Below are 54861 nucleotides of genomic sequence, written 5' to 3' on the forward strand. Positions count from 1 at the left end.
TTCTGCGCGTCGTGCAAAGGCGAGCGGAATTGCGAAATCAAAGGTCACCACCGCGAAAGTGGCAGCGAAGGCAACTACGATTGGTGGAAAGATTGGTACCTGCTTGTTTGCTGCGGCTGTGATCACGTATTTGCCCAGTCGGAGCTCACCGATTCCGAATCGCATTATCCTGTTGGATATGACCGCGATGGAAACGTGGAGTACGAGCATGACGTTCAAATTAGGGCCTGGCCGGCAAAGTTTAAGCGCGACAGGCCTGCCTGGTTGGAAAGGCTGAACAGTTACATTGAGCACAAAAAATCATCCGATTTGGAGGCCTGCCTGCTCCAAATTTATGAAGCACTCGATCACGATCTGAACATCCTCGCTGCAATTGGGATCCGCACGGCCTTTGATGTGGCATCGGAGGTTCTTGGCGTCGACCCTGAGAAGGCTTTTGAAGACAAGCTCAAAACTATGGAAGGCTCTGGCCTAATTACGCCGTCACAACGGGACGATTTCGAAGTCCTGATCAACGCCGGCAACGCCTCCGCGCATCGAGGCTGGAACCCCTCGTTCAAGGATCTCGATCCTCTCGTCGGCAGCTTGGAACACTTCCTCACCGATAAATTTGTTACGCCTCAATTGCGGAAGAAGGCTGCTGATGGCGTAGCAGAGGTCAGATCTAAGGTGCCTCAACGCTCGAAGAAGAAGAAAGAGGGCGATGTTACCGCGTCCCTAGTTGAAAGCCCGCCACCGTGAGGCAGCGGGCGTCAAGTGTCCGAAGGGCGATTGATCAATGGCGAATGAGACGCTCACAGCCGCACCCCCTCCCCGTCGCGATACAGGGGTTCGTCAAGCCAGCCTCGGGGCTGCTTCTGCATCCCAATGATTTCATGGTGGCGCTCGACGATCAGTGCCGGGCAACGCGGCTCCGTCCCGGTTTCGTATTGGACGAGTTGCACGGAAAGCCACGCATAATCATCGATGGTCCGGCACCCTGGCGCGGCAAACTCCCGGGAGTGTCCGGCGCCGCCGATTTTCCATCCATGATATCCGGTGGTGAGTTCGTCCATCGCTGCGGCGAACTGGTCAAAGTGGTAGCGAGCTCGCTCAAGCGCGGTGTCGGCCTTTGCAGCTTCAGCTATGGCAGGGGCAATAGCTGCGGTCGATGCCAAAGCACCGACAGCCGAGTTGCGGAGGAACAGGCGGCGGGTGATGCTCATGCGACGCCGCCTTCCACCGCCCTAATCGCTTCGTCCAAGTCTTCCTCGGGCAGGAATGACCAGAGCAGCGCGTCGATGTCCTCGGACTGGAGGTCGCCATATTTGCCGGTGGCGAAGTCCTTCAGGAACTGGGCCTTGACGCGGTGCTCCTCCATGCTGGTGCAACGATAGGAGCACACAGCGTTCAGGGCGGAGCGTTCGGCGTCGGAGGCTTCGTTGCGTTCGTTGATCGCCTGTTCGAGCCCGACGGCGCTACGGCGTGCGCGCTCATCCTTGATCAGCCTCTTCAACGTCCGCAGATCGGCCTGTTCGGCCTTGCGGAGCGCGGCGGTCGACTGCCTGCCGAGGTCGGGCGCCACCTTGGACAGCGCCACCAACTTCTGCCGCTGCTCGGCATAACGGCGCTTGATGTCGTCGCGCAGATCGGCCTCGACCACTTCCAGTTCACTATAGCGAAGGCTCCGCGACTGTCCGCCACCGATCGAGAGCGGGACAAAAAGTTCCCTGCCCTTGGGCAAGTGCTCTTCCTCCAGCGGGCCGGCGCGACCGATCGCAGCCTCGAAACGCTCGTAGGCGGCGTGCTTGGCATCGATGAGGCCTTCTAGTTCACGAGACACGCTAGAGGCCGAAGTGCCCCCTCTCGCCTCCTCGCTAGCGACGGCTATCGCAGCGGCGGCGGTTGCTGATGATGTGAGAAGGGCGCGACGATCGACATGCTGGTTCATGAAACTCTCCTGTACAGGTGTTTGATTGACTGACGCGTTTTCCGCCCGGGCACCCCAGCGCATCAGCAGTTCACGTACGAAGCCGATGCGTTGTGGATTGCGGGGATAAGCGGACATACCTTCGGCGGCTGCCGGAACAGACGTGTTCGACATTGCAAATTCTCCCAAGGTTGAAAGCTGGCTACGGAGCCAGCGCTGCGAATTCAGTTTCGAGTTGGCGGCGACGCGGTTCGATGTTGACGCGAGACGACTGGTACTTGAGCCGGTCGATTTTAGTGGCGATGTTGTCGGCACGGCGCTCGGTGGCCGTCATCTGGGCGATCTTGGCTTCACGCCAAGCTGCAGCGAGATAGAAGCCAAAGTCAGATCGGCTGAGCTTGCGCACCAGATGGGGACGGGCGGCGAAGTGGGCGTTCCACTTTGCCCAAGCTGCCTTCATAATTTCGGAGCGGTTGAACATTCGATTGATCCCGGCGTCGATACCGTGTATTTAAATCGATATGACGTAACTGTCAATACCATGTAGTTAAAAAGATACGGAGTATCTATGACGCCTTCTCAGGCAAGGGCCGCCCGCGCGATGTTAAAGATGGGCGTGCGAGATGTAGCCGACCTCGCGAAGGTCACGCCGAATACGGTGAGCCGGGTGGAGCAAGACGAGTTTGGACCCCGAGGACCGCAACCTGTGACGGTTGAAGCCATTCGTCGCGTCTATGAAGACGCCGGTGTAGTCTTCATCCCCGAGAATGGCGGAGGCCCTGGCGTAAGGTTGAGGAAGACATAGAGGTTTCTAAGGGGCCAGTTCACTCTGGGTAGGCGCGCGCTTGCCATTCCAGATCAGTGATTGTTTCGGCCTCTACCGTGGTGGCCGCACCAAACTTGTCGGCGTGCAGAGCCAGCAATCGACGCGCAGCCGCAATCGCTTCACCACGACTCTCGCAGCGTTCATGAAATCGTTCTATGGGATCGCCAGTATGGCCCTCCCATCGCAAAACCTCTAGAAGAGCGTACCAAACGCCCTTGCCGGTTCTATGGCGCTTCTCGACCTCCAGGTGCCAATCGGACATTTCGGCAATCGCACCATAGAGGTACGAATACTCCGGCTCGCTCTGCGCACGCTTTCTTGCCTCGAAGGCAAGCGCCTTCTGACTCGGCCCCTTCAGCCCCTCGATCGCGCTTGAAATCTTCCAGAAGGTCCCCGAAATCTCATCAAGCGCGTGCCGTGCCTCGAAAGTCAGTGGCGGGCTGCGTTTCGTGGCGCCCTCAATGGCTTTCAAGCGATCAGATCTCTGCTTAGGCCAAACGTCAGCAATTACCCGTTCTATATCGCCTTTGAGGGGTTCCCAGCGGAATTCCTCTTGCAGCTTCTTTTTGCCCACGCGTGGCCGGAGTGGAACCACGGTGCTCCCGACCGGAACGTCGGCAACAGAATCCATCACAAGAGCCATGGCTTTATGAAGTCCATCACGAATGCCGCCAACGCTGTCGAAAGTCCAAATTGATGCTTCTGTTCGGCCAATGCGCGCAGGTTTGCCGTCGACCATTTCTAGGTCGACTGAGAGCACGCGCTGCTTGGTGTTGGAAAACTGCGGAAGAAAATTATTCCCGAACACCAGCCCCTGCACTAGTCGGAGAGACATGCGAACTGGGTCCTGGTCATCCGGGAAAAGGTAGTGTCTAGACAATTATGGACTCCGCCTATGGGGTGCCAACGAATGTTAGATCACGTCAGGTTGGAAATGAAGCATTTATGCGCAATCTGCTACTTGGAAGATACGCTTGCGGAAGGGCAGTGGTCTGATTTACGGTAGTTGCTGGGAGCGAGAGCGTTGTTTTAAAATGTTTGGGTTGCGTGCAAGTCTATCGTCGCTGCTATTTGCTTTGGCCATGGCTAGTTCAGCCAAGGCCCTCGATTACCGACCCGTCTCCCTCGACGACGGCACGCACTTTTTGGTAGTCTCGGGCGAATTCAACGATAGCGAGAACTTCGAAGAGTTCTCAGCCCGCATCAAGGCTAACGGATCCACCTTCGTTACGTTCGATTCGCCAGGCGGTAGCGTGGAGTCCGCGATAAGGCTTGGTCGTCTCATTAGAGCGTCCGGGTTGAACACAATCCAAATAAGAAAGATGGAATGTGCGTCGGCCTGCTCTCTCGCTTTTGCCGGCGGCGTCCTGAGGGGTGCAGAACCCGGATCTATAGGTGTGCACAGGTCGTCATTTGCGCCGGAATCCAACCTTACTCGCGACGACGCTGTAGCTAATATTCAGGCGACCACAGCGGAGATTATGGCGTACCTGTCAGAAATGGGGGTCGATCCCCAGCTTCTGGCAATTGCTCTAAGATATGACAAGGCCGACATGCGGTATCTGTCGGTGAGCGAGATGCACGATTTGCGGCTCACAAATACCGCTGCAAATCCAACTGGTGAAGCCGCCGTGGCTGCCGAGCCCTCTGCGCCAACGGCCACTACCCAGGCACCAACGGCCACTACTCAGGCAACTGCTTCAAATAATCTGGAGGCCGAAGCAATTAACTTTGTTCGGCGTCTAATTGAGTCCGACGGAACCGATCCAAATGCAGCGCTGAGGATGGTGGTCGACACCTATGCCGCGAACATCTCCTACTACGGCAAGCCAAGCACGCTTGCGGAGGTCTTGGTCGACAAACAGAGGTACTTCCAGCGCTGGCCAGAACGTGGCTATCGTATCCACGACAATAGCGTTATGGCCACGTGCGCCAACGACAACTGTATGGTCTCCGGGGTCTATGACTGGACTGTAAGAAGCTTGGCGCGAAACAACCAAGCTCGCGGTGTTGCCCGCTTTAGCTATACGATTTCGCTCGGCGCTTCTCCCAAGATCATAGCTGAGGATGGCAAGGTGCTCAAAAAATAACGTTGGGCTAAACGTGTCGCGGCCCGATTTGTAGGTACCTTCGACGTGGGGCCTGTTGATCCGCAATGTTGGGTAAATGCTACATAGTGGTGGCGTCGAGATAAACCCCACTCAGGCCTGGCTATAGACCCATCCATCTCCAGGGCGCATAGTTTCGCGCTGGACGAGTGGGAGCGTCGCAACGATGGTCTACACAGTGACTTGGTACGGCAAGCAGGGCGTCGTTGAAAAGACGCCCTTCGATGCCGAGAAAGACGCCAAAGAGCATGCCCGGGCGACTTTCCTTGCTCGACAGCAGGTTGATGGCGTCGTGGCGGTGGAAGTTCGCAAACACGATGGCACGGTCTGACCTGCCACTGAGAATTTCCTCCATCTGAGATTAGAGTCCGGCCCTTGATCGAAGGACGGACTGATGAAGAGAAAGCGGTTCACGGAAGAGCAGATCATTGCGGTTCTGCGCGAGCACGAGTCGGGAGCGAAGGCGGGCGATTTGGCTCGCAAGCACGGGGTCTCGGAGGCGACGCTGTATAATTGGAAGGCGAAGTATGGCGGGATGGACGTGTCCGACGCCAAGCGGCTGAAGGCGCTGGAAGACGAGAACGCCAAGCTGAAGAAGCTGCTCGCCGATCAGATGCTGGAAGCCTCGGCGCTGCGCGAGCTTCTGTCAAAAAAATGGTAGGGCCCGCCGTTAAGCGCGAAGCCGTCGCGCATCTGCAGGCCGTCATGGGCTTGTCGGAGCGTCGGGCCTGTTCCTTCGTCGGCGCCGATCGCAGGATGATCCGCTACCAGTCCCGGCGTCCGCCCGAGACGGAGCTGCGTGGCAGGTTGCGCGACCTCGCCAACGAGCGCCGACGCTTTGGCTACAGGCGGCTGTTCATCCTGCTCAGGCGCGAGGGCGAGGCATCTGGGGTCAACCGCATCTATCGTCTCTACCGCGAGGAAGGCCTGACGGTGCGCAAGCGCCGGGCAAGGCGGCGAGCGGTCGGCACGCGGGCGCCGATCCTGGTCGAGGCAAAGCCAAACGCGCGCTGGTCGCTGGATTTCGTGCATGACCAGTTCGCCTGCGGCCGCAGGTTCCGCGTGCTCAACATCGTCGACGACGTGACGCGCGAATGCCTGGCCGCGATCCCGGACACCTCGATCTCCGGCCGTCGGGTTGCCCGTGAACTGACGGAACTGATCACCCACCGCGGCAAGCCGGGCATGATCGTCTCCGACCACGGCACCGAGTTTACCTCGAACGCCATCCTCGCCTGGTCGAAGGATTGCAGGATCGAATGGCACTACATCGCGCCGGGCAAGCCGATGCAGAACGGTTACGTCGAGAGTTTCAACGGCCGGATGCGCGACGAGCTGTTGAACGAGAGCCTCTTCTTCGGTCTCGACCACGCCCGAAGCGCCATCGCCGAATGGAGGGAGGACTTCAACACCGCCAGGCCACATTCCTCGCTCGGCTACCAGACCCCGGCAGCCTATGCCGAGGTCATCACCGCAACCGGCTCCGACGCTGTGCTGATGGAAGGCTCCGCGCCTCCGCCGGTTGCTCAACCCGCGCCACAAGGCGTAACAAAAACGGTCGAGGCTCTAATCGCAGCTGGATGACAGTTCAGTGGCAGGTCAGGTCGTCTTTAGCCAAGCGGGGGGCGGTGGCGGCGTCGACGGCGGCGGCTAGGCTCATTTCGCGAAATCCTTTGTGCGGGCGCACCGATATCGTGCGGCGCGGCCTTTCTTCCGACACCCGAGGCGCGTCGATAACGCCTTCAGGGATTCTATTGAGGAGCACGAGGAGTTCACATGGCTACTACCGCAGCTCTGGTCTGGTATTTGGTAATCGCCGGCCCGCAGGGCGGCATGGTGGTGCTGCCCAGCACCTTCGACAAGCGCGAACAGTGCACCGCCGCCATCACCGAATATCAGAAGCAGCCGACACCCACTGGCTGGTCCATACAATGCGTACCCAGCGCCTCTCCCTTCACCGACAACGGATCAGCCGAATAGGCTGCGTTGTCGCTTACCGGCTTACCGTAGCGGCTAAACCCGCTGCCTACGTTGAGCGGGCAGCGGGCCTTTTGTTTCGGCGGGTGGAGGCCACCGGGCTGCAAATGTGCCGTTCGCTGCCGATGGATGGTTAGCTGGCGCTGCCAGTAACAGCCACTTACGAATCCGTAAGGAACTCAAGCGCGGCCCTTGTTTCAGGGCGTGCTAAATTAGGCCGATGAGGCTCCTGCTTATCGCTTTTGGCGTTCTGTTTTTTATGGCGCTTGCCTTTTGGCTGACAGTCAGTTTGATCCAAGGGACGTGAACCCAAACGCGACGGGAGCAGGGCTTCCGCGATCACACCATATCCAAGGATAGCCTTCGGTATATTAGCATCTGCTTGCGGCGGACCTGATGTTCGCTTGGCCGGCGTCATCCCAAGCCCACCCCAACTGGCGCCGGCCATTTTCAAAGGAACATCCAGACGTCAGCGACGTTTGCGCGGATGGCTCTCGTTACCGGCTTCGCATCTGCAGTGGTCGTTCTGTTTGTCGTCCTGCTGCTCACGCACGCAGCCCGAGACCTGCAAAGCTCGCCAATCTATCACAGGATATGTCGCCGACTGCGCCGAGCCCTTTAACGCTTCTTCGGGTTCTGAGTGATTTCCTCTACCCGCACCTTGTCGCCGATCTCCTTGGCCATATCGAGCGCCTTCTGCTTGTCCTTGGTGGTCAGTACGGTCCGCCAGTTCGGCTTCTCGAAGACGCTGACGACGTAGGTCGTTGCAGGCTTGTCGGTCATTAAACGGGCGGTCCGGTATGGGCTGTCTGTCCGGCAAGGTATTGAAGTGGGCCACGCATTCGACGGCCATAAATGACGAGGCGTAGCTCCGGCGCGCTAACTTATTCGACCCTCTCGCTCCAAATGCCTAATTAGCAAGGCCATGTTCCGCCGATTGGCGCGCCAGAACACATCAAACGCGTCTCCGGCGATCGGTATCGAACCGATCACACCTTCGATAACGACGTTCGCTATCATTCGGATGAGGACGCCGACGGGCACGCCAATTCGAAAAGCCTCGACCACGATTATGCTCGAAAGGGCAACGCCTGCCCAATCTCCCACCACGGGAATCAGACCCAGCACGGCATCAACGCCGAAGCGGACTTTGGTGCCAGGAATAGCGAAAGCTACGTCTAGCAGGCGAGACAGGCGATCTAGCCTACCAACACGTGCGCGCAGATCGCTCGCGTCGCCTATTAGTCCACGATGCTGCATGTGCCATTTCCGTGGTGTCCGAAGGCGGGCAGCGTGCCCCGCCTTCGACGCTCGGCCTAGATTCAGCCGCCCATCATCTTTGCCATCGTGCAGAAATCTGAGTGCGACTTGTTGAGTGTGGTATCGCCGCAGTCTTTCAACACCGCCTTCTGTTCCTCGGGTTTCATGGCCATCCATGAGGTCTTGAAGTCAGCCTGCGACTTCATCGTCTTCATGCCGGCATCCGTGAAGAATGGCGACATTTTCGCCGGATCATCGAGCGCGGATGTCCCGGTGCTGCTGCCCGCAAGCGCCGAGCCGGTCATCATTGCAAGCGCCATCGCGCCCATCGTGAGCATCTTGAAATTCATAGAATATTCCTCCTGTTGAAGGCTGCTCAGATAGCAGCTTGTTCCCTCAACTCCGTTCTGGATAAAAAGTTTCGCCCGCAATGTCGTCCTTTCGACGTTGGCTTGAAGGGCTCGCCTCACTAGCCTCGTTACGGGTTGCCATCTGCAGCGGCGGGCGCCCCTAGGGATTGTCGGGACTTCGTGGATATTGTTTTGCGCCCCCTGCCGGGTTAGCGGAGGCAGACCCCTTACGAATCCGTAAGTCGTACTTTTCAGCCCGTCCTACTATGGGTGGCACATGAACAAACATCCCGCCGTGGAAGCCGATCCAGCCAACCGACCTTACGAGGTTGAAGCGTTCGCCGAGAAGCATGGGCTAACGTTGAAGGCGGCTGACGTGATCTTGCTTGCGAACGGGCCATCGCGTGTCGCCTGCGACGCCGCAGCGAAGGCATTCCTCGCTGCGGTGGCAGGACGGTCCCAGTTCAAGGCCGACTGACGCCTAACAGCCATCAACCTGTGCCGCCTCTGGATTTGCTGCTTTCGCGCTCACGACAATGACCCGCCCAATCTAGGAAAACAATCGCATTGAGCGCGGTTTCATAAACGCTGCCGCGTCCTCGGCGGGGTTGGTTGCGGGGATCTTGATGCTTGCGCATTGTGGATTCGGGGAGCATTCGCGTTCCCACGGTTGGTCCCACGCTAACTCCAACGTCGCGCTATCGGCGGGTGTGCTTTTAAAAGCCGTGTCGAGGCGAGCTTCAATCCGGAGGCATCCGCGACACCAAGCCAATGCACAGAGTGCCGGGCCAAGGTTTGGCCTGGGCATTTTCCAAATGGAGATTTCAAATGTTCAAATTCACTTCGGCCGTGCTGCTTCTGTTGGTCAGCACGGCGCCGTTGCTCGCCGACGATATGCCGGTCAACGCCGACGCGATCAAATGGGGTCCGGTTCCGCCATTTCTCCCGGCAGGCGCAAAAATGGCGGTGATCGCCGGAGACCCGTCGAAAGACGGAATCTTTGTTCTTAGGCTGCAAATGCCAGCTAACTACAAGATTCCCGCTCACAACCATCCGACTTCGGAATATGTCACGGTGCTGTCCGGAGATTTTAACATTGGCATGGGCGACAAGCTTGATGAGGCAAAGGGCATGCACCTGACGGCGGGCGGATTTGGCGTTGCGCCGGCTCAGATGAACCACTTTGCCTGGACGACCAGCGCGACGATTGTCCAGGTCCACGGCGAAGGTCCGTTTGCGATCACATATGTCAATCCGGCGGATGACCCGAGCAAGAAATGATCTGCCGTTGTCCAAATAGGCAGCAAGGTCAAAGGCGCGCTGTCCCAGGACCGGACACCGCATCTTCTGGACCCTAGCGCGGTCGATGGCTTCGCTTTCAGATCCAAGTGCAGCGCGACGATATCGCTAGGAGCTAAGTTCTAGCTTTTCAGCGATCGATTGTTTCGGACTGTCGCGATACTGGGCGGCGCAAACAAATGAGGCTAAGCCTCAGTTTTCTGGCTTTACTATTCCTCGTCGCATGTGATGCAGGCGGCAGTAATTCGGCCTCGCGCATAGTCGCTGCATGCCTGCTTCCATACTCTCAAACGGCAACCTGCGGCGACAACACCGAATATTCTGTCGACAAATTCACGTCAATTGGCGCTGCGAGAAGCCTGGTCCGAACGGCCTTGATGTCTGGAAAATGGAAGACGGGATATATTCAGAAACCTATATCGGAACTGGGATCTCGCTTAGCTCGTCTGAATTCGAATATTACCTCTATGAGATAGGATTTCATGCGCCGGCGGATGGTTTCAAGCCCTAGCGCCTAGCTGTTCCTTTCAGCCTTGACTGTCCTGTCGCCCCGAACTCCCGTCGGGCTCCAGTGCGTCTAGGAAATGCTCTGCATTCATCGCCGTCAAAATCGCGACGCGTTCGCCGATCAGATCGTCGCTCCATTCCCACCATTCTAATGCCTGCAGGCGCTCGATCACGTCAGGCGCAAATCTGTAGCGAATGACGCGAGCAGGATTGCCGACCGCGACAGCGTAAGCGGGAATGTTCCTAGTGACGATGCTGCCGGCACCGATCACCGCTCCGTTGCCGATCGTAACGCCGCCAAGAATGATAGAGCGAGCGCCAAACCATACGTCATGGCCGACCGTGGTAGGTCCTTTGCTGAAGGCTTCAGCGCCATTGCGGATCTTTCCGTCAACGAGTCGAAGCGGATAGCTGCTCACTGTGTCGATGCGGTGTTCGGCCGCGCCGAGAAAGAGCACACCCGGGCCAACCGAGCAGAACGACCCTATTCGTATTGGCGATTTCTCGTGCGCACCCCAAAAGGAGGTTTTCACGAGCCCGTAGGTATGACGACCGATCTCGACACCGGGCAGCGGCGGCAAGGGATTCTTCTTCAGCCCCAGTTTTATGCGAAGCCCTCTTAGCAGTCCCACCGGCTTTCCTCCCAGAACTTGCCCTGTGATAAGAGCCTGGAAAGCATTAAGCGACTTACAGATTTGTAAGGGCATTGGAGCGGCCTAAATGCATTTGCCTTTGACATTGCTACGTGAACTTCGGCGTGATCTCGCTCCGCCATGTCCTCTCATCGGTCGGCTTGATCTGAGCCAATCCAGTCGCGCCAATGGGTAGGCAGGACATAAACACGAACTCCGGTAACGGCATCCTTCCACCCTGTCGAAGTCCTTTCGCAGGGAAATGCGAGCGGGTGCGTGCCTTCCTCGTCCAGAACGGCGAGTTCCAAACTGCGGAAGAATGGTGCGCTGAAGATCGACTGCCAGATCGAGCCACTATCCGCCCCACGCCATGCGCCGGATTTGACTGAAGTCCCTAGGAACCGCGCTCGAACGTCGGCTTCCAGTCGCGGTTGCGCTTAGCGTTGAGGCCTTCGTAGTCAGGGATGCACGTGAAAAACACTGGGCGCCGTTCGCGGCCGGCGTCCTTGCAATCCGAGCAGGCAAAGAGTCCGACGAGATCCTGGTGCATGGCGCCGTGGCCAGGACCGAGCCTGTCGATCAGCGCCTGGATATCGAGCTTGGTCGACCTACCGCAAGCGGGATGAGAGCAGTTGACGTGAACGCTTTCGCGGGCGGCAAGGGTGTCGGCAAGGGTCGTTGGGGACATGGCGATCTCCGTTTGAGGGGTTCGCCGCAACGAAGGAATATATTCCTGACCCTGATCTCGGTGGCAAGGGCTATTCAGGCAGGCCGGGGTCGTGATGCACAATTGCTGTCGCTAAAAAGAGCGGGCTGGAGCATTCCCTATGCGGGAGGTGTCGCTACCGGCGGGACCTTGATCCCCTCCATCACTAGGTAATTCAGAGCGGTAACAGCTATGCCGGCAATAGCGCTCAATATGTAAATAGCACCGCTCATAAACATCGTTGTAATATTGTCCTTGTCCAGTATCCCCATACGAACTGCGGCGTAAAAGATATTGAACACGATTGGCAGCGCAATTCCAAACGTTGCAAGAGTGAACAACGTAAAGTGCTTCAGTACCCTTGCTTCGATTTCCCCGAACCGCACATTCCATATCAAAATGGCGCACACGATCGATACAAAGGCAAAAGGAATGTTTATCACCGCTTGCCACCACAAAGGGACTAACAAGTCGCCCCCCAAATAATTTGGTAGCGAAAGAGCGCCAAAAAAAGACACCGATATTCCATACAACCAGCCCCGCCTCCAGGTGAAGTTAGATGAATCCCAAACGAGATACGCCCAAGTCGCCGCAACGGTAAAATAGAGCGCCAGAGCGGCGTCCCTCCGAAGCTCTTTCGGGTTTATGATGTCGACACCAGGAATATTCGGAGGATCCGGCAGCAGAGCGTTGATCGCAGTGAATGCAACTAGAACACCCACCAGAGACGCTAGCGCAATTAGGAAAGCGCCAACCGCCAAAATGATGCGCTCTTCGGCAGTTTTTCCCATAGCTGTGCCGCCCTTCGCATAGGGTTAATTTCTTACCATATTTAACTTTAGCACGAAACCACTGGAGGCCCGTGTGAGCCAAGAGATATTGAGCCTAAAACGTAGGAGATCTCACTTCGTCGGCGCGACGGGCTGTATTGATGCGTCGGGGTGGTTGGGCTTGCAGGCCTCGGCTATCTGCTGCTGCAGCTTTAGTACCGAGGCCTTGTTCGCTTCGCATTGGCGTCGTTGGGCATCCTTCTCCATTTCGCAAACGGCCCTGTTGCTGTCATAAATAGCATTCTGGCTCGACTTTGCCTTTTCGCACAACGGATCGTCGAACCTCCCAAGGCAGTTGCCAAGTAGGGTCGCTACACATCGCGTACAGTCCCTCGTGTCTTGCGGCTGCGTGCAATCTTGCTTGGGATCGCAATTCGGAATCTCAAGAGTGAAGCCGCATGCGATGGTTGGGTCGGACCAAGCCGGGTGGGCACTGAATAACAAGAGCGTGCAGAGAATTGCTAGGCACCGAATCATGGTTGCGACTTGGCTCCGAGCATGGGCGCCACAGAAATGCAGTTGCTCGCCAAATTTGCGATCTCAGCCTGCAGCCGTTGGTCCTCAGTCCTCTGCTGATCTGTAAGGTCTGTTATCTGGTCGTTTAATTCGTTTATCGAGGCTAAGGTTTCCTTGGAGGTATCGCCGCGCAAGATCAAAAGCCTGATCTGATTGTTGCGAGCGTCGATTTTTGTCGCATACTCGCCCATCTGAATGGGCTCCAAGGCATTCTTGATATTGGTCTGGGTTCGGCAGTCGAGGTAGTGCACCTCCGACTGCGTCGCATATGTGGCTTCCACCCTAGCAACAACCCAAGCGACCGCTCCCGACACGGTTACAACGATTGTGATCAGAATACCGATAATCTCACGGTACGGCTTCGACCACTCTAGGAGAGCCGCTAAACGACCCCTTCGCAATGCTATGGGTGCGGGCGCAACACGCTCACGTGCTTCTCCTCCGGCGGCTTTGATGCGAGGTGTTGCAGCGGTTCCTCTCCCTTGCCTCCCTGTCTTTGGCACTGCGAATAACTCCAGTCCGCGCGGAAGCAATTCACTCAGATTTTACTGGCTTATAGCTTAAATTGGGCTCGTGGTCATCAGAATACAAGTTGACGCATAACCTGCGGTGCCTTGCACATTGTCGACTCATACGCGATTGTGTCGGCGCCTTGGGGAGGGGTGGGGGATGAATCGAATTATCATGTTGACCGCGTGTCTGGCGTTGGCTGGATGCGCGTCGGCCAATACAGTCCAGACTTCGAAAAACACCGCAGTGGTACAGTCATCGGCTGCGCCTGCATGCGGTGAGATCGGCGCTGCCAAGGTTGCCCAAAAACAGGCTGCTGTCGCCACTCTTAAGGCCGGCTACGACAGCTACATCATTGTCGATGCAGCCTCTCAAAACAACGTGCAGGTCGTACAGACACCAGGTACCTACAACACGACTGCCGTTGCAAATGGCAATTACGTGACAGCTACGACAACCTATCAGCCCGGCGTGCCGATCGTGATGGGGCACCACAACCAGGCGTTTGCCATTAGAATGTTCAAAAACGGCGAACCCGGCTCTGAAAACGCTCTGTCTGCTCGCGATGCGCTTGGGCCCGATTGGCAGAACAAAATGAAGCAGGTCACGCTGACGTGCTCGACTAGCTAGGATCTGCGTCAAGGGAGAAGACGGAAGAACCAAGACCAGATTTCGCCCAAGAGCCGTGACCCGAGGCGTGTTGCTGCTTGGGATCAAGGATGAGACCGATGCCGACGGGATCAAGGTTTCGGCGGGCTTGGTCTCCCGGTCTTACCTCGCGGCCGCCCGCAGCGATCCGTCATCAGTGCAATCTTCGCACCGTCATCATCGACATGTCCGTCGGTTTTGTATGATCGAAATAGCACATTGTATGCACTGCATTCAGATCACATTGGTTCACGGTAAGTGACGCATCGAAATTACCAGATGGATCGGTTAGGAATGTACCTGGAATATCCTCTTGGAACTCAACGCTGTTTACACCTTGATGTGACATGTTATGAAAATGAACACTGTTGAAAAACAATTCCGGCCAGATATCGCCACTGCCTTTGACCGAAATTGTGGAGTGAAGTGTCGCTTTCACAGGAGAATACGGCTCAAACCCGACGCAGGAGGCTTCCAGTTTCTGCCCGCTGTCTTTTTTATATTCAGATCCCAGATATAACTGGCACTCGGTACACATGCAGTCATGTCCGTGTTTTTCCACCTGAGTGCAGGATGAATCCGTTGAGTGATGGCTCAAGCCAAAAGCGATCACGTTACATGCCGCCAACAGCTTGATATCGCTTGGCACAGGGTCGATTACTGAGGCAGCCGCGTCGACCTTAACGCAGTCTTCCCCGCTTGACGCTGCTGAACCACACGCTTTGATCAAATCGGCTATCAGCGCTCTCTCGTCACTGATCGTAGCAAGGTACGCCTCCGCTATCTTGGGCTTGAATTCGAAATAGTCGTCAGGTGAATTAAGCGCCGACTGAACAAACTCAATACGGTCGGTTGCTAAATCGTACCCCTTTATCAATTCTCCCATTATTGCCGCTGAAGAGTTAAAATTATGCCATTTTGCTTCGTTAGCCTTGTGCAGTGCGAGCTGAAACGCCACAGAATTAGCGTACGGTGCAAAAAGCACCTTAGAAGTGCTTGGCTTAGCACCCGGGGACGTAAGGTCTTTTTCAAATTTACTAGCGAATGACAGAAGAGCTGCGGGATCGGTCAGAGAGGTCGGATGATCATCCACATATCCGGTCTGCGCAATTTCAATGTGGACTCGATCCTCAGCTGTTAGCTTTTGCCAATCCGAGGCAATCTTTGCATCCAATGACGCCGCGCCATAGCTTGCCATCAATTCGCCCTGTAGGCTCTTGGCTTCCGCATCAGACGCATTTCGAAGCTCAACAACAGCAACAAATTCGCCGCCGCTAACTACATTGGTTATATAGCTGTCGCCGCACGCCTGTTTGAAAAACGCCGGCGACACCTTAAGAGCTTCCAAACCGTCATCAGTCATCTTTATATCGCCGTCGATTTGGTCCTGATCCCCATCCACGATAATCCGCACAGACAAATATTTATTGTTGTCTGAAATACTTTTACTCACAAGCGTTGACAGCTCCGTGCTGGCAGAACCGTTCATGCCAAACATCGACGCGTACGCGTGAACGCCGAGGGAGTCACGAAAAGTCGACATTGAATTTATCTGGAAAATTTCTTTTTTAGAGCTGTAATCATTGCTTCCGCCAGGCTTTTGTTTGTCCAAAACGGTGTACTTAATACAGGGTGGATGAATTTCACCGGTAACCGGGTTAAATCCATAGCCAAGTCCAATTTGCTGATCGAAGTGTGAAACATTGAGCCCAGCCGCGCTGGCTTGACCCAATGTTGCTGCAAGCAAGAGCACAGCCGCCAGTGAACGTTTCATACTTCCTCCCCATTTCCGGCCCATGATTCATCATGCGGATTGTTGGGCCGATGGCAAGATGGCCAATGCGCAATCGCGAGGTCCAAAAGATAACTAGGGACCGACGCTCTCGTCCTGAATTCACCGCCGGCCCCGCTCCGGTGAATGTTTCGGCCCGGGCGCCGGAAATGCTCTCCAGGGTCTCAATAGTGCGGTCAATCAGGTGGACCGAGCCATCTCCTGTGCTACGCACGCTCGCTGCCCGCCGAAGATCTCCACTGTTGGACGGTCGCTGAAGCTCAATCATAAGCGCCTCCGGCAATGTTACGGATCGTTTCGTTTGCGCTCGCCACTAGGTCGGCATAAAGTCGGCGAGCAGCGACCGCCTCGCAGGTGTATCGACCGTGCTTGTAGTGCCCGTGCCCCGGGCCTCTTGGCGCTCCGCCACCAGCACCGTGAAACCGGCAGACGCGATGACCTCGCTTTGCTGGGGCCTTGCAGCCGACACCTGTGCGTTTGCTACGCGCCTTACAACGCGGCGCCGCGTGCGCTTTGGCGATGTTGTTTACGGGGTTAGCGTTCATTTTCTTGCTCTGCCCCACCCCCATGGGAGACATTGCCGACGATGGCTTGGCCGCCTTGCTTCACTGTAACGTGCTTCACGATAACCCTCTGCTCTCCCTTGCTGCGGTAGCGCTTCAACGCCTCGACCTGAGCTGCAAATGTCCTGGCCAGCCTGTTCATGCTGCGCTCGTAAGCCTCTAACTGGCTGTTGTTCGAACTGTTGGCCGGCAAGGTCGCAACGAGGTTGGCGAACCTCATCATCGACATGTGGATGGCTGCCATCTGAGAGGCAATCAGTGTTTCAGTCGGATCTTGCGGATTAATCCCGCGTGCAATCGCTATCGCATAGTTCATCGCGTTGACGTCGACCGCTTTGTCCTTCTGAGCCAAGGCCGCTAGGTCTTTGAGGAGCCCCTCAAGTAGTGGAAATTCGGTCACGCCGAACGCTTCCATCATCAGGTTATAAGCAACATCACGGTTGTCGTGGTCGGGAAGGAGGCGGGCTTGCACGGTGTCGCCAACCTGAACAGATTCGCTCTTAAGGTAAGGCGCCTTGCGTGCCGCTTCCTTGCGTTTGGCAAATGCCGACAACCCCGCCGCCTCCGGCGCAGTTGGGTTGTATGCGCATGGTGCGTTCGTTGCTAAGCTCAGATTGTGGACCTTGGCCATCTGGTTTCAGGTATTCGACGGCATCCAGCGCCATGTAGGCGCCACGCTATAAGTCATGCTGATCGTGGCATCGTTATCAACAATGACCGTTGCCGGCGTAGTGACGGCGATTGTCACCCCGTTGACAATGATGGCCGTGACCGTGCCGCCGGAGATATTCACCAAAGCAGATTGACCATTGGTGTTTGATATCGCCGTCGTACTGGCGGGAACAGACGGCGTAGACACCAGATTTTGAAGCCGGCTGACCCAATTGAAGCCTTTCCGGTGGGTGGCAACTGTCGGATGGAATAGCGTGCCGGCGCCCCCATAGGTCATATTGCGGAATTCATTGGAGACGCCTGCTGTCGCATCTATGCCGACGTTGCCCACGGCAAAGAACGTCATCGTTCCGCCTGCCCATGTGTTAGCTTGGACATTAGCGGAATCGATAAGAACGTTGGTGGCGTTCACTTCGAAGTCGCATGCATCGAAGAAGTTTCCGGTGTTCGCATTCCCGGTCGATGTCATGTGCAAGCCGATATTGGCATTCCCCACGGCCAGCTTAAGCGTGTTCATGGAGCCGGCAACGATCTGAACGGCTGTCCCATTGCCGGATGCGCTGCAATTCACAGTTAGCACAGCACGTGAGGTGTAGACCCCGTTGAACTGCACTCCCATGTTGGCGGCATTTGTAGAGGCATTCTGAACGACAACATTTTCGATTACGGCGCCGTTGAGTGCATCGCCAGTCCCGCGAGCGAATTTGACCAGCACGCCGGCAATGTTGCCCGCAATGTTAAAATCAGACAGATGCAGGTAAAAGATCGGGGTTGAAACAGACGTGCCCTGGACGGTTAGTCCGAACCCCGCATCGAAGATGATGCGAGAATTCCCGTTGCCGTTACCCCCAATGACAAGACCGTTTCTCGGCACTGTCCACGTAATATTTGCTGTGGCACGGAAAACACCGTTCCCCAATTGCCCCGCTCCAACGACTGCAACCCGTGTGAACCAGTTGTTGAGCGCCGTCGTGTCATCTGCAACACCATCGCCGACTGCGCCAAAGTCATATGGCGAGAGCGCCTCTGAGGCCTTGCTGTTCCATGTGCGAGTGGCAGCGCCGGTGCCGGATTGGAGAAATCCCTGATAGCTAGGCGCGGACGCGCCATTGCCTATGAGCGCGTACCCGCTTGTCCCGAGCGTAAAGTTTGCTAGAGGAAGAAGGCCTGCAACCCCCGTCGTAAGTGGTAGTCCCGTAAGGTTGGTGGCTACGCCAGAGGCGGGAGTTCCGAGGGCACCGTTCTGGAACAATAGTGCGCCCGTCCCGCTTTCGTCAGTCATAGCCGCCCTGAGCTGCGCACTGGTGCCGCCAGCCAAGAAGGCGGCCATATTCGCGGCCAAGCCGCTGATACCCGTGCTAACAGGCAGGCCAGTAACGTTCGTCATGACGCCAGAGGCAGGCGTTCCGAGAGATGGGCCGATAAACGTCGGACCATTGGCGAAAACAAGCGCCCCGGAGCCCGTCTCGTCCGTTACGGCGGCGGCGAGTTGAGCACTGGTGCCCCCCGCGAGAAACGCCGCCATATTGGTGGCGAGGCCAGAAACGCCAGTGCTAATCGGCAACCCTGTGGCATTTGTCAGCAAGCCAGCACTCGGCGTTCCAAGATCCCCACTTTGGAACAAGAGATTCCCGGTTCCACTCTCATCAGTCATCAGCGCGCGAAGATTGGCGCTTGAGGGCGTGGCGACCCACGTGTCAAAGGCGCCCGATCGGGTGATTGCTGCCCATGTCGTCAGGTTGGCTGCCAATGGCTGGAACGGGCCGCCAAATGGAGTTGCGGGATCGGTTAGGACATAAAACGCCCCATTGTACCAAAACGTGTGCGAATTACCGGCGAACAGATCGCCAGCAATGAGCGGGATATAGCCAGATGGCCCGGCCTTGACGATCGTGCGTGGATTGGTGGCGCCGAATTGCAGGGTTGGTGCCGCACCGACATTTGAGCGATCAATGCGGATGCAGAGCAGTTCGTAGAGGTTGATCTGATCGACGCCGACTTCGGTCTGGACGATATAGGCGTCCCCTGTTCCGATGGTCTGGTAGATCGGGTTTATTTTGTTCCAGAAGCGCTTGGTCGCGGCCATCATCATACGGCCGGTCTGATCCACGTAGGCAGGCATGCTTCCCTGCGGCCAACCGGCGGGTACGGGCTCGCTGTTTCGGTCGTCGCGTTCGGACCAGGCTACGTCTGCAATATCGGGCATTTTTGGCGCGCTAGGCTCCTGTTATCAGTCAGGGCCAATGGACCACGCGCGCGAGTCTTTGAGGATTGGAAGCGTGTGCCCTTGTGTGCACCTCTGTGACCGCGTTTGGCCTCTCGAAGGACACGTGACGCCTTAATCTTGTGAAATTGCGTGAACGGTATTAAATGCCCCGATGCAAAAAATGATGTTGCTGGCGGCGGCAGTAATTCTTTCAGCCTGTGTTGATCAGAAAGCCGCTTGGCAAAACACCTTGGCTAATCAGAACCAAGAGTGTTCGGCCTACGGCTTTAAGGAAGGAACAGACGCCTTCGCCAACTGCATGCAGAGCGGCATCGATCAGCGAAGGCAACGCGCGCAAATAGCCGCCACCGCTTTCATGGCCACCCGTCCCGCTCCGCTCGCACTTCCGGCGATGCAAACAAGCCGCCCCGTGAATTGCACCAGCGGCGTTGTCGGGACCCAAATTAATACGAGTTGCTACTGATGCGCCGCGCCCTTGCCTTTGCCCTATGCACCGCCGGTATGATTGGTGTGTATTTTCTTGTCCGCTTTATCGTGACTGGCATCAGCCCCGATTTCGGATATGGCGCGGCGGTCGGATTTATGATCTGCGCTCTTCTATTCTGGCTAAACGAGCGCATTGACAGACGCGCTCGTCGCTAATCACTGTTGCAGCAGCATGTTTGGTTTGCTGACGGTCAGGCTCAAAGGCTGGCGCTGATTTACCTGCGGCACCGCCACACCCTGCGGCACGGACCTAAGCAGCATGTTACCAAGATCCGGCGCGCCTGTTCCAAGAGCATTCTGGACCATCTTGTTACCGAGATACGGGTTGCGCAGAACCGTCCCGAGGCCGCGCGACGCAATTCCGCTGGCGACGCCGGCGCCGAGTGCATACGGGATCGCGGCCGGGTTAGTTGCTAACCCCCATGCGCCAGCACCGCTTAGCAGAGGGTTATTCAGCAGCATCGAGCGTTCCGCCGTACCGCTGGACGGAGCTTCCTTGAGAAACTGTTGGCCGATACGCCCCAGGTCCACGAGATCGGCGCCTTTGCCATAGGCCGCATTGCCATAGGATTTTGCAGCCTGGGTCATCAGCAATGCGGGCGAGATGTCGCCGGTCGTGGACTTCGTGGCAAGCGGTTCGACCGTTTTCAGGGCTTTCCACTGGCTACGGGCAGTGCGGAGATCCGATTGAACATCGGTAGGCGCCGAGCGTTCAAGGGTGCCGTCGATGGCATCCCTGATCTGGTTCGCCGAAAAACTGACGTTCGGGTCCGTGGAGTTCATAAGCCGATCGAGCGGCGCACCCTTTCGAGTGATAGCCTGATAGGTCTTGCCGTCTATGGCGTTGCCACCGGCCTTGTATTGCTTCATCAGCGTCAAAAGCTGGTTGCGCAGCGGCGTGATTTCCGATGGCTGGAGGGTTTGCTGAGCCTCGGTAATTATTTTGGTGATATCGCCCTGGAATTGTCCATCTGCGCTGATGACCGGCGTGCGATCGGCGACGCTATCGAAGACGGCTCCGATGCGGCTTTTCGCAGCGTCGATCACTTCCGGCGTCACGGCTTTAGCGGTCTCGCCGAAGGAATTGGCCACCGCACTATTGAACGCCGTCTGCTGGGCTTCCTTGGCCGCAGTACCGCCGCTCAAAGGCAGGCGATTGACCACGGAATCGAGAAACTTGATCGTCGGGTTGCTCGAAAGCTGACCGGGACCGATGTCGATGCCGTATTTGTCCTTGGCGAGCTGGGCAAGTTGCGCAACTCGTTGCGGGACAGTCCCGCCGCCTAAGAGCTTGTTGACGCCCGCACCAATCGCCTTCCCTGCGATAGGCATTGCACCTCCGAAAAGCAGGCCAGTCGCTGCACCGCGCTTTATAGCTTCAGGATCTCCTCCCGATCTAACCGCAGCGTCACCGCCGCCGAGAGCAGCGCCAGACGCGGCCCCAAGCACAGTGCGCGCACCAATGCTGCCGCTCATACCAAGCGCCGTTCCCACGGCAGGAACCGCCGACGCAAGGCCCCCCATTGCCCCTACGCCCCCAGCAATCTGTGCGCCTGTGGCCAAAATCGGATGATCGGACTGGAACTGTGCGTCGCCGGCGTTCTGCTGATTGAGCGAGTTCTGATAACGCTCGCCGAATGTGCCTCCCTGAAGCTTCCACGAATCCGGCAGCAACGGGTTGATCGCTGGCGCAATCGCGGCATTCGTCGCCGCGTCCAACTTGTTGAGAGCGCCGCCAATGATAGGCACACCCGTACCGGCTTGCCGGATAAGGTTGTTGCCCATAGAGAGAACAGGACTGCCATATGCGTCGGCGAGGCCAACGCCCTTGTCGATGTAGCTGCCGATCGTTGAGCCGATTGTCTTCGGACCTGGAGGCGGACTCGCCGCCGGCAACGGCTCATCGTCGGGGATGCCCCATACCTTGAGGATATCCTGCGGAGGTGTTGTCCCTTCGCCCGACGTCGGAGCGGCGAGGCTTGTGGCTGCGTCACCAGTGTCTGAGACGTCATCCAAATGGATTCCGAAGGCAGCAAGCGGATCAACGTCTGGCGCTGCCACAGGAGGCACAGGAGCGCGTTCGACGGCTGGCGGGGCAGCAGACTGCGGCGCGGGTTGGGGGGCAGCCTGTGGCGCCGCCTGATCGCCAATCAGCGGCGTGAAATTGGGCTGCTGCCCGCTGAAGGGTGGCGGGACGTAGTTGACCGACTGGACCGGATTGGCAGCAAGCTTATTAAGAGCACCCACCGCCGGCTTTGCATCGGAGCCGCCAGCATAAGCCATAGCCGTAGGAGGCTCTGCCTTCATGCCATAGAGTGCTGCCTGATCGGGGTTGAGACCCTTATCCCAAGAGCCACCGGCCATGCCGAGACCCTTGCCGCCACCAAGGTCGAAGTGCATGAGGTCCATAGCCCCATACTTGCCCTTGCCGCCGCCGAAATAGCCGCCCCAGCGGAATTGATCCCCGAGCTCGGGATATTTCTCCTGCTGGACCTGACGCGCGGCCTGCGCAAGCTGCTCGTAGGTCTTGAAGCTTTCCGGAGTCTGATAGTTGGGCAGCGGCTTGCCATCAGGGCCAATGATCCTGATATCGGTCGCTTCGCCCTTGCCGTGGAAGCGAGGATCGCCGGGACGATAGCCGGAATAAGCCTCGACCTGCATACCGGTGCGGGCCGCTGCCTCTTTCAGGATATCGATCAGAGCCGGGTTCACCTTGTCCGCGCCTCTGGCGACAAAGTTGCCGACTTCGGAAAATTGACCCGTCATTCTGAAGCCCTCCAGCCGGGAGGCGAGCAAATCCCCAGTTTATGTGCAGTTTTGAGCGAGGCAGTCAGGCGCGTCTTTTCGGCAGCCGAGAGACAATCGTAGTAGCGCTGCCGATCCTCTTGCCCGAGCAAGTCGAAGGCATAGGCGATGGGGTCTTGTTCAAGGCTCCACGCGGCTACCCAATCTGAAAAATCGTCCTCGTCCTCACCCGATAGCTCAAACGCTCGGGCCTGTGCGGCGCGCAAGCGCTCCAGGACGGTGGCATCCTTGGCAGGCGAATTGCCTGCCCCTTGCGGGATAGGAAATCGGTTGATCGGCTGAGACTGGCCCATTGATCAGCGCACCGCCATGTCGCCGGGATGGAATACGCCGCTGAAATGGCCGCCCGCGTCGCGGAGCTTCTCCGCTGTGGCGCGCAAAACTAGCTCATTCACGGATATGCCACGTCTGGCGGCGGCATCGAAAAGCGCTGCCCTGAAGCCCGAAGTTACCCGGCCACCATTGAGGGCAACGGGAACGATTTCGTCAGCTACATGCCGCGTTCTGCTTTCAGAAATAACGTTCATTTTGGCGAGCAGAGCTCCCTATTATCATCAGGGGAATTAGACCACGCCGGAAGGTCCTTGAGGATTGGAAGCGTGCGCCCTTGTGTGAACCTCTGTGACCTATTCGGGGACGCCAACCTCGCGAATGAAGCGCAACACGTCGGGGTGGCTGCGATAGCCGTTGCGGAGGATTTCAAGGGTCTCCAATTCGCCTTGCAGCACCATCAGCAGGGCAACCCGGCTGATCTCGATCGGTGCTCCCTTGGTCGCTTGTCTGCCTATCCCGTAGCGCTTCACCCATCCTCGAATTGTCTTCTCCGTTCGCTTGGCGATATATGCCGCCTGGCTTACGCTGCAAATCTCGTCGCGGCGCATTAGGACAGCCTTGGGTCTGAAGGCACAATTCATCGATAGGCCCTCGCTCGGATAAGGGCCGCCTGTCGGCAAGCTTCAATCGCCTCTCTCGCTGAGAGGCCAAACCGGTCCCGCAATTGAGGTAATACAGCCGTAGCACTATCGGCGTTTCCAGAAGCAAGCCACTCGGCGGCTAGACTGGCGGTAAGGTCCTCGGTGGCAATTTCTGAAACAAACGCTATCCGATTGGTGGAGGCCTCGAATATCGGAACGCTAACGTTTGGTCCTGGCTCTCCTTCTCTTCCAAGCCCTTCGACGTTGGTGACGCTCTCGGCTTTCGCGATTTCCTCCGGTCTAAGGTCTCGGTCTAAGGTCTCGGTCTTGGTCTTGGTATGTGCACACGGTGTCACAGGGTGTGAAACCACCCCTACAGACTGTCTGCACACTGTCACGGCACGGTGTCCACACGGTCTCATTGGCCACCACCTCGCATAAGTCGGGTCTCCATCAGCCGCGACGTGTTGCCGACGAGCTGGGCGACCGACTTTGAGTTGCCAGCGACCTTGGCGGCCTTCTCCGCTGCCTTCCGGGCCTCGCGCTGGATCCTGATTTCGTTGGCCTCATCAAACGCGGCCACCGCCTTCTCTCGCAGCTTGTCGCTTTCGATCGCCTGGAGTCGGCGGCGCGTACCGGTGGCATGGTCATCGTTTGCCGGCGGGTTATGTCGAAACCACCGCTCTATCAGGATCACGTCGCCATCAGGATCATGGTCGATTAGCCCTACCTCGATGAGTTCTCGGAGAACGCTCGCGTAAGCAGCATCTGTCCATCCCAGATCGGCGCATGCATAGCCACGCGGGAGTTCGTAAACCCCCGCGCTCGTGACATGTGCATTGCTCAGCAAGTAGAGGAAGCCTACCTTGGCTTCGTCAGGCAGCCCGATGAAACGACGGGAACGCCAAACGGCCGGCGCGACTTTGGTGAAGGTGCGGGCGCTCATTTATGCCGCCTCGCTGTAGCAGGGGGCAAACTCGCCATAGACCAAGGCTTCCGCCGCTTTGCGGGCATTGATGGCGTCTTGCTTTTCCTTGTACCGGCCGAGATTTATAGTCCGGTTGTCGAGCCCAATGGCCGCTTCCCATTTGTTCGATGCCGGGACGAAATACACCCCCACCGTTCCACTCTTGTTGGATTTTCCCGGTTTGCGGTTTCTGGCATTTTGCTGCGGCGTTGCTTCCCTAAGATTTTTCCAACGGTTGTCAGCACGCATCCCGTTTCGATGGTCGATATGGTGTTTGGGCCACTCCCCCGTCATAATCAGCCAAGCGATGCGATGCGCTGGGAACAACACATAATCGATTTCAATTTGCAGATATCCGTGGCTGTTTCTCGAACCGGCCAATGCGCCGATACGCTGACCTCCTCTTGCCACGCGGCGCAGAAATGTACCGGTGTCCGGCTGGTATTCAATCAGAGCGCGGACACGTTCCGCTGTAGTCTCTGGCCTTCCTTTGCGGGATTCCGCGAGTGTCTTCTTCCTGGCCATGTCAGCGCACTCCCAGCCCTGCCATGCGGCAGAGTTCACGGGCGGTTGCTGCATTGACGCGGAAGCGGGCCGCGATGCTGGTGACGGCAAAGGAACCATCCTCGACCGTGGACAATTTCTTGCCAGTCGAGTACAAAGGAGCCGCTACAGCTTTCCATTCTACTGAGCCGCCGCGCCCTGCCAGGCCGGCGGCTTTGCTATTATTGTTCATCGCTCCACCTCACGCCGCGACCGGGAGGTTTTCGATGAGCGCGCTGAGTTCGGAAACAAGCACAAGGGTGCGCTTGCCGTTCTTGCGTGGGTTGAGCTTCTTAGCCCGAAACATTTTATAGAGACCGCTCCGACTAATGCCGGAGATCTCCACTGCTTCCTCTACTGATACCGCGATTTTAGTCATCTTCCGCTCCGTAATCGCACCGGGACGTTGGTGCATACGGAGGAAGATGAAGGCTCAAAATTCGGCGGACAATTTCGGCAATTAGGCTGCCATAACTTCGCGGCCTAATTGATTTTCGGCCTAATTCAGATGGGTCTCTCACGCGGGCCGCGTGGGCCGCGTTTTTCCATTTCAGGCAGACGCTTCAACCGCCATGCAGCCCGCGCCTTTTCCCGCGAAACGCCAATCTCTAGAGCCGCTTGCTTTGCTATTTTTTCCATAGAGGGCACCGGTGTGCCGGCGCTGGCGTACCTGTCTAGAAAGCCCTGGCAGAATTGTTCCAGATCCTTTTCTTTGGCGGCCGAGGTCGTGTGCGGTCGATGCCCTACAGCAGCAGCCGGCGGCGGCGCGCTCTTAAGTTCTGGGTGGGCGAGGGCTTTTAAGCCGTCCTTCTCAATGAACAGCCAGCATTGGGGAACTTTTGCGAGAGGATGCCAGCCGTCAGAGCAAAGACTCAACGGCGCTTTGCCTGTCGCGAACCAGTTAACATGCTCTGCCCGATTCCAGACGTGCGGCGGTAGCTTGCTATCAATCGCCCCACCGCTTGTTTGAAGCACCCCCACTAATCGACCGTAGGCGCAATGCTCGCGTAGCGAAGAAACGACAGTATCGAATTGCGCGTTGTCATAAACGGCGGAAATGTCACTAGGCCATTGGCCCGCGAACTGCTTAGCGCCTAGCTGATGAATGGCTTGCGTGAAAAACACATGGTCGGGCGCCTCAAATGGCCAAGAATCTGGCCGAGACCACAGTATCCGCGTCTCTCTCCTCAGCCGTATACGGTCGGCATTATCCATCGCGAAGCACCCTTTGCGAAAACACCCTAAAAGGGCCGCAGGGAAACCGGCGGTGCTGACCGGCTTGTCGGATGCCTCCTATCCCTGCGATCTATGAAGCTCTACCCGGCGCGCAATGGCACAACCTTATCGCCGTCGTTTTCGGGAGGCATGAGCGGGACCACGGCACCGGCTGACAGTTCGTCCAGCGCGTCGATGATGGCCGATGAATAATGCGTCTCAATCATGCGTGTGCTCGTGTCGTGTAGGGCCGCGACGAGACGCACCGGAAGCCCATTACGAAGCTGGCGCACAATAGACGAGTGACGCAATGCGTACGGCACAGTGTCGGCGGGCAGTTCTGCGAGCCTAACAATCTCAGCCCACGGCCGGGAAAGCTCGGTTGCATTGAGCCACGGCCCCCGTGTGTCGCGAACCCACGGGGCCTTTTCCTGACTCTTGTCCTGCTTATGTCTCCAGCGCTCCAGCAGCGCATCCCCGGCACGCCGACCGGCGGTAGCGGGGCGCATTGTCGCGATGACATCGGTCCCGACACGCACAGCAATATGTGACGCCTTCTTGACCCCTCGTCCCTTTCGACTCGTAGGGACCATCAAGCGAGATTGCTGCACATCGCCAACCGCCATGCGCCGGACTTGCGAGAACCGCGCACCGGTCGCGCTCAAAACCACGACCAGGCGCAGAAGATCCCCGTTCCAGTCGTCGCGGTCGTCAACGGCTTTTGCTGCCGCAATGATCCGGCGAATGTCACCGTCCGGCAGCGCCGACTTGTCGCGCGCCGTCGGAGTTTCGGCATGCGACCCAGCCAGGCCATTCTTGATTATGAGCGGGATCTCTGCCGGAAGCCGAGCACGGTGCTTCGTTGCAGCGGCGTTCAAGGCGGCCTTCAAATCATTGGTGATGCGCCTGACAGTCGTTGCGGCCAAATCACCGGAAAGGCCATCGCGCCACTTCGAAAGGTCGCTCTCCTTCAAAGCATGCAGCATTTTCGCAGCCAAGGGTGACGAGAGGATGTGGCGGGTCAGTCGAAGGCGAGCATCGCCGCGACTAGCCTTTTGTCCGTCCCTCGCAACCTCACGGGCTTCCTGCGTGACGAGGTACGCGTCTATAGCCGTGCGCACCGTAGGGGCGGGGCCATCTGCAGCCGCCAGGTCGTCAGCCCTTTTTGTGGACACGTGTCGAGAGGCGGCCGTCTTTGCCTGCTCGAACGTCAGGCAGGTAACGCCATCGGCTTCCAGTTTACCGTCATCGGCAGTCGCCAGCGTGGCTTGCCTGTACTTCTGGTCACCCTGGTACCACCTTACCAGCCAGCGCCCGCCGCGCTTCTGCTTGCGGTAGCCGAGGTGAACGTCGGGGCTCAATCCACGCCAATGAACGCCCTCGGCCAAACCAGCGCGTGCATTTCGCGTGGTCAACGCGGCCTCGGTCAGTGTCTTTGACATAATGGGAAATCGCCAAACCGTCGAATATCCGTCAAATATACGCCCGTGCACGCCGTGACACAATGGGAGACGGTCGCTAATGGACGGGTGAATTTTTAGGGAACAGACGCAAAACGGGCGTGGACAAAGGAGAACAGACCGGAACTCGCCCTATTATATGAAATTGCCCTCTCACGGCGGGAACAGGGGTTCGATTCCCCTTGGGCGTACCAAGGATTTTCTGCCAGATGTGATGCTTGCGCAATACGGCATGTTGCAGCAAGTTGGCTGCATGAAACAATTGGCTTTGCCGCTCCTCATTTCCGCGTCCCTTATTGCCCTGTGCGGTCCGTCGTTCTCCAAGGACAGGAAGGTCACTGGCACCATTCGAGGTTTCGAATGTGGCGACAATTGCTATCTGACCGTTGTCGACCGCAAGAAGGTGGAGCAAGTCGGCCTGTGTGCCGCGCCCGAGTGCGAAAGCTGGAACGAGCAAACCGCGATGCCGTCCCGCTACAAGGGAAAACGCGTGACCGTTACAGTCGGGCAAGGGCAGCAGGTCGATGACAGCGGCAACGTGATGGGAGAGATGATGTCCTTCACCAAGATCAGGTTTCTCGACTAGCGGCGGCTATTCGTGACCACCTCGCGCTCAAAGCAAAAGTGGAAGGCAGGGGCAGCGCAATGCCGGCCCCTTTTGCTTTAGACTGCTGCGTACCAATTTGTCCGGCGTAACAACAGCTCGGTCGTTTCTTTCGACATTCTCGGATCATATTCAGCCAAGCACCCGCGTGGGTTGCGCTTGGCCGGGAGGGTTCGCGAACCTCGCGAAACCCGGCGCCGTGAATGCGCGAATCCACCCAATTTAAGTCAGCCCGCCACGCTTGAAAGCGCAATAATTTCTGTTACTTGCGACCCGGGGATAGCATCTGCGCCAGCGCGGATTTTGGGTCGGGTAGAATTGGAATGGCGTCAGGGAAGATGATTTGCTCGCGCTGCCATGGCGGCGGCAAGATTTTCGATTGCTCCAGATGGAGCGCGTCGAAGGGGCATTGCTGCCCGCAAGGGACGCACCAGATCAGTTGCCCGGGGAAGACCGTCGCGTGCGCCGAATGTGGCGGCCTGGGGATGCTGGTGGAAGCTGAGCTCAAGGCCGTCGCGTAGCCGCGGCTTCGGAAAGGACGCGATGAGGGCGGCTTCCGCGTTGCGATCGTGTCCGCCATCTCTTGGATGGATCCTGCAGGCTTTTACGTCCAGGAACGGTTTCACCGTCGTGCAACTATTAGGACTCGCCGCTTCTGGCGCGGCGGGGCCGATTGCATTAGCATCACGTCATGGATTTCGCGGCATGGCTTGAGCGGCACAGAGAATGCCGAGTGCGAGGCAGATCCTGACGGGCAATCGATGCCGCGGGGAGAAGGCCAATGCAGAAGCTGCAAGCGCAGGGTGTCCACCACATCACGCTGGTCGGCGCCGGGCGCCAGACCTCGATCGATTTCTGGGAAGGCGTGCTCGGCATGCCGTTCATCTTCGAGCAGCCTAATCTCGACAAGGCCGCCGAAAGCCATCTCTATTTCGATCCGGGCGACGGCCGGCTGATCACCGTCTTCACCGACGAGAGCCGCACGCCGCAGAGGCGGCGCACGCCGACCGATCCGGGCTGCGTCCACCACATCGCTTTTGCGGTGTCGCGCGTCACGTTCCTGCAGGCGGTCACCCGGCTCGACGAGCGCGGCATCAAGCACAGCGGCGTCAAGGATCGCGGCTTCATGGATTCGATCTACTTCGAGGATCCGCTCGGCCTGCTGATCGAGCTCGCCTCCTACCGCTTCGAGCCGCCGGCGGGTTTCACCCATGCCGACGTGCTGATGGAGGCGCACAGGCTGCGCGTCGCGCGCGGCGACTACAACATTGCCGAGGCGCACCTTGCCGACGCGATCCAGGCCCTTGTCGAGCGTTCTCGCGCAACCTTGTCGGACGATCGGGCGCCGAAGAATCCATACTGACGGCCAACAAAAACAGAGGGAGGACCATAATGGCAAAGACTGCGACCAAGAGTGCAAAGAAGCCTGCGGCCAAGGCGGCCGCCAAGCCGGCGCCAAAGGCTGCCGCAAAAGCGGCGGCAAAGCCGGCGACCAAGACGTCCGCACCGAAGGCCAAGGCAAAATCGGCGAAAAAGCCGGCGCTGAAGCTCAGCATGCTGAAGCCGAGCGTCAACAACATGACCGTCCGGGTGTTTGCCCGCGCGGCCGGGTTCGACGCCGCCGAGACCGACGCCTGGGGCCACACGCGCTCGCCCGAATATATGGCGCGCAACCCGGCGCATCTGACGCCGATGATCGAGGATAAAGGATTGCCCAGAGGCGTGCTTTGGGAAAGCTGTGCCATCATGCAATATCTCGCCAACAAGCACGGGCTGGAGAAATTCTATCCGAAGGCGCCGGCCAAGCGGGCCATGGTGGACAGCGCCATGTTCTACCTGATTGGCACGCTCTACCCTTATGTGGCGCGCGCCACGTATCCGGCGCTGGGTTTCCCGCACTATGCGGGCGAGGTCGGCCACAGCGACGCCCACCCGGACAAGAAGTCCGAAGCCCAGAAGGCCGCGATGGCGGCGATCGCCGAGCCGTTGGAAGTCTTCCACAGCTTCTTCAGGGACGGCAAGCCGTTCATCGGTGGTAAGCATCCGTCGATCGCCGATATCCGGCTGGCGGCGACGCTGGAGTTCCTCGCCGTCATCGACTATCCCCTGCCCAAATGGGCGAAGGAGTATGTGGCGGCGATCGAGAAGAAACTCGGCAAGGCCTATGCCGAGCCGGCTGGCGATGTGCGCGGCTACATCGCCTATGTGCGGTCGCAGGCGAAGGCTCCAGCTTAAGGATTTGTTAACCAAAGCCCTGTCTACTGCCAGGAATTCGCCGCGCGACCACGGATGTACTGGCGCATTATCGGCGGAAGGAAAGGTCGGCTCAATGCCGGCCTTTTTGCTTTTTCGGGCCTGATGCCTCGACATCACGCGACAGCGATCATGCAACGCCGGAGCTTCAACTTTTTGCGCCGAGACATTGTCATCGCCAACCCTGGCTCTAACATCCATGTCGGAGATTCGGCATCGATTGCCGGCTGGTTGTGAGAATGAGGGCTTGCGATGAAAGGCGTTGCAAAACTGGTGATTGCGGGTGCGATCTCGGCGGGGGTTGTCTACCCGTCCTATGCCGCGACGCTCAACACGATGGACGATGTCGGGGCCGCGATCCAGGCATGCTGGACGCCGCCGGCGGACGCGGGGAAGTCCACCGTGACGCTGAGTTTCAGCTTCAAGCGCGATGGTTCGCTGATCGGTCCGCCACGGCCGACCGCCGTCAAGGTGGCCGGCGATGATAAGGCGCGCAAGGCGTTCATCGAAGCGGCTATCGCGGCTGTCAAGAATTGTACGCCCCTGACCCTTTCACCGGCGCTGGCGAAAGGCATTGGCGGCAACGTCTTCACGATGCAATTGGTTTCCCCAAAACAATAACCGCCTGGGAAGGCCTAAGCCTTCGCCAAGCTGCATCCCGGGCAACTGCTCAATGGCTCAGGCGCCTTACCTTGGCATGCCGTGCCAGGTCAGGTGTCTCGAAGACGTAGTCGCTCCAGGCCGATTCCGGGATTTGCCCGGCCAGATAGCATTCCAGCAACAGGCTTTGCTCTGGGTTGAGGGCCCTTGGCGCGCGCTCGTGATCCAGCCCGAGAGAATGAAAAAGATTTCTTGTCAGTTCCGATACCGTGAAGTGGATCGACATCTGCGTTCTCCTCTGCCCTTCAACGCAGCAGTCACGCAAAGGTTTCAGCGGAAAGCGCTGGTAACAGTGGAGTGATCCAAACTCAGCGCCCGCTATCGTCGACGGCTCATGGCCCACCGTGTGATTTTCCGGTTCGTCTCAATCTTGAAATAAAAACGTAATATCGAATTCAGAGGAGCACTCTATACAACCGATGACACTTGCCAAGACCGAAAAGTCTTCAAGAATTAGTTAAGGGTCACGCAAGAGAAGCTTAGCCGAATAACGCTTCAATCTCCTAGATCAGGGCCGTTGCCTCTATGACTCGCTTCCGGCTTCTTATGTGCCTCGCGCTGATAACGGCAATGACGTTGGTGATTGGTACATCGTCATCCTATGCGGACAGTTGCGGCGCGATCAAAAGCCAGTTGGCTTCGGCCGGCAGCAGGGGAGCGAGCCCTGAGCTGGCGCAACTGCGTCGCCAGCTTGCCGCGATCCAGGGGCTGGAGCGGCAACGCAAATGTACAGCGCAGAGTGCGGCGGGAGGCTTCTTCAATGCGTGCGCCGATCTTGCAAGAAACCGGACCGAGGTACAGCGCCAGATGGCTGCCGCGTCCGGGCGCGACATGTCTGGCCTACAGGAACGGTTCGCAGCGCTTGGCTGCACGTCCTCGGCAAGCAATCAACGGTCAGCGAAGACACAATCCGCGGGCATCATGTTCGGGGGCAACGCGATGCTTTTTTGTGTACGTCAGTCGGATGGATATTTTTTCCCGGCGCCGAAGTCGCAATTCGCCGACGGTACCAATCTCAAGGACATGGCCGATCAGTGCCGTTACATCTGTGATGATCCGGCCGTCGATCTTTACACGCTGAGCGATGCCAGCCTGGAAACCGAGAAAATGGTCGCGCTTGATACGCGCAAACCCTACACCGAACTGCCAACCGCTTTTCGGTATCGTGACGATGCCAACTTCAAGGCCTGTGACATCAAGCGCTATTACCAGCGGGTTGCCGAACTGAGGGCGAGGACGGTGACACCCGCAGACATGACCAATGCCATCATCCCTCTGCCCCTGCCAAAACCGGAATTCGGCAATGTTGCGGCAATCCCGCAATTGGCGACCGAGGGTCAGGGCTTGGCCCAGCAGCAGTCGATCGACGCCAGCAAGCGGCCGGTGCGCTTGGTCGGCCCGGCCTTCTTCCCTACTGAATGACGCCCCCTCTCTTCGCGCTCTGCGGAGAGAGATCGCAGCATACAATATCAGTCCGGAACAGAGGGGCACTCACGGCGTTGTGATCGACATCAGCCAGGAGAAACGTCATGGCCACGTTCAGGGAAATGCGGGTTTTGGAGATCGTCGAAGACGGCTCCCTGACCAATGAAGAGAAGATCGCTGAACTGCGTGAAATTGAATCCGAGGCGCGTGGGCTGCAGCGGGCCGCTTCGGAGAGCCCGATGGGCGACGATGATGGCTGGCAGGACGATTTGCGCCAGGTTCGCTTCGCGCTCGACAAGCTTGGAGCGAAGGAGCCGAAGAAGGGCGCCGCATCGCTGTAGGTCCCGCTCGCATCACGGCTCAGGCCGGCGGCTTTTTGAGCCGCCTTAATCGCAGACCATGCGAACCCGTTGGCCAGGCGCGCTTACGTTCCTGCATGCCAGTTGTTTCTCCGAATCCGAGGCCGGGGGAGACGGCTGCGAAAGCCTCGTCTGGTGCCGTCTGTGCACAGCAGGCCGCATGACCCTGCGCTCGGAAAATTGTCCTGATGTCGAAAATTGTCCTGATGTCTGGGGCGGTCCTGGAAATGCGCCGTTGTCGACCTGCGGTTCGTAATCGACATTGGGCGGCGGCCGTTCCCAGAAGCGCCTTGCGTCGAGCCGCCGCGGAATCTCGACAGTACCGTCATAGCTGCGAGAGCAGCCGCTGCCGAAAAGCAGCGCAACGCCCAGCAAGAAAGGCCCAATTCGTCCAAGCATAAGCAACACCCCTGCACGGGCTTATAGCGCGGCCTTGGCCTGCCCGACAACCTGACGGAATAACGCAGGAGAAGCGGGCCGGTTGCGCCGTTAAGGTTAGCGGATCGTTAAGGCTTCTCGGGCACATTCCGCCGACGAACCGCGGAGGGAGGGTTCGGCCTTGATTTTCGGGGTGGGGACAGCATGGCGGAAGCAGACGAAGCGATCGGCGCGCGCGGCAAGCGCGGGCCGCGCACATCGACAGCCCACGGCAACGGGGCGCCATCGAGCACCGCCGAGATGGATTCGATCGGCGCGCTTCGCCAACTCGTCGAGGCTGGCTCTGATTGGACCTGGGAAACTGACGCCGAGCTGCGCTTTTCCTGGCTTTCGCAAAACTACCAGGCTGCGACGGGCATCGATCCGGCTGACGTGCTTGGCCGATTCCGCTTCGATTTCCTCAACCAGGTCCTGAAGGGCAATCGCAGCGCGGCAACGCATCTGGAGGATCTGCAGGCGCGCCGGCCGTTTCGCGACTTCGTCTACGAACTGAAGGGCGGCGGCGCCGATTGCCGCTGGGTACTGACGTCAGGCTTCCCAAGGTTTGACAGCGAAGGAAAGTTTGCCGGCTATCGCGGCATCGGCCGCAACGTCACCGCGTTGGCGAGCGCCTTCGAGGACATGGAGTTGAACCCGTTGTCGGGCAGCGAACCCGGCCGGCATCTTGCCGATCTCGAACGCACGATGGACGCCATGCACATGGGCGTCGTGCTTCTCGATGCCAATCTCGACACACTGATCGTCAACAAGGCTTATCGCGACCTATCCAGGATTCCGGAGGGGGCGGTCACCGTCGGCGCTCCGTTCAGCCTGTTGATGGCGCTCAACCGCCGCAACGGCATCTATGGCGATATCGACGAACAGCAGTGGCAGCGCTACCTCGCCACCCGTATCGACGAGATCCGCGCCGGCTCCATCGTGCCACGCGAATTTGTCCATGCCGACGGCAGGACGATGATGTTCTCGGTGACGTCGCTCTCCGGGGGCAAGCGGCTATTGACCTACTACGACGTCACCGAGCTCAAGCTTCGCGACGCCGAGATAGAGAATGCCAACGCCAGGGCTGCCGAAACCTTCACCAATCTTCGCACCATGGTCGATCAGATGCCGATCGGTGTCCTCGTCCTCGATGCCGATATGCGCGCAGAAGTCATCAACCGTGCATTTTACGATTTCTGGCAGATCGACGCCCGGCGCGCCGAGATCGGCTGCAGTTTCCGGGATCTGATGGACGCCAGCCGCGACATCGACCCGTATGGTTCCGACGATGCGACATGGCAGCGGCATATCGCCGAGCGCGAGGCGGAAATCAGAGCCGGCACAGCCGGCTCGCGGCAGTTCCCGCGCAATGACGGTCGTACGCTGATCTCGTCGATGGCGCCGCTGGCCGGCGGCAAGCGGCTCATTTCCTATGTCGATGTCACAGACATGAAGGACCGCGAAGCCGCACTCGCCGATGCGCTGGAAAAGGCGAGGCTGGCGGAAGCGGTGATCAACGCCGTCGAGGATCCGATCTTCGTCAAGGACGACAATCTGCGCTTCGTCTTTGTCAACGATGCGTTCGCGGGCCTGTTTGGCCAGACACCGCAGGCCATGCTCGGCAGGCCCGGTGGCGATTTCCTCGGACCGGCCGATGTCGTGCGCTTCGAACGCAGCGAACGGGAAGTCCTGTCGAGCGGACAGATCTACGAAGTCGAGGAAAATTTCGACGAGGAGGGTGCTGCTCGTTCGCGCATCGTCAGGAAGAACCGCGTCCGCATGGCAAGTGGCCGCGACTATGTCGCCGGCTTCCTGTTCGACATCTCCGACATGAAGCGGCGCGAGACCGAGGCACAGGATGCGCGCAAGCATCTGGCCAGCGTGCTGGAATCGCTGCCGGCAGGTGTCATCATCTACGACCGCGATGACAAGTTCGTCTTCGCCAACCACAAGCTGCAGGATTCGCTGCCGGCTCTGAAGCCCGTCTGGCAGCCCGGCTGTACCTTTCGCGAGGCGCTGGAGTTTGGCCATACGGTTGGCTATTTCCGCTCCTGTGGCGATCCCGAGCTCGACAAGCTTTACGACGCGGACACCGAACGCTGGGCCGATGGCGTGCTGGCACGTTACCATCTGCCAAACTCTTCCTACGAGCGGCTCAATGCCGATGGTCGCTGGTACCAGGTCTATGACATGCGCACTGATGACGGCACGTTCATCGGCGTGCGTGTCGACATCACCGACATCAAGAGCCGCGAGGCGGCGCTGCGCGATTCGATGCGCCAGATCGATCTGTTCCGGCACGTCATGGACGAGTTGCCGGTGGCGGCCTTCATCAAGGCGCAGGATTTGAGCATCGAATTCGTCAACAAGGCCTGGTGCGCGATTACAGGCTTGGCCAAGGAAGATGTCATCGGCCGCACCGACCGCCAGCTGTTCGGTGCCGAGGAAGCGGAAGGCTTCAGCCATGACGACACCGATGTCGTGGCGACCGGCACTGTGCGCGAGGTCGAGGAGCCCGTCACCCATCGAGACGGCACGGTGCGGCAGTTGATGACGCGCAAGAGCCGCCTGGTGGCGATCGACGGATCGGTGCATCTGGTCGGCTCCAGCACCGATATAACGGAGGTCAAGGCGCGCGAACGGGCGCTGGAAGAGAGCATGCGCGAGAACGAGGTGTTCCGCAGCCTGATCGACAACGTGCCGGTGTCGATCTACGCCAAGCGCTCCGATCTCAGGCAGTTCTATGTCAACAAGGGCTGGTGCGATCTGACCGGCCTCAGCAGGGAAGATGCGATCGGCAAGACCGACATCGAGATTTTCGGGGCGGATGGCGAGGCTTTCGTGGCCGGCGATCTGGCCGTGCTGCGCACCGGCGAAACGCAGGAGATCGAGGAAACCGTAACGCTTGCCGACGGCAGCGTCAGGCATCAGTTCGCGCGCAAGGGCGCGATGATCGCGTCGGACGGTTCGCTCTACCTGATCGGCTCGACCACCGACATCACCGAACTGAAGATGCGCGAGGCCGAACTGCGCGAGGCGCGCCAGCGCGCCATACTCGCCGACCGCGCCAAGTCGGAATTCCTCGCCAATATGAGCCACGAGATCCGCACGCCGATGAACGGCGTGCTGGGCATGGCCGAACTCCTCGCCAAATCCAATCTCGATCCGAAACAGAAGACGTTTACCGATATCATCGTCAAATCGGGCAACGCGCTATTGACCATCATCAACGACATCCTGGATTTCTCCAAGATCGATGCCGGCCAACTGGTGCTCGACCCGGCGCCCTTCAATCTTGCCGAGGCGATCGAGGACGTGGCGACACTGGTGTCGACACGCGCCAAGGAAAAGGACCTTGAGCTCATCGTGCGCATCGAGCCAAGGCTCGAGAGCCTGTTCATCGGCGATGTCGGCCGCATCAGGCAGATCGTTACCAACCTCGTCGGCAATGCGGTGAAATTTACCGACGAAGGCCATGTGCTGGTCGATGTGACCGGCGAGCGGGTGCCTGCCGGAACCAGGCTGACCGTCTCGGTCACCGACACCGGCATCGGCATCCCCGAGGAAAAACTGAAGCTGGTGTTCGAAAAATTCAGCCAGGTCGACACCTCCTCGACAAGGCGGCATGAGGGCACCGGGCTTGGCCTTGCCATCACCTCACGGCTGGTCGAATTGATGGGCGGCGACATTGGTGTCGAGAGCGCCGAGGGCAAGGGTTCGACCTTCTGGTTCACGGTGACGCTGCCCAGGGCCGAACAGCAGAACGGGCAGCGCATCATGCCGGTGGACGTGACCGGCGCACGCGTGCTGATCGTCGATGACAATGCGGTCAACCGGGCCATCCTGACCGAACAGATGACGTCGTGGACGTTCGATTCCTGTGCTGCTGAAAGCGGCGCCGAGGGGCTGAAAGTGCTGATTGCCGCCGCGGCCTATGCGGTGCCTGTCGACTGCGTCGTGCTCGACTACCAGATGCCTGGCATGAGCGGCGCCGAAATGGCGCGCATCGTGCGCAACACCGCAGGCCTCGCCGACACGCCGATCATCATGCTGACCTCGGTCGACCAGTCGCTTGCCAACACCAGCTACCGCGATCTCGGCATCGACGCCCAGCTGATCAAGCCGGCGCGCTCCTCCGTGCTCCTCGAAACGCTGGTTGCGACCATCCAGCGCCATCGCCACACCACGGGCGGCCATGCCCGGCCGCTCTCAGGCGAGGGGCTTGACACTCCCCAGCGGCCGCCGCTGGCACCCTCCGACCAGCGCGCGCAATTGCAGCCGCCGCCGGTTCGTCCGAGGCTGCCCGCCACGGGCGGCGGCGGACACAGGCTGGATATCCTCGTGGCCGAGGACAATGAGGTGAACCAGATGGTGTTCACCCAGATCCTCGGCGAGACCGGCTATGGTTTCGAGATTGTCAGCAATGGCCGCAAGGCGCTCGACGCCTTCGGCAAGCTCAATCCGTGCATGATCCTGATGGACGTCTCGATGCCGGAGATGAGCGGCCTCGAGGCGACGGCCGCGATCCGCCGGCTGGAGCAGGAAACCGGCACGCATGTGCCGATCGTCGGCGTCACCGCGCATGCGCTCAAGGGCGATCGCGAACGCTGCCTGGAGGCGGGCATGGACGACTATCTGCCCAAGCCGATCAGTCCGAGGGCCCTGCTCGAGAAAGTCGAACTCTGGGTCGGCGCCGGTCGTCAGGTCCAGCGCAACGCGGGATAAGCATCGCGTCGTCCGGTTCGCCGGATCCGGAGAGGACGTGCGATGGAATCAGTCGGGGTTCGCCACCCCTGCGTGCAAAGACTATGGTGCGATCGCACCATATCAAAGGTCGTGTCCAGTCGGGACAATGGCAACATCGAATTCCGCCTTTGCAGTTACGGGCGGGAGCAGCGACCGCCGGTATCGAACAGTGTCACCTACCCCAACGGACCTGTTTTTGGCGATGGCCCGGCCAGATACGCTCTGGCCTTGAGCAACGCACTCCCGTCCGGATTTTCTTCACCAGAGAAAGCCCCGTCGAATCCGGCGGTGGCTCCCGGCGGTGGATGGCTCAAGCCCCTGATTCCGGAGGCAAACTCGCATCAGGCCGCGACCGCCCCGCACCACAGCCTTTGCCGGTGCTGGCGACGCGTTACCGGGGTGACATGAAACTGTCATGCGACTGTAATAATCGAAGGCTATTGGCCTCAGCGGGCGCTGCCTAGCAATGGCGCCGAGAGACCATCTTCCGAACAGGAGCAGGCCACATGAGACATTTCATCCGCTCGACGGCCGTTGCTATTGCAATGGCTACAGCGTCTACCTTCACCCTTTCCGCAGCAATGGCAGCTGACCTTTCCGGCGCCGGCTCGACCTTCATCTACCCGGTGTTCGCCAAGTGGGCCGACACCTACAAGAAGGATACCGGCATCGGCCTCAACTACCAGTCGATCGGTTCCGGCGGCGGCATCAAGCAGGTCATCGCCAAGACCGTGACTTTCGGCGCCACCGACAAGCCGATGTCCGATGCCGATCTGGAAAAGAACGGCCTCGTGCAGTTCCCGATGGTGATGGGCGGCATCGTGCCGATCGTCAACCTGACCGGCGTCAAGCCGGGCGAACTCGTCCTCGACGGCAAGACGATTGCCCAGATCTATCTCGGCGCCATCACCACCTGGGACGATGCCGCGATCAAGGCGCTGAACCCCACCCTCACCCTGCCGTCGACCGCGATCGCCGTCGTGCATCGTTCGGACGGCTCGGGCACCACCTTCAACTTCACCAACTATCTGGTGAAGCTCTCGCCGGACTGGAAGGACAAGGTCGGCTCGGACACCGCCGTCGAATGGCCGACGGGCGTCGGCGCCAAGGGTAGCGAAGGCGTCGCCAACACCGTCAAGCAGACGGATGGCGGCATCGGCTACGTCGAGTATGCCTATGCCAAGCAGAACAACCTGTCCTACTCCAAGATGCTGAATGCCGCCGGCAAGGTCGTCGAGCCGTCGCTCGAATCCTTCGGCGCGGCCGCTTCGAATGCCGACTTCAAGACTGCCAAGAACTTCAACGTCATCATCACCAACGAGCCGGGCGACGCCACCTGGCCGATCGCGGCTTCCACATGGGTCCTCATCCACAAGGCTCCGGAAGATGCCGCTGCCACCGGCGAAGCGCTGAAGTTCTTTGCCTGGGCTTACAAGGACGGCAAGGAAACCGCCAAGGCACTCGACTACGTCTCGATCCCCGACAGCGTCGTCGACCTGATCAAGGCTTCTTGGAAGACCGACATCCAGGCCGACGGCAAGCCCGTCTACGCCGGCGAGTAATATTAGTTGAAGGAGCGCCGCATTCGCGGCGCTCCTTTTCTCATCAACTTGAAAGAGCCGAGCTTGACATGAGCGCTGTCCAGGAAGCCTTGCCAGCCGTTAGAGGATCGCGCGACGCTATCGTTCGACGGTTCGCGCTGACCGACGCGATCTTCCACGGCATGACCCGGGCCGCCGCTATATTGGTGCTGGTCCTGCTCGGCGGTGTCGCGATTTCGCTGTTTGCCGGTTCCTGGCAAGCGCTGTCGACCTTCGGCTTCTCCTTCCTGACCAGCGAAAGCTGGAACCCGGTGACGGAGAAATTCGGTGCGCTGGCGCCGATCTACGGCACCATTGTCACCTCGGCAATCGCCATCCTGATCGCCGTGCCGCTCGGCATCGGCATCGCCATCTTCCTCACCGAGCTTTGCCCGCGCCCGCTGCGCCGCCCGATCGGCATGGCCGTCGAACTGCTGGCCGGCATCCCTTCGATCATCTACGGCATCTGGGGCCTGTTCGTGCTGGCACCGTTCCTGCAGACGACGATACAGCCCTTCATCATCAGCGTGTTCCATGGCATTCCCGGCCTTAACAGCCTTTTTGCCGGTCCGCCTTACGGCATCGGCCTGCTGACCTCGTCGCTGATCCTTGCCATCATGGTGCTGCCCTTCATCACCTCGATCACCAAGGACGTCTTCGACACGGTGCCGCCGGTATTGAAAGAGTCAGCCTACGGCATTGGCTGCACGACCTGGGAAGTGACCCGCCGCGTTGTCATCCCCTACACCCGCATCGGTATCATGGGCGGCGTCATGCTGGGCCTCGGCCGCGCGCTCGGCGAAACCATGGCAGTGACCTTCGTCATCGGCAACGCGCATCGCATCTCGACCTCGCTGTTTGCGCCGGCAACGACGATCTCGGCCACGATCGCCAATGAATTCACCGAAGCTGTCGGCGATCTCTACACCTCCTCGCTGGTGGCGCTCGGCCTCATCCTGTTCGTCATCACCTTCCTGATCCTTGCCATCGCACGCTACATGCTGATGCGCATCGACGCCCGCACCGGAGCCTGAGCCGATGTCGACAGCCTCATCGCTTCACAGCCGCCGCAAGAGCAGAAACTCGGTGATGATGACGCTGTGCGTCATTGCCGCGGGCATCGGGCTTGCCTGGCTGGCACTGATCCTCGGCGCGCTGGTCTACAAGGGTACCGCCGGCTTGTCGTTTGATGTCTTCACGCAAATGACGCCGCCGCCCGGCGACGCCGGCGGCCTGCTCAATGCCATCTATGGCAGCGTGGTGATGACGGTCATCGCAGTCATTGTCGGCACGCCGATCGGCGTGCTGGCCGGCACCTACATGGCCGAGTACGGCCGCTTCTCGAAGCTCACCACCGTGGTGCGTTTCATCAACGACATCCTGCTGTCGGCGCCGTCGATCATCATCGGCCTGTTCGTCTATGAATTGATGGTGCGGCCGATGGGGCATTTCTCGGCGATCGCCGGCGCTGTCGCGCTTGCCATCCTGGTCATCCCGGTCGTCGTGCGCACCACCGAGGACATGCTCAATCTGGTGCCCAACGCCTTGCGCGAAGCCGGCACCGCGATCGGTGCGCCGCGCTGGGTGGTCATCAAGTCGGTCGCTTACCGCGCCGCCCTTTCCGGCATCGTCACCGGCATATTGCTGTCGATCGCCCGTATCTCCGGCGAGACGGCACCATTGCTGTTCACGGCGCTCAACAACCAGTTCTGGTCGAGCAACCTCAACGCTCCGATGGCCAGCTTGCCGGTCACCATCTTTCAGTTCGCTCTCAGCCCCTATGAGGAATGGCAGCAACTGGCGTGGACCGGCGCACTCATCATCACATTGACGGTCCTCGCGCTCAGCATCGTTGCGCGCAGCCTGACCGGACGCAGAGAGGACAAATGAGCCAGATGTTGTCTCCAGACATGACGATCGCAACCGAGGCCGCCGCCAAGGTGAAAATCGAGGTCAAGAACCTCAATTTCTACTATGGCCAGTCGAAGGCGCTTAAGGACATCACACTGTCGCTGCCCGAGCGCAGCGTCACCGCCTTCATCGGACCGTCGGGTTGCGGAAAATCGACGCTGTTGCGCGTCTTCAACCGCATCTACGAGCTCTATCCCAAGCAGACCGCCGAGGGCCAGGTGCTGCTCGACGGCCAGAACGTTCTCGACCGTTCGCAGGACCTCAACCTCTTGCGCACCAAGATCGGCATGGTGTTCCAGAAGCCGACGCCGTTCCCGATGTCGATCTATGAGAACATCGCCTTTGGCGTCAGGCTCTATGAGAAGATCAGCAAGGCCGAGATGGATGGCCGTGTCGAGCAGGCGCTGAAGCGCGCAGCACTGTGGAACGAGGTCAAGGACAAGCTCAACGCCAGCGGTCTCAGCCTTTCCGGCGGCCAGCAGCAGCGGCTTTGCATCGCCCGCACCGTGGCGGTGAAGCCGGAAGTCATTCTGCTCGACGAGCCGGCGTCGGCGCTCGATCCGCTGTCGACCGCCAAGATCGAAGAGCTGATCGACGAGTTGCAAGCCGACTACACGATCGTCATCGTCACCCACAACATGCAGCAGGCGGCGCGCGTCTCGAAGCAGACAGCGTTCATGTATCTGGGCGAACTGGTCGAGTTCGACAAGACCGAGAAGATCTTCACTTCGCCCCGCGAGAAGCGCACGCAGGACTACATCACCGGCCGCTTCGGCTGATCGCACGCATACGAGGACCAGGATCATGGCCGAACACACGGTTGCAGCCTTCGACGAGGAGCTCGGACAAATCAGCAGGCTGATCAGCGATATGGGCGATCTCGCCGGCTCGATGGTCGGCGGCGCCACCAAGGCGCTGCTGAACTCCGACAATGCTCTTGCCCAGCGAGTCGTCTCCGACGACGCCATCATGGATGCCCGCCAACGCGAACTCGACGACCGCGCCATCACGCTGATCGCCAAGCGCCAGCCGATGGCCGACGATCTGCGCCATGTCGTCGGCTCGATCCGCATGGCCGGCGACCTCGAACGCATCGGCGACCTTGCCAAGAACATCGCCAAGCGCGTCGGCACCGTCGGTCTCAGCGCCACGCCGCGCGACCTGTCGCACTCCATCGATGCCATGGCGCAGCTGGTGCTGATCCAGGTGCATGGCGTGGTCGAGGAGTATGCGGCGGGTGACGGCGCGGCACTCGCCAAGCTGAGGAATGACGACGAGCGCATCGACGTCAAATACACCTCGGTGTTCCGCGAGCTGTTGACATACATGATGGAAGATCCGCGCAACATCACGGCGTGCACTCATCTGTTGTTCTGCGCCAAGAATCTCGAGCGCATCGGCGACCACGTGACCAACATCGCCGAAAATGCGTATTATGTGCTGACCGGCACGCAGCTGCCCGCCAATCGCCCGAAGCAGGACGAGACCGCAATGTCGGCGCCGGCGGCATAACAGGGTGACAAGCCGATGATCGCGCCACGCATCATGGTGGTGGAGGATGAGGAGCCGCTAGGCGTGCTCCTCCGCTACAATCTGGAATCTGAAGGTTACCAGGTCGAGGTGGTGACGCGCGGCGACGAAGCCGAAATCCGGCTGCAGGAAAACGTCCCCGACCTTCTGGTGCTCGATTGGATGGTGCCGGCGGTGTCCGGCATCGAACTCTGTCGTCGGCTAAGAATGCGGCCCGAGACCGAGCGGCTGCCGATCATCATGCTGACGGCGCGGGGCGAGGAAAGCGACCGCGTGCGCGGCCTTTCGACCGGTGCCGACGATTATCTGGTCAAGCCGTTCTCGACGCCGGAATTCATGGCCCGCATCAAGGCGCTGCTGCGCCGCGCCAAGCCGGAAGTGCTGTCCAGCGTACTCAAGGTCGGCGACATCGTGCTCGATCGTGAATCACACCGGGTCTATCGCAAGAAAAGCGAGATCCGGCTCGGGCCGACCGAATTCCGCCTGCTCGAATTCATGATGCGCCATCCCGGCCGCGTGTTCTCGCGCAGCCAGCTGCTCGACAATGTCTGGGGCGAGACGATCTACATCGACGAGCGCACGGTCGACGTGCATGTCGGCCGCCTGCGCAAGGCGGTCAACAATGGCCGTATGCCGGATGTGATCCGCACCATCCGTGGGGCGGGTTACGCGATCCGGGAAGATTAGGTCTTTCGGCGCGGAAGGTCCTACGGAGGTTCTCCGGGCAGGAAGGCGATGCTTCTCGCCAATCTCGTCGCCGCCGTGGGCTACTACGGCCGGCCGTCATACAGCCCGACACCAAGTCGCCTCACGGCTTCGAACTCACAGCGCTGTCGAACGCCTGCACCGAAGTCGTGCAATACATCATGCAGTTCTTGATGCTGGCCGATGAGCATCTGATCGCTCTCGAGAGAGCGGTGAGGCTGGAGTCAAAACAGATTGCTTGCACGATCAGTTCGTCGACTTATTGCTTATCGCTGTTATCGATTTGTTTCAAAAGTCCTATCACTCCGGCACACCCGCCTAATTCTGACAGCGCAAGCTCTTTCACGTGGGTGTCAGCATGTTCAAGGTCATGAGTCTTGGCTTGCTCCAGGCCCAAGCCTTCCATCGCATCGGCCACACCCATCGAGGCGACTTTAGCTTCGTCGCTCTTCGCCTTTTCAACACTTGCGGCGTGTGACAGGCACTCAGACTTTTCATAAACGTCGGCGAGCCACGGCCACAGAGGTGTGTGCTCGGCATTGCAAAGTCGTTCTGCCAGCACATGGACCGACACAGCCATTGCAATTGCCATACCCGGCATGTCGGGACTTTGGCTCTTTGTGCAATGGTCGGTTCCTTCAGCATGAGCTGGCAGCGGCATCCCCAGGAGAATTGCAAGGGCCAATTCATATCGCATGTTACATCGCATCCGGCTGATACTGCGCCTCCGTTCGATGAAGAGTTAACGCGAATACTCAAGCAGCGCAAACAACAGCGCCTATCTGATTCGTGCTTACGCCGGCGGTTTTCCTGCCCTGGCGATCAACGGAATCGGCGGTCTGTGCAATCGCCTCGCGCGATGCAGGTTCGATCAGGTTGAAGGCGGCGGCGCTGACGCCGACCATGGCGACAGCGGCAAGATCAATTCGCGTTGCTGGCGGCGGGCGACCCGCTTCAGCCGATCGACAACGATCCCGTCGACGCGTTCCAGGCCCGCCAGGTCCTCTGCTCCCGCGGTGATATGCAAAGTTGGGCCATCGGCCTCCAACTTGCACCAACCGAATGGAAATCGGATTTGCCCACGTCGTCCGGAATAGGCGGTGGCATAGGCAACAAAGGACATGCAGAGTCGCTGGACGAGCTCATCGGCGCCCTCGGTTTCAAGCCTTGAATGGGATATGAGAGCCACTCTCGGCATCCGATCAGCGCGAAGGGAGTGCATCGCCGATGCCATCCAATGTGGCATCGACCGGGCTCAGGCTTTGGGAATTTTTACCTCCCACGGCGCCACCCAGTTTCCGGCAACTCGTAGTTCAACGCCGGCGTCGTCCTCGATTACCTTACATACGGTCATCTCGCCTGCTTCCTTGCCATAGCGCAAAGCCGCTTCCTTGAACCGATCATGTGTCGCGCGGGTGAGTTCGCTGCGCGTCCCTGTCTCGTTCATCAGCTCTTCGATCAGGCCCAGATCCTTGAGACAGAGCGCCAGGGGGAAGGAGGGGTCATAATGACCGGCGAAGATAGACGGCACGTCATGCTGCATGACGAAGCTGTCGGCTGCACCGCCCTTCATCGCCGACCACCAGATATCCGGCTCAAGGCCCGCGAGCTTGGCTGTGACCATCGCCTCGCCGATCGCCGCAGCGTGGACCTTCCAGAGCTGGTTGTTGACCAGCTTGGCGACATAGCCGTTTCCATGCCTGCCAACCTTGCGCACCTCGCCCATCGCCTCGATCACCGGGCGGACATGCTCGATGTCTGCATTCTCGCCGCCGACGAACATGATCATGTCGCCACGGATGGCCGAATCCACCGACCCCGTGACTGGCGCGTCGACCACGGCACCGCCCTTGGCGCGGAAATCATCGCCGAGCGTGCGCATAAGGTTCGGACTGCTGGTGGTGAGATCGATCCAGTATTTCCCTTGGCAGTCCGACGATAGAAATCCTTTCTCACCACGAACCACAGCTTCGATTTCTTTCGGGCCGAACACCATGGTGACCACGACATCGACACGACTGAGCACGTCTGCCGCGCTGTCGGCAGGCTTGGCACCTTTCTCGAGCAGGGGCTCCAGGGCATCGGGGCGGACATCGTATACGACCATCTCGAACCCGTTTCGGGCAACGTTCAGCGCCGCGTTCCTGCCCATCATGCCCAGCCCGATGAAACCAACTTTCATGTCAAACTCCCCTGAGGCTCCTCTATCCAGCGCCTGTCCGCCGCCATCACTGTTGCCATGGCGGAACCCAGTCGCCCTCAAGGCGCATCGAGATGCCGGCGTCGTCTTCGATGCGCCGGGCAACATGCAGTTCGGCCGCGCCTGCGCCGTAGCGGCTGGCGGCGAGAGCGAACGCTCCTTGCGCCGCCATTGTCATGGGCAAAGCCGCCCGCACGTTGCGGTTCAGTTCCTGGATCAGGCGAAGGTCCTTGAGGCACAGGTCCAGCGAGAAGGACGGGTCATAGTGTCCGGCGAAGATGGATGGCGCATCATGCTGGGCGACAAAACTGTCGCCGACGCTGTTGCGGATCGCATGCCAGAGCGTGCCAAGCTCGACGCCGTTGGCGATACCAGTGGCGAACCCCTCTCCGATGGCGGCCGCCGCGATGAACCACAACTGGTTCGTCACCAGCTTCACGACATTGCCGGTGCCGAGACCGCCACAATGGATGACCATACCGAGATGGCCGAGTACCGGGGCGGCCCGGTCGAACGACAGTTGATCCCCACCAGCGAAAAGCGTGAGCTTTCCGTTCCTTGCTCCGTCCACCGCTCCGGTGACCGGGGAATCCACGACCTTCACGCCGTCCGGGGCTTCCGAAGCGAGTTGGAACACGAGCTCGTTGCGATTGGTGGTCAGGTCGATCCACAGGCTTCCTGGCTTCAGGCCTTTGAGTGCGCCGTTCTCGCCGGCCATGACTGCTTCCACGTGATCGGGTCTTGGAAGGGAGGTCAGGAAGACGTCGGCCTGAGCAGCACAGTCCGCTGCCGAAGACCCAGCCGTGGCACCGACGGCGACGGTTCTTTCGAGGGCGGCTGGACTAAGATCGAAGGCAGTGACTGGGTAACCTGCCTTCGCAAGTCTCTGACACATGGGACCGCCCATGGTCCCCAGTCCAACGAACCCGATGCGAGGGAAGGCGGTCATAGGTTGCTATCTCCGGCGGCGCCAATCGAGTTGCCATCTCTCACGAGAGGGCTACTGCCTGACAGCGAAAGTGCATCCAAAGCGCCGTTGCGGAAACGTTGAAAAAACTCCGCCTCCCTAATAACCTCTGGTTATGAAGAGATACCGGACTACCCTTCCGCCGCTGGACCTGCTCATTTTCTTTGAGGCCGCCCATCGCGTCGGCAGCTTCACGGGTTGCGCTGCCGAACTCCACGTCTCGCAGGCTGCTGTCAGCAAACGCATTCACCAGCTTGAGAAATGGATCGGAGAACCTCTGTTCATCCGCAATGGTAAACGGCTCGCGTCCACCGAAAGCGGGGAGCGGCTCTATCACACCGTCGGGATGGCGCTTGAATTCCTGCGCCAAGGCCTGGGCACTTTGCGCGAGCACGCCATGCGGCCGCTGTCTATTGGTGCGCATACCGTTGTCGGCATGTTCTGGCTCACGGCGCAGTTGCAGGCCTTCGGGCTTTCTGGTGACGCCTGCCCGACGCGACTGGTCACCTCCGACAACACGGGCGACCTGCTGGCGGCCAAGAATGACCTGCTGGTGATCTATAGCGACGGTGTGGTTCCGGGATGTCGCACCACACGGCTCCTCGACGAGGAGATGGTGCCGATGGCATCTCCAGCGCTGGCGGCCACGCTGGGAGCCGATGGCAACGGCTCGTTCCAGCAGTACCGCCGAAGTGATGGTCCGCCGCTGCTCAATTACCTACGCTCGGCGCCCGACTGGGTTGACTGGCGGGTGTGGTTTGACGGCCTCTCTCTCAAAGGACTCGAAGATTGGCCTCTCGTCACAATGAGTACCTATTCCCAGACCATCGGCGAAGCCATACGCGGCAACGGCGTCGCGTTGGGTAGCGTGGCCTTGCTACAGTCAGAACTGGCAGCTGGGCGGTTGGTGCCTCTCGCCAAGGATGTGTTGCGCACCGACAGAGGTTACTACCTCTGCCACAGCAAAAACGCTCCGTTGGCTGGGGAGGCCCAACGGCTCGCAGCTTTCCTGGTCACTGCCGCCCACGTCCAGAATGCCGCTTCAACGATTGGTTGATCCAGATCCTCAGGCAACGCTCTTTCCGGCGTTCCCTCTGGCCTGCGCGCCCGGCGCGAAAATCTCCTGGTCGACGAAGGTCAGTGCACGCATGGCGCAGCCTTCGCGGATCAGCGGCAGTTCATTCGGCTCGGTGTCGAAGGATATCGATTTAGAGTGTTGGCCGCCGGCGGTCTGGGCGATGGCCTCCCGCAATGCCGGCTCGATCAGGTCGAAGGCGGCGGCGCTGACGCCGACCATGGCGACGGGGGCGGGGTCGATCAGGGCGAACAGGCTGCCGAGGCCGTAGCCCAGCGCCTCGCCCGCCTTGCGGTAGGCTTCGCGTTCCGGCCCGTCCCGCTCCCGCGCCGTCGCGGCAAGGGCCCGCATCTGCGCGTCGCTGACATCTGCGACCGGCTCGGTGTCCTCGCCGAGCTGTTTTGCGTTGCGCCAGATGGCGTAGTTGCCGGCATAGGCCTCGACACAGCCGCGGCGCCCGCAGCGGCAGAGCGCGCCGTTCGGCCGATGGATCATGTGGCCGAACTCGCCGCCCGACGAATGGGTGCCGGTGAACAGTTCGCCTTTCAGCACCAGGCCCATGCCGATGCCGTGCGAAAGCAGGATGGCGATGAAGTCGTCGCGGTAGCGCTCGGGATCGCGCCAGCGCAGCGCCACCGCCATCATGTTGCAGTCGTTTTCCATGGTGGCCGGGATGCCAAACTCGGCTTCGAGTATGTCGGCGAAGGCGATATCGGTCTGCGGCGTGATCGGCGACCAGAGCATCGCTCGGGCATCGGTGTCGGTGATGCCCTGGATCGCCAGCGCGATGCGGGCAACGCTGCGGACATCGATGTCGGGATCCGCGAGGCGTCGCCGCACGATGGCCACGCATTCGCCGATCAGCGCCTCGCGCGACATAGTCAGCGTGTCCAGCCGGCGCTGCTCCTCCGATACCACCTGGCCGGCATAGTCGATGACGGCGACGGAGAGGAAATTCAGCGACAGCACCACGGTCATGACAGCGGCGGCCTCCGGGTTGAGGCCGAGACCGACCTGCGGCCTGCCGCGTTTGAGCGCGCCGGCCTCGCTCGGCTTGCCTTCGGCCAGGATGCCTTCACTGATCAGATCGGAGGAAATCGCCGATATGGTCGAGTGGCTGAGGCCAGTGGTCGCGGCGATCTCTGTGCGTGAGGGCCGACCGGCCCGGCGCACGGCCGCGATCACCATGGCGCGGTTGCGCCGGCGCAGATCGTCGTGGCGGATACCGACCGACATCTTTTCCACATCCTCCCGGTCGCCGCGGTTCTTCCAGCCCCTCGAACACTGTCAGCGACACACCCAAATACTGGCAGAAGCAGCCCGTCCTGTCATTTATTTATTCCGAGGCTCGAAAAAAATTCGCGAGCACATCAAAATCCATCAGAATCGATGTTGACAGCGTTCCGGCGTTGGATCAGTGTTTTTTCGAGGCTCGAAAAAATAGAGCCTCTGTGCCGGCCTTCGGGTCAGTTTGGTCGCGCCATACGCGGCGCAGGGAGGATACAATGAAGAGATTCACAGCCGCCATCCTGGCGGGTGTCGCCATGTCGCTGACGCTTGCGTCGGTCGCGCAGGCGAAGGACAAAGTCATCGGCGTTTCGTGGTCCAACTTCCAGGAAGAGCGCTGGAAGACCGACGAAGCCGCAATGAAGAAGGCCATCGAGGCCGCCGGCGACAAGTATATTTCGGCCGACGCCCAGTCCAATCCCGGCAAGCAGCTCACCGATGTCGAAAGCCTGATCTCGCAGGGCGCCAATTCGCTGATCATCCTGGCGCAGGACGCGTCGGCGATCGGTCCGGCGGTGCAGAAGGCGCTGGACGAAGGCATTCCGGTCGTCGGCTATGACCGCCTGATCGAGAACAAGGACGTCTTCTACCTGACCTTCGACAACAAGGAAGTCGGCCGCTTGCAGGCCGCTGCCGTGTTCAAGGCCAAGCCGGAAGGCAACTATGTCTTCATCAAGGGCTCGGGCTCCGATCCGAATGCCGATTTCCTGTTCTCGGGCTCGATGGAAGTGCTCAAGGCAGCCATCGACAGCGGCAAGATCAAGAACGTCGGTGAGGCCTATACGGACGGCTGGCTGCCCGCCAACGCCCAGAAGAACATGGAACAGTTCCTGACCGCCAACGACAACAAGGTGGACGCGGTGGTCGCAGCCAATGACGGCACCGCCGGCGGCGTTGTCGCGGCTCTGACGGCGCAAGGTCTCGCCGGCACCGTGCCGGTCTCGGGCCAGGACGGCGACCATGCCGCCCTGAACCGCATCGCGCTCGGCACCCAGACCGTGTCGGTGTGGAAGGACGCGCGCGAACTCGGCAAGAATGCGGCCGAGATCGCCTCGCAGCTGGCCGACGGCAAGAAGATGACCGATATCGCCGGCGTGAAGGACTTCACGACGCCTGGCGGCAACACCGTCAAGTCGCTGTTCCTGACCCCGGTCGCCATCACCAAGGACAATCTCAAGGTCGTCATCGACGCCGGCTGGATCAAGAAGGACGAAGTCTGCGCGGGCGTCGCCGCCGGCAGCGTCGCGGCCTGCAACTAAACTTGACCACCTGAAAAGATAAAAACGCCGCGGCCCCAAGCCGCGGCGTTTTCTCAAAAGATTTGTGTTTCCGCGTCAGGCGGATAGCTTCTAGGCTGGTTTCGGCATCCGCGTCAGACGGCCAGCCGGTGGGAGGAAATCATGACCGATACGACGTCCAACCCGCAGTCCGACACCGCGCGTGCGTCGGAACTCGGCGCGCTGGCGCGGTTCCTGAAGGCAACCGAGATCGATACACGTATGCTCGGCATGGTCGGCGCGCTGCTGATCATCTGGATCGGGCTGCATGTCATTTCCAGCCTGCGTCTCGGCGTCAATCCGCTCGATTTCGACAGCCGCACCTTTCTCACGCCACGCAATTTGTGGAACCTGTCGGTGCAGACTTCCGCCGTCGCCATCATGGCTTGCGGCATGGTGCTGGTCATCGTCATGCGCAACATCGACCTGTCCGTCGGTTCCGCCGAAGGCGTGATCGGCATGGTCATGGGCTTTGCGCAAGTGCATTTCCTGGTGCGGTTTGTCGGGCTTGAACTTGGCAATCCTTGGATCTGGGTCCTGGCCCTGGTCATCGGCCTGGCGCTCGGCTTGCTGATCGGTGCCTTCCAGGGGTTCATCATCGCCTATCTCGAAGTGCCGGCTTTCATTGTCACGCTGGGTGGGTTGCTGATCTGGCGTGGTGCCGCCTGGTGGGTCACTTCAGGCCAGACCGTGGCGCCAATGGATGCCACCTTCCAGCTGATGGGCGGCGGGCCGGCAGGATCGATCGGGGCGATGTGGAGCTGGGTCGTTGGCATCGTCGCCTGCCTGGCGGTGGTGTTTGCGCTGTTCAACGGACGCGTGCAGCGCAAGCGTTTCCGCTTTCCGCTGCGGCCGATCTGGGCAGAGACGCTGATCGGCGTGGTCACCTGTGCCGTCATTCTGGGAGCCGTCTGGCTCGCCAATTCCTATCCTTGGCCGATCGGCATCGTGAACCGCTACGCAGCGGCCAACAACATCACCGTACCGGCAGGCGGCCTGTTCATCGCGCATGGCATTGCGATCCCGGTGCTGATGGCGATCGCGGTCGGCCTGATCATGACCTTCGTCACCAACCGTACCCGTTTCGGCCGCTATGTCTTCGCCATCGGCGGCAATCCTGAAGCCGCCAATCTCGCCGGCATCAACACGCGCTGGATCACCATGAAGGTGTTCATGATCATGGGCGTGCTGGCGACGATCGCCGCCGCGATCTCGTCCGCCCGGCAGAATTCGTCGACCAATGTGCTTGGCACGTTGGATGAGCTGCTGGTTATTGCCGCCGCCGTCATCGGCGGCACGTCCCTGGCCGGCGGCTCGGGAACGATCATCGGTGCCATGCTCGGCGCGCTTTTGATGCAGTCGCTGCAGTCCGGCATGGTGCTGCTTGGTGTCGACTCGCCGCTGCAAAGCATCGTCGTCGGTGCCGTTCTGGTCATCGCGGTGTGGCTCGACACCGTCTATCGCAAGCGCGTCTAGGAAAGGAGAAGCGACATGGACAAAACCGCTCCCGCCGGCACGCCGCTGATCGACATGAAGAACATCTCGATCGCCTTTGGCGGTATCCGCGCCGTCGATGATGCCTCGATCGATCTTTTCCCCGGCGAGGTCGTGGCGCTGCTCGGCCACAATGGCGCCGGCAAATCGACGCTGATCAAGATCCTGTCCGGTGCTTACAAGCGCGACGCAGGGCAGATTTTCGTCAATGGCCAGGAGGCGTCGATTTCCAACCCGCGCGATGCCAAGAAATATGGCATCGAGACCATCTACCAGACGCTGGCGCTGGCCGACAATGTCGACGCCGCCGCCAATCTGTTCCTCGGCCGCGAACTGATGACCGCCTGGGGCACGCTCGACGACGTCGCGATGGAGGCCGAGGCGCGCAAGGTCATGGGCCGGCTCAACCCGCGCTTCCAGCGCTTCAAGGAGCCGGTGATCAAGCTGTCGGGTGGCCAGCGGCAATCGGTGGCGATCGCACGCGCCATCCTGTTCAACGCCCGCATCCTGATCATGGACGAGCCGACCGCGGCGCTCGGTCCGCAGGAGACGGCGCAAGTCGGCGAACTGGTCAAGCAGCTCAAGTCCGATGGTATCGGCATCTTCCTGATCAGCCATGACATCCACGATGTGTTCGAACTTGCCGACCGCGTCTGCGTGATGAAGAACGGTCAGGTCGTCGGCACCGCGCGCACCACCGATGTCACGCAGGACGAGGTGCTCGGCATGATCATCCTGGGCAAATGTCCTCCAGGTGCCATTCCCGGGCCGGGTGCACTGAAGATCGCCGCCTGAGGCCTGTCTGCGCTCCGGCCTGGGTTGATCGGGCATGGCCGGTTTGCCGCTCACGTGATGTGCCAGTGATCACGATGGCTTGGCCTTGCCATTGTGTTGGCCCGGCGACTTGCCCATAAAGGTCCGGTATTGCACCTGGACCGCATCATCCGTTGAAGAAGCTTTTTCCGATTGTCGCGTTCATCGCCGTTGCGCTGATCAGCATGACCATGGCGGGGTTCGCCTATTTCGCGACGCAGGAAGCCTCCCGCATCAAGTTCGAAGCGGCGGCCGACGACGCGCTTAACCGGATCGAGAGTCGGATTGACCTGCATCTGTCGCTGTTGCGGTCGACACAGGCCCTGTTCGATGCCCGCAATGGCGATATCTCCCAGAGCGAGTTCAAGGCGTTCTTCAACGCGCTGGATGTCGACAACAATTTCGCCGGCCTGCGCGGCATCGGCTTCCTCGGGCTTGCCAAGACGGGCGACGAGGCGGCGGTCGAACGCGATATCCTCCACGATTTTGGCGCCAGCCATCCGGTCTATCCGGACACGACGCAGCCCTGGCGCGCGCCCGTCATGTTTTTCGAACCGCTGGACCCGTCCAACCAGGCCGCCATCGGCTACGACATGTTCAGCGAACCGGTGCGGCGCACGGCGATCGAGCAGGCAATGGCCGATGACCAGCAGCACGCGAGCGGGTTGGTGCAACTTGGCCAGGGCACGGGTGCGGCGCAGACGTTCACCGGTTTCCTGGTCTTCGTGCGGCTCAATGTCGAAACAGCACCGGAGGTCATCAACGCATCGCGATCCTCGACCGCGGGCTTTCTCTACGCGGCCTTCCGGGCCCGGGATCTGTTCCAGGTCGCGCTGAGCCGCGCGCCGCTGCTGCCGGTCAACACCGAGATCTATGACGGTGCGGCGGTGAACGGCGACAATCTGTTGTTCCGGTCGGAAACGCCGCCAGCGTCGTCCTCTGGCGACCGGCTGCTGGTCACCCGCAAGATCACGGTGGCCGGCCGGCCGTGGACCGTGCTGTTTCGGCCGACCAGCGCTTTCTCGCAGCCGTCGTCGCGCGCCATCCCGGTGATGCTGGGGCTGTTCGGCCTGCTCGCGGCCGGTGCCATCGCGCTGGTGGCGCGCTATCAGGAGCGGGCCTATGAAGCGGCGTCACGCCTGCACGAGACGACCGAAAAGAGCCTGCTCGACAAGGATCTGATGCTGCAGGAGATGAAGCATCGCATCAAGAATTCGATCACCAGGGTGCTGGCGATCGCGCGGCAGACGGCTTCGCGGGCGACCGACGTCAACGAGTTTTCAGCATCCTTCTCTGCCCGGCTGCAGGCGATGGCCGCCTCCCAGGACATGCTGACGCGCTCGCGCTGGCAGAAGGCCGACCTCGGCGATCTCCTGCGCATCGAGCTTGGCCAGGTGTTCGGCAAGGACCTGCCCGAGGGGATGCTGTCAGGACCCGAGGTGCTGCTCGATGAGACCACGACGCAAGCGCTTGGCCTGACCTTCCATGAACTGGCGACCAATGCGCTGAAATATGGCGAAGCCGGAACGTTCGTCGGCGCTCTCAAGGTGGACTGGTCGTTGGAAGGGCGCGGGCGCGAACGAACGCTGGCACTGAACTGGCGGGAGTCCGGGATGAAGAAGGTCGAGGCGCCAGTGGGGACCGGGTTCGGCACCAAGCTGATCGACCTCAATGTCACGCGCGAACTGCGCGGCACGATCAAACGCGATTATCAGGTCGATGGTCTGAAGGTGGAAATAAGAATTCCGCACACGGACTGACGTCGCGCCCTCACGGAATGGGTCCATCAGGAGAAAATCCGGAGACCAGATCAGTGGTCCCCGGATTGACTGATAT

The 54861-nt window shown here is 59.7% G+C and carries 58 protein-coding genes and 2 pseudogenes (1 of these 60 only partly in view); 29 read left to right on the forward strand and 31 right to left on the reverse strand.

Annotation, left to right across the window (positions count from 1 at the left end; genetic code table 11):
- Positions 1-741, forward strand: the 3' portion of a protein-coding gene (locus EB235_RS08030; RefSeq protein ID WP_167334879.1) for a DUF4145 domain-containing protein. 39 nt of this gene lie to the left of the window's left edge; only the last 741 of its 780 coding nucleotides appear in the window; its start codon lies beyond the left edge, outside the window; the stop codon is at positions 739-741.
- 53 nt (positions 742-794) lie between these two features.
- Here EB235_RS08030 and EB235_RS08035 read toward each other — a convergent pair whose 3' ends face one another.
- The 4 genes from EB235_RS08035 to EB235_RS08050 all read right to left on the reverse strand — a co-directional run bounded on the left by EB235_RS08035 (position 795) and on the right by EB235_RS08050 (position 3570).
- On the reverse strand, positions 795-1205 hold the full coding sequence (locus EB235_RS08035) for a hypothetical protein (RefSeq protein WP_027031490.1): 411 nt from the start codon (positions 1203-1205) through the stop codon (positions 795-797).
- Positions 1202-2098 (reverse strand): hypothetical protein, encoded by an 897-nt coding sequence (locus EB235_RS08040; RefSeq protein ID WP_210266775.1) that lies wholly within the window; start codon positions 2096-2098, stop codon positions 1202-1204. Before EB235_RS08040 ends, EB235_RS08035 begins: the two co-directional genes overlap by 4 nt.
- Positions 2099-2111: 13 nt before the next feature.
- Entirely contained in the window at positions 2112-2390 is a 279-nt protein-coding gene (locus EB235_RS08045; RefSeq protein ID WP_027031488.1) for a hypothetical protein, read from the reverse strand.
- Positions 2391-2733: 343 nt separating this feature from the next.
- A complete protein-coding gene (locus EB235_RS08050) occupies positions 2734-3570 on the reverse strand; it encodes a hypothetical protein (RefSeq protein WP_027031486.1) in 837 nt (278 codons plus the stop codon).
- A gap of 139 nt (positions 3571-3709) precedes the next feature.
- Here EB235_RS08050 and EB235_RS08055 point away from each other — a divergent pair, with 139 nt between their 5' ends.
- The 5 genes and pseudogenes from EB235_RS08055 (at position 3710) to EB235_RS08070 (ending at position 6823) form a co-directional block, all read left to right on the forward strand.
- Positions 3710-4825, forward strand: coding sequence for a hypothetical protein (locus EB235_RS08055; RefSeq protein WP_155256425.1), 1116 nt, complete (start codon positions 3710-3712; stop codon positions 4823-4825).
- A 184-nt stretch (positions 4826-5009) separates the two neighbouring features.
- On the forward strand, positions 5010-5174 hold the full coding sequence (locus EB235_RS08060; protein ID WP_155256424.1) for a hypothetical protein: 165 nt from the start codon (positions 5010-5012) through the stop codon (positions 5172-5174).
- Between the two features lie 63 nt (positions 5175-5237).
- Positions 5238-5390, forward strand: a pseudogene (locus EB235_RS34680) (transposase); the annotation flags it as partial.
- Positions 5357-6427, forward strand: coding sequence for an IS3 family transposase (locus EB235_RS08065; RefSeq protein ID WP_245268851.1), 1071 nt, complete (start codon positions 5357-5359; stop codon positions 6425-6427). The pseudogene EB235_RS34680 and the gene EB235_RS08065, both read left to right, overlap by 34 nt.
- A 192-nt stretch (positions 6428-6619) precedes the next feature.
- On the forward strand, positions 6620-6823 hold the full coding sequence (locus EB235_RS08070) for a hypothetical protein (protein WP_027031482.1): 204 nt from the start codon (positions 6620-6622) through the stop codon (positions 6821-6823).
- A gap of 615 nt (positions 6824-7438) precedes the next feature.
- Here EB235_RS08070 and EB235_RS08075 read toward each other — a convergent pair.
- The 3 genes from EB235_RS08075 to EB235_RS08085 form a co-directional block, all read right to left on the reverse strand.
- Positions 7439-7603 (reverse strand): hypothetical protein, encoded by a 165-nt coding sequence (locus EB235_RS08075; RefSeq protein WP_167334878.1) that lies wholly within the window; start codon positions 7601-7603, stop codon positions 7439-7441.
- 96 nt (positions 7604-7699) lie between these two features.
- Positions 7700-8080, reverse strand: a complete 381-nt coding sequence (locus EB235_RS08080) for a DUF4112 domain-containing protein (RefSeq protein ID WP_051429703.1) — start codon at positions 8078-8080, stop codon at positions 7700-7702.
- A gap of 62 nt (positions 8081-8142) precedes the next feature.
- Positions 8143-8430 (reverse strand): hypothetical protein, encoded by a 288-nt coding sequence (locus EB235_RS08085; RefSeq protein ID WP_027031481.1) that lies wholly within the window; start codon positions 8428-8430, stop codon positions 8143-8145.
- A 277-nt stretch (positions 8431-8707) separates the two neighbouring features.
- Here EB235_RS08085 and EB235_RS08090 point away from each other — a divergent pair, with 277 nt between their 5' ends.
- On the forward strand, positions 8708-8908 hold the full coding sequence (locus EB235_RS08090) for a hypothetical protein (protein ID WP_027031480.1): 201 nt from the start codon (positions 8708-8710) through the stop codon (positions 8906-8908).
- A gap of 350 nt (positions 8909-9258) precedes the next feature.
- Entirely contained in the window at positions 9259-9711 is a 453-nt protein-coding gene (locus tag EB235_RS08095; RefSeq protein WP_027031479.1) for a cupin domain-containing protein, read from the forward strand.
- A gap of 545 nt (positions 9712-10256) precedes the next feature.
- On the opposite strand, the gene EB235_RS08100 is transcribed toward EB235_RS08095, so the two are convergent.
- The 4 genes from EB235_RS08100 to EB235_RS08115 form a co-directional block, all read right to left on the reverse strand.
- Positions 10257-10817 (reverse strand): CatB-related O-acetyltransferase, encoded by a 561-nt coding sequence (locus EB235_RS08100; protein ID WP_208603635.1) that lies wholly within the window; start codon positions 10815-10817, stop codon positions 10257-10259.
- Between the two features lie 445 nt (positions 10818-11262).
- Positions 11263-11556, reverse strand: coding sequence for a hypothetical protein (locus EB235_RS08105; protein ID WP_027031478.1), 294 nt, complete (start codon positions 11554-11556; stop codon positions 11263-11265).
- Positions 11557-11693: 137 nt separating this feature from the next.
- Positions 11694-12365: a hypothetical protein gene (locus EB235_RS08110; protein ID WP_027031477.1), complete on the reverse strand. Its 672-nt coding sequence runs from the start codon at positions 12363-12365 to the stop codon at positions 11694-11696.
- Positions 12366-12877: 512 nt separating this feature from the next.
- Positions 12878-13171, reverse strand: coding sequence for a hypothetical protein (locus EB235_RS08115; RefSeq protein ID WP_155256422.1), 294 nt, complete (start codon positions 13169-13171; stop codon positions 12878-12880).
- A 418-nt stretch (positions 13172-13589) separates the two neighbouring features.
- Between EB235_RS08115 and EB235_RS08120 the strand changes: the two genes are divergently transcribed.
- Entirely contained in the window at positions 13590-14060 is a 471-nt protein-coding gene (locus EB235_RS08120) for a hypothetical protein (protein ID WP_027031474.1), read from the forward strand.
- Positions 14061-14232: 172 nt separating this feature from the next.
- Here the strand turns inward: EB235_RS08120 and EB235_RS08125 are convergent, their stop codons facing one another.
- The 3 genes from EB235_RS08125 to EB235_RS08135 all read right to left on the reverse strand — a co-directional run bounded on the left by EB235_RS08125 (position 14233) and on the right by EB235_RS08135 (position 19227).
- Positions 14233-15852, reverse strand: coding sequence for a hypothetical protein (locus tag EB235_RS08125; protein WP_155256421.1), 1620 nt, complete (start codon positions 15850-15852; stop codon positions 14233-14235).
- Positions 15853-16404: 552 nt separating this feature from the next.
- Complete coding sequence (locus EB235_RS08130; RefSeq protein WP_027031472.1) at positions 16405-17064, reverse strand: hypothetical protein; 660 nt, start codon at positions 17062-17064, stop codon at positions 16405-16407.
- Between the two features lie 6 nt (positions 17065-17070).
- A complete protein-coding gene (locus EB235_RS08135) occupies positions 17071-19227 on the reverse strand; it encodes a hypothetical protein (RefSeq protein ID WP_155256420.1) in 2157 nt (718 codons plus the stop codon).
- 265 nt (positions 19228-19492) lie between these two features.
- Between EB235_RS08135 and EB235_RS08140 the strand changes: the two genes are divergently transcribed.
- Entirely contained in the window at positions 19493-19795 is a 303-nt protein-coding gene (locus EB235_RS08140) for a hypothetical protein (protein ID WP_155256419.1), read from the forward strand.
- Between the two features lie 179 nt (positions 19796-19974).
- Here the strand turns inward: EB235_RS08140 and EB235_RS08145 are convergent, their stop codons facing one another.
- From EB235_RS08145 to EB235_RS08190, 10 genes are all read right to left on the reverse strand, one after another.
- Complete coding sequence (locus tag EB235_RS08145) at positions 19975-22584, reverse strand: hypothetical protein (RefSeq protein ID WP_051429701.1); 2610 nt, start codon at positions 22582-22584, stop codon at positions 19975-19977.
- Positions 22581-22916: a hypothetical protein gene (locus EB235_RS08150; protein WP_027031469.1), complete on the reverse strand. Its 336-nt coding sequence runs from the start codon at positions 22914-22916 to the stop codon at positions 22581-22583. Before EB235_RS08150 ends, EB235_RS08145 begins: the two co-directional genes overlap by 4 nt.
- A gap of 3 nt (positions 22917-22919) precedes the next feature.
- Positions 22920-23150, reverse strand: a complete 231-nt coding sequence (locus EB235_RS08155) for a hypothetical protein (protein WP_080680845.1) — start codon at positions 23148-23150, stop codon at positions 22920-22922.
- A gap of 99 nt (positions 23151-23249) precedes the next feature.
- A complete protein-coding gene (locus EB235_RS08160) occupies positions 23250-23504 on the reverse strand; it encodes a hypothetical protein (RefSeq protein WP_051429700.1) in 255 nt (84 codons plus the stop codon).
- Between the two features lie 451 nt (positions 23505-23955).
- Positions 23956-24483, reverse strand: a complete 528-nt coding sequence (locus EB235_RS08165) for a hypothetical protein (RefSeq protein ID WP_027031467.1) — start codon at positions 24481-24483, stop codon at positions 23956-23958.
- Positions 24484-25029: an HNH endonuclease gene (locus EB235_RS08170; RefSeq protein ID WP_167334877.1), complete on the reverse strand. Its 546-nt coding sequence runs from the start codon at positions 25027-25029 to the stop codon at positions 24484-24486. It abuts the gene before it with no gap.
- Between the two features lies 1 nt (position 25030).
- Entirely contained in the window at positions 25031-25240 is a 210-nt protein-coding gene (locus EB235_RS08175; RefSeq protein WP_167334876.1) for a hypothetical protein, read from the reverse strand.
- A 9-nt stretch (positions 25241-25249) separates the two neighbouring features.
- Positions 25250-25426 (reverse strand): helix-turn-helix domain-containing protein, encoded by a 177-nt coding sequence (locus EB235_RS08180; RefSeq protein WP_167334875.1) that lies wholly within the window; start codon positions 25424-25426, stop codon positions 25250-25252.
- A gap of 125 nt (positions 25427-25551) precedes the next feature.
- Complete coding sequence (locus EB235_RS08185) at positions 25552-26262, reverse strand: hypothetical protein (RefSeq protein ID WP_027031465.1); 711 nt, start codon at positions 26260-26262, stop codon at positions 25552-25554.
- Between the two features lie 101 nt (positions 26263-26363).
- Positions 26364-27704 (reverse strand): site-specific integrase, encoded by a 1341-nt coding sequence (locus EB235_RS08190; RefSeq protein ID WP_027031464.1) that lies wholly within the window; start codon positions 27702-27704, stop codon positions 26364-26366.
- Between the two features lie 157 nt (positions 27705-27861).
- On the opposite strand from EB235_RS08190, the gene EB235_RS08195 reads away from it, so the two are divergent.
- The 5 genes from EB235_RS08195 to EB235_RS08215 all read left to right on the forward strand — a co-directional run bounded on the left by EB235_RS08195 (position 27862) and on the right by EB235_RS08215 (position 31200).
- Positions 27862-28308, forward strand: a complete 447-nt coding sequence (locus EB235_RS08195; protein WP_245268850.1) for a hypothetical protein — start codon at positions 27862-27864, stop codon at positions 28306-28308.
- Between the two features lie 799 nt (positions 28309-29107).
- A complete protein-coding gene (locus EB235_RS08200; RefSeq protein ID WP_027031461.1) occupies positions 29108-29689 on the forward strand; it encodes a VOC family protein in 582 nt (193 codons plus the stop codon).
- A gap of 29 nt (positions 29690-29718) precedes the next feature.
- A complete protein-coding gene (locus EB235_RS08205; protein ID WP_032925598.1) occupies positions 29719-30561 on the forward strand; it encodes a glutathione S-transferase family protein in 843 nt (280 codons plus the stop codon).
- A 54-nt stretch (positions 30562-30615) separates the two neighbouring features.
- Positions 30616-30816: a hypothetical protein gene (locus EB235_RS08210; protein WP_027031459.1), complete on the forward strand. Its 201-nt coding sequence runs from the start codon at positions 30616-30618 to the stop codon at positions 30814-30816.
- A 15-nt stretch (positions 30817-30831) separates the two neighbouring features.
- Entirely contained in the window at positions 30832-31200 is a 369-nt protein-coding gene (locus EB235_RS08215) for a hypothetical protein (protein ID WP_027031458.1), read from the forward strand.
- Positions 31201-31249: 49 nt separating this feature from the next.
- On the opposite strand, the gene EB235_RS08220 is transcribed toward EB235_RS08215, so the two are convergent.
- On the reverse strand, positions 31250-31465 hold the full coding sequence (locus tag EB235_RS08220; protein ID WP_080680843.1) for a hypothetical protein: 216 nt from the start codon (positions 31463-31465) through the stop codon (positions 31250-31252).
- 344 nt (positions 31466-31809) lie between these two features.
- On the opposite strand from EB235_RS08220, the gene EB235_RS08225 reads away from it, so the two are divergent.
- From EB235_RS08225 to phoB, 9 genes are all read left to right on the forward strand, one after another.
- Positions 31810-32661 (forward strand): DUF2865 domain-containing protein, encoded by an 852-nt coding sequence (locus tag EB235_RS08225; RefSeq protein WP_245268849.1) that lies wholly within the window; start codon positions 31810-31812, stop codon positions 32659-32661.
- A gap of 107 nt (positions 32662-32768) precedes the next feature.
- A complete protein-coding gene (locus tag EB235_RS08230) occupies positions 32769-33005 on the forward strand; it encodes a hypothetical protein (protein ID WP_027031455.1) in 237 nt (78 codons plus the stop codon).
- Positions 33006-33605: 600 nt separating this feature from the next.
- Entirely contained in the window at positions 33606-38165 is a 4560-nt protein-coding gene (locus tag EB235_RS08235) for a PAS domain-containing protein (RefSeq protein WP_027031454.1), read from the forward strand.
- A gap of 527 nt (positions 38166-38692) precedes the next feature.
- Positions 38693-39748, forward strand: coding sequence for a phosphate ABC transporter substrate-binding protein PstS (gene pstS, locus EB235_RS08240; RefSeq protein ID WP_027031453.1), 1056 nt, complete (start codon positions 38693-38695; stop codon positions 39746-39748).
- A 68-nt stretch (positions 39749-39816) separates the two neighbouring features.
- Entirely contained in the window at positions 39817-40800 is a 984-nt protein-coding gene (gene pstC / locus EB235_RS08245; RefSeq protein ID WP_027031452.1) for a phosphate ABC transporter permease subunit PstC, read from the forward strand.
- 4 nt (positions 40801-40804) lie between these two features.
- Positions 40805-41656 (forward strand): phosphate ABC transporter permease PstA, encoded by an 852-nt coding sequence (gene pstA / locus EB235_RS08250; protein ID WP_027031451.1) that lies wholly within the window; start codon positions 40805-40807, stop codon positions 41654-41656.
- Positions 41653-42456 carry a phosphate ABC transporter ATP-binding protein PstB gene (gene pstB, locus EB235_RS08255; protein ID WP_027031450.1) on the forward strand — a complete coding sequence of 268 codons (804 nt, stop codon included), beginning with the start codon at positions 41653-41655 and terminating at the stop codon, positions 42454-42456. The genes pstA and pstB overlap by 4 nt, the downstream gene beginning before the upstream one ends.
- Positions 42457-42481: 25 nt before the next feature.
- Complete coding sequence (gene phoU, locus EB235_RS08260; protein ID WP_027031449.1) at positions 42482-43189, forward strand: phosphate signaling complex protein PhoU; 708 nt, start codon at positions 42482-42484, stop codon at positions 43187-43189.
- 15 nt (positions 43190-43204) lie between these two features.
- Positions 43205-43894, forward strand: a complete 690-nt coding sequence (phoB, locus tag EB235_RS08265; RefSeq protein ID WP_006328038.1) for a phosphate regulon transcriptional regulator PhoB — start codon at positions 43205-43207, stop codon at positions 43892-43894.
- A 277-nt stretch (positions 43895-44171) separates the two neighbouring features.
- Here phoB and EB235_RS08270 read toward each other — a convergent pair whose 3' ends face one another.
- The 5 genes and pseudogenes from EB235_RS08270 to EB235_RS08290 form a co-directional block, all read right to left on the reverse strand.
- Positions 44172-44609 carry a hypothetical protein gene (locus tag EB235_RS08270; protein ID WP_155256418.1) on the reverse strand — a complete coding sequence of 146 codons (438 nt, stop codon included), beginning with the start codon at positions 44607-44609 and terminating at the stop codon, positions 44172-44174.
- Positions 44610-44667: 58 nt separating this feature from the next.
- Positions 44668-44817: a hypothetical protein gene (locus EB235_RS08275; RefSeq protein ID WP_167334836.1), complete on the reverse strand. Its 150-nt coding sequence runs from the start codon at positions 44815-44817 to the stop codon at positions 44668-44670.
- A gap of 86 nt (positions 44818-44903) precedes the next feature.
- Positions 44904-45158, reverse strand: a pseudogene (locus tag EB235_RS35255) (hypothetical protein); the annotation flags it as partial.
- Between the two features lie 9 nt (positions 45159-45167).
- Entirely contained in the window at positions 45168-46220 is a 1053-nt protein-coding gene (locus EB235_RS08285; protein ID WP_080680840.1) for an NAD(P)-dependent oxidoreductase, read from the reverse strand.
- Positions 46141-47061 carry an NAD(P)-dependent oxidoreductase gene (locus EB235_RS08290; RefSeq protein ID WP_155256417.1) on the reverse strand — a complete coding sequence of 307 codons (921 nt, stop codon included), beginning with the start codon at positions 47059-47061 and terminating at the stop codon, positions 46141-46143. Before EB235_RS08290 ends, EB235_RS08285 begins: the two co-directional genes overlap by 80 nt.
- A 133-nt stretch (positions 47062-47194) precedes the next feature.
- On the opposite strand from EB235_RS08290, the gene EB235_RS08295 reads away from it, so the two are divergent.
- Positions 47195-48136, forward strand: coding sequence for a LysR family transcriptional regulator (locus tag EB235_RS08295; RefSeq protein ID WP_051429696.1), 942 nt, complete (start codon positions 47195-47197; stop codon positions 48134-48136).
- A 9-nt stretch (positions 48137-48145) separates the two neighbouring features.
- Here the strand turns inward: EB235_RS08295 and EB235_RS08300 are convergent, their stop codons facing one another.
- Positions 48146-49390, reverse strand: a complete 1245-nt coding sequence (locus tag EB235_RS08300; protein WP_027031446.1) for an ROK family protein — start codon at positions 49388-49390, stop codon at positions 48146-48148.
- A 269-nt stretch (positions 49391-49659) separates the two neighbouring features.
- Between EB235_RS08300 and xylF the strand changes: the two genes are divergently transcribed.
- The 4 genes from xylF (at position 49660) to EB235_RS08320 (ending at position 54785) form a co-directional block, all read left to right on the forward strand.
- Positions 49660-50700, forward strand: coding sequence for a D-xylose ABC transporter substrate-binding protein (gene xylF / locus EB235_RS08305; RefSeq protein WP_027031445.1), 1041 nt, complete (start codon positions 49660-49662; stop codon positions 50698-50700).
- Between the two features lie 141 nt (positions 50701-50841).
- Positions 50842-52194 (forward strand): sugar ABC transporter permease, encoded by a 1353-nt coding sequence (locus EB235_RS08310; RefSeq protein ID WP_027031444.1) that lies wholly within the window; start codon positions 50842-50844, stop codon positions 52192-52194.
- A gap of 15 nt (positions 52195-52209) precedes the next feature.
- A complete protein-coding gene (locus tag EB235_RS08315) occupies positions 52210-53007 on the forward strand; it encodes an ATP-binding cassette domain-containing protein (RefSeq protein WP_027031443.1) in 798 nt (265 codons plus the stop codon).
- 152 nt (positions 53008-53159) lie between these two features.
- Complete coding sequence (locus tag EB235_RS08320) at positions 53160-54785, forward strand: CHASE domain-containing protein (RefSeq protein WP_027031442.1); 1626 nt, start codon at positions 53160-53162, stop codon at positions 54783-54785.
- Positions 54786-54861 lie beyond the last annotated feature (76 nt).

Source organism: Mesorhizobium loti R88b (assembly GCF_013170845.1).
GTDB lineage: Bacteria > Pseudomonadota > Alphaproteobacteria > Rhizobiales > Rhizobiaceae > Mesorhizobium > Mesorhizobium loti_B.

What these genes read in the sequence shown, in the direction of transcription:
- EB235_RS08085 (WP_027031481.1), bottom strand. Translation starts at nt 8,430, where the DNA reads ATGAATTTCAAGATGCTCACGATGGGCGCGATGGCGCTTGCAATGATG.
- EB235_RS08190 (WP_027031464.1), bottom strand. Translation starts at nt 27,704, where the DNA reads ATGTCAAAGACACTGACCGAGGCCGCGTTGACCACGCGAAATGCACGC.
- EB235_RS08285 (WP_080680840.1), bottom strand. Translation starts at nt 46,220, where the DNA reads ATGTTGCCCGGCGCATCGAAGACGACGCCGGCATCTCGATGCGCCTTG.
- EB235_RS08290 (WP_155256417.1), bottom strand. Translation starts at nt 47,061, where the DNA reads ATGACCGCCTTCCCTCGCATCGGGTTCGTTGGACTGGGGACCATGGGC.
- EB235_RS08270 (WP_155256418.1), bottom strand. Translation starts at nt 44,609, where the DNA reads ATGCGATATGAATTGGCCCTTGCAATTCTCCTGGGGATGCCGCTGCCA.
- EB235_RS08050 (WP_027031486.1), bottom strand. Translation starts at nt 3,570, where the DNA reads ATGTCTCTCCGACTAGTGCAGGGGCTGGTGTTCGGGAATAATTTTCTT.
- EB235_RS08155 (WP_080680845.1), bottom strand. Translation starts at nt 23,150, where the DNA reads ATGAACGTTATTTCTGAAAGCAGAACGCGGCATGTAGCTGACGAAATC.
- EB235_RS08300 (WP_027031446.1), bottom strand. Translation starts at nt 49,390, where the DNA reads ATGTCGGTCGGTATCCGCCACGACGATCTGCGCCGGCGCAACCGCGCC.
- EB235_RS08140 (WP_155256419.1), top strand. Translation starts at nt 19,493, where the DNA reads ATGATGTTGCTGGCGGCGGCAGTAATTCTTTCAGCCTGTGTTGATCAG.
- EB235_RS08045 (WP_027031488.1), bottom strand. Translation starts at nt 2,390, where the DNA reads ATGTTCAACCGCTCCGAAATTATGAAGGCAGCTTGGGCAAAGTGGAAC.
- EB235_RS08060 (WP_155256424.1), top strand. Translation starts at nt 5,010, where the DNA reads ATGGTCTACACAGTGACTTGGTACGGCAAGCAGGGCGTCGTTGAAAAG.
- EB235_RS08215 (WP_027031458.1), top strand. Translation starts at nt 30,832, where the DNA reads ATGAAAGGCGTTGCAAAACTGGTGATTGCGGGTGCGATCTCGGCGGGG.
- phoU (WP_027031449.1), top strand. Translation starts at nt 42,482, where the DNA reads ATGGCCGAACACACGGTTGCAGCCTTCGACGAGGAGCTCGGACAAATC.
- EB235_RS08035 (WP_027031490.1), bottom strand. Translation starts at nt 1,205, where the DNA reads ATGAGCATCACCCGCCGCCTGTTCCTCCGCAACTCGGCTGTCGGTGCT.
- xylF (WP_027031445.1), top strand. Translation starts at nt 49,660, where the DNA reads ATGAAGAGATTCACAGCCGCCATCCTGGCGGGTGTCGCCATGTCGCTG.
- EB235_RS08135 (WP_155256420.1), bottom strand. Translation starts at nt 19,227, where the DNA reads ATGCCTGCCTACGTGGATCAGACCGGCCGTATGATGATGGCCGCGACC.
- EB235_RS08095 (WP_027031479.1), top strand. Translation starts at nt 9,259, where the DNA reads ATGTTCAAATTCACTTCGGCCGTGCTGCTTCTGTTGGTCAGCACGGCG.
- EB235_RS08090 (WP_027031480.1), top strand. Translation starts at nt 8,708, where the DNA reads ATGAACAAACATCCCGCCGTGGAAGCCGATCCAGCCAACCGACCTTAC.
- phoB (WP_006328038.1), top strand. Translation starts at nt 43,205, where the DNA reads ATGATCGCGCCACGCATCATGGTGGTGGAGGATGAGGAGCCGCTAGGC.
- EB235_RS08080 (WP_051429703.1), bottom strand. Translation starts at nt 8,080, where the DNA reads ATGCAGCATCGTGGACTAATAGGCGACGCGAGCGATCTGCGCGCACGT.
- EB235_RS08130 (WP_027031472.1), bottom strand. Translation starts at nt 17,064, where the DNA reads ATGGCCAAGGTCCACAATCTGAGCTTAGCAACGAACGCACCATGCGCA.
- EB235_RS08170 (WP_167334877.1), bottom strand. Translation starts at nt 25,029, where the DNA reads ATGGCCAGGAAGAAGACACTCGCGGAATCCCGCAAAGGAAGGCCAGAG.
- EB235_RS08310 (WP_027031444.1), top strand. Translation starts at nt 50,842, where the DNA reads ATGACCGATACGACGTCCAACCCGCAGTCCGACACCGCGCGTGCGTCG.
- EB235_RS08075 (WP_167334878.1), bottom strand. Translation starts at nt 7,603, where the DNA reads ATGACCGACAAGCCTGCAACGACCTACGTCGTCAGCGTCTTCGAGAAG.
- EB235_RS08105 (WP_027031478.1), bottom strand. Translation starts at nt 11,556, where the DNA reads ATGTCCCCAACGACCCTTGCCGACACCCTTGCCGCCCGCGAAAGCGTT.
- EB235_RS08070 (WP_027031482.1), top strand. Translation starts at nt 6,620, where the DNA reads ATGGCTACTACCGCAGCTCTGGTCTGGTATTTGGTAATCGCCGGCCCG.
- EB235_RS08150 (WP_027031469.1), bottom strand. Translation starts at nt 22,916, where the DNA reads ATGGGCCAGTCTCAGCCGATCAACCGATTTCCTATCCCGCAAGGGGCA.
- EB235_RS08110 (WP_027031477.1), bottom strand. Translation starts at nt 12,365, where the DNA reads ATGGGAAAAACTGCCGAAGAGCGCATCATTTTGGCGGTTGGCGCTTTC.
- EB235_RS08125 (WP_155256421.1), bottom strand. Translation starts at nt 15,852, where the DNA reads ATGAAACGTTCACTGGCGGCTGTGCTCTTGCTTGCAGCAACATTGGGT.
- EB235_RS08205 (WP_032925598.1), top strand. Translation starts at nt 29,719, where the DNA reads ATGGCAAAGACTGCGACCAAGAGTGCAAAGAAGCCTGCGGCCAAGGCG.
- EB235_RS08195 (WP_245268850.1), top strand. Translation starts at nt 27,862, where the DNA reads ATGAAATTGCCCTCTCACGGCGGGAACAGGGGTTCGATTCCCCTTGGG.
- pstS (WP_027031453.1), top strand. Translation starts at nt 38,693, where the DNA reads ATGAGACATTTCATCCGCTCGACGGCCGTTGCTATTGCAATGGCTACA.
- EB235_RS08145 (WP_051429701.1), bottom strand. Translation starts at nt 22,584, where the DNA reads ATGACGGGTCAATTTTCCGAAGTCGGCAACTTTGTCGCCAGAGGCGCG.
- EB235_RS08275 (WP_167334836.1), bottom strand. Translation starts at nt 44,817, where the DNA reads ATGGTCGGCGTCAGCGCCGCCGCCTTCAACCTGATCGAACCTGCATCG.
- EB235_RS08200 (WP_027031461.1), top strand. Translation starts at nt 29,108, where the DNA reads ATGCAGAAGCTGCAAGCGCAGGGTGTCCACCACATCACGCTGGTCGGC.
- EB235_RS08230 (WP_027031455.1), top strand. Translation starts at nt 32,769, where the DNA reads ATGGCCACGTTCAGGGAAATGCGGGTTTTGGAGATCGTCGAAGACGGC.
- EB235_RS08175 (WP_167334876.1), bottom strand. Translation starts at nt 25,240, where the DNA reads ATGAACAATAATAGCAAAGCCGCCGGCCTGGCAGGGCGCGGCGGCTCA.
- EB235_RS08315 (WP_027031443.1), top strand. Translation starts at nt 52,210, where the DNA reads ATGGACAAAACCGCTCCCGCCGGCACGCCGCTGATCGACATGAAGAAC.
- EB235_RS08210 (WP_027031459.1), top strand. Translation starts at nt 30,616, where the DNA reads ATGTACTGGCGCATTATCGGCGGAAGGAAAGGTCGGCTCAATGCCGGC.
- EB235_RS08220 (WP_080680843.1), bottom strand. Translation starts at nt 31,465, where the DNA reads ATGTCGATCCACTTCACGGTATCGGAACTGACAAGAAATCTTTTTCAT.
- EB235_RS08295 (WP_051429696.1), top strand. Translation starts at nt 47,195, where the DNA reads ATGAAGAGATACCGGACTACCCTTCCGCCGCTGGACCTGCTCATTTTC.
- pstA (WP_027031451.1), top strand. Translation starts at nt 40,805, where the DNA reads ATGTCGACAGCCTCATCGCTTCACAGCCGCCGCAAGAGCAGAAACTCG.
- EB235_RS08225 (WP_245268849.1), top strand. Translation starts at nt 31,810, where the DNA reads ATGACGTTGGTGATTGGTACATCGTCATCCTATGCGGACAGTTGCGGC.
- EB235_RS08180 (WP_167334875.1), bottom strand. Translation starts at nt 25,426, where the DNA reads ATGACTAAAATCGCGGTATCAGTAGAGGAAGCAGTGGAGATCTCCGGC.
- EB235_RS08165 (WP_027031467.1), bottom strand. Translation starts at nt 24,483, where the DNA reads ATGAGCGCCCGCACCTTCACCAAAGTCGCGCCGGCCGTTTGGCGTTCC.
- EB235_RS08120 (WP_027031474.1), top strand. Translation starts at nt 13,590, where the DNA reads ATGAATCGAATTATCATGTTGACCGCGTGTCTGGCGTTGGCTGGATGC.
- EB235_RS08185 (WP_027031465.1), bottom strand. Translation starts at nt 26,262, where the DNA reads ATGGATAATGCCGACCGTATACGGCTGAGGAGAGAGACGCGGATACTG.
- EB235_RS08160 (WP_051429700.1), bottom strand. Translation starts at nt 23,504, where the DNA reads ATGCGCCGCGACGAGATTTGCAGCGTAAGCCAGGCGGCATATATCGCC.
- EB235_RS08235 (WP_027031454.1), top strand. Translation starts at nt 33,606, where the DNA reads ATGGCGGAAGCAGACGAAGCGATCGGCGCGCGCGGCAAGCGCGGGCCG.
- pstB (WP_027031450.1), top strand. Translation starts at nt 41,653, where the DNA reads ATGAGCCAGATGTTGTCTCCAGACATGACGATCGCAACCGAGGCCGCC.
- pstC (WP_027031452.1), top strand. Translation starts at nt 39,817, where the DNA reads ATGAGCGCTGTCCAGGAAGCCTTGCCAGCCGTTAGAGGATCGCGCGAC.